The organism is Streptomyces sp. STAM6 (assembly GCF_054963715.1).
Window position 1 is genome coordinate 1 of record NZ_JBUEFZ010000019.1, and the last position, 57,386, is coordinate 57,386.

The 57,386-nt window shown below is 73.5% G+C and carries 45 protein-coding genes and 1 riboswitch (1 of these 46 running past the window's edge); of the genes, 23 read left to right on the forward strand and 22 right to left on the reverse strand.

Going from position 1 to position 57,386, the window contains the following annotated elements; translation table 11 throughout:
• From ACY34K_RS21380 to ACY34K_RS21395, 4 genes are all read left to right on the forward strand, one after another.
• A partial coding sequence (locus ACY34K_RS21380) for an SseB family protein (RefSeq protein WP_462749405.1) occupies positions 1-443 on the forward strand: 443 nt, incomplete at its 5' end.
• Between the two features lie 224 nt (positions 444-667).
• Entirely contained in the window at positions 668-1,636 is a 969-nt protein-coding gene (locus ACY34K_RS21385) for a pirin family protein (protein WP_462749407.1), read from the forward strand.
• 293 nt (positions 1,637-1,929) lie between these two features.
• Positions 1,930-2,979 (forward strand): AI-2E family transporter, encoded by a 1,050-nt coding sequence (locus ACY34K_RS21390; RefSeq protein ID WP_462749610.1) that lies wholly within the window; start codon positions 1,930-1,932, stop codon positions 2,977-2,979.
• Positions 2,980-3,021: 42 nt separating this feature from the next.
• Positions 3,022-3,864, forward strand: coding sequence for a class I SAM-dependent methyltransferase (locus ACY34K_RS21395; RefSeq protein ID WP_462749409.1), 843 nt, complete (start codon positions 3,022-3,024; stop codon positions 3,862-3,864).
• 794 nt (positions 3,865-4,658) lie between these two features.
• On the opposite strand, the gene ACY34K_RS21400 is transcribed toward ACY34K_RS21395, so the two are convergent.
• A complete protein-coding gene (locus ACY34K_RS21400; protein WP_462749410.1) occupies positions 4,659-5,918 on the reverse strand; it encodes an esterase/lipase family protein in 1,260 nt (419 codons plus the stop codon).
• 725 nt (positions 5,919-6,643) lie between these two features.
• A complete protein-coding gene (locus tag ACY34K_RS21405) occupies positions 6,644-8,731 on the reverse strand; it encodes a SpoIIE family protein phosphatase (protein WP_462749412.1) in 2,088 nt (695 codons plus the stop codon).
• A 134-nt stretch (positions 8,732-8,865) separates the two neighbouring features.
• Between ACY34K_RS21405 and aspS the strand changes: the two genes are divergently transcribed.
• Positions 8,866-10,665 (forward strand): aspartate--tRNA ligase, encoded by a 1,800-nt coding sequence (aspS, locus tag ACY34K_RS21410; RefSeq protein WP_462749414.1) that lies wholly within the window; start codon positions 8,866-8,868, stop codon positions 10,663-10,665.
• A 216-nt stretch (positions 10,666-10,881) separates the two neighbouring features.
• Positions 10,882-11,640 carry a L,D-transpeptidase family protein gene (locus ACY34K_RS21415; protein ID WP_462749416.1) on the forward strand — a complete coding sequence of 253 codons (759 nt, stop codon included), beginning with the start codon at positions 10,882-10,884 and terminating at the stop codon, positions 11,638-11,640.
• A gap of 338 nt (positions 11,641-11,978) precedes the next feature.
• Here the strand turns inward: ACY34K_RS21415 and metG are convergent, their stop codons facing one another.
• Complete coding sequence (metG, locus tag ACY34K_RS21420; protein WP_462749418.1) at positions 11,979-13,586, reverse strand: methionine--tRNA ligase; 1,608 nt, start codon at positions 13,584-13,586, stop codon at positions 11,979-11,981.
• Positions 13,587-13,678: 92 nt separating this feature from the next.
• On the opposite strand from metG, the gene ACY34K_RS21425 reads away from it, so the two are divergent.
• Both ACY34K_RS21425 and ACY34K_RS21430 read left to right on the forward strand, forming a co-directional pair.
• Positions 13,679-14,332: a response regulator transcription factor gene (locus tag ACY34K_RS21425; protein ID WP_462749420.1), complete on the forward strand. Its 654-nt coding sequence runs from the start codon at positions 13,679-13,681 to the stop codon at positions 14,330-14,332.
• Between the two features lie 35 nt (positions 14,333-14,367).
• A complete protein-coding gene (locus ACY34K_RS21430) occupies positions 14,368-15,561 on the forward strand; it encodes a sensor histidine kinase (protein WP_462749612.1) in 1,194 nt (397 codons plus the stop codon).
• 4 nt (positions 15,562-15,565) lie between these two features.
• On the opposite strand, the gene ACY34K_RS21435 is transcribed toward ACY34K_RS21430, so the two are convergent.
• Positions 15,566-17,332 (reverse strand): VWA domain-containing protein, encoded by a 1,767-nt coding sequence (locus ACY34K_RS21435; protein WP_462749422.1) that lies wholly within the window; start codon positions 17,330-17,332, stop codon positions 15,566-15,568.
• 261 nt (positions 17,333-17,593) lie between these two features.
• Here ACY34K_RS21435 and ACY34K_RS21440 point away from each other — a divergent pair, with 261 nt between their 5' ends.
• Positions 17,594-19,651, forward strand: coding sequence for a PhoX family protein (locus ACY34K_RS21440; RefSeq protein ID WP_462749425.1), 2,058 nt, complete (start codon positions 17,594-17,596; stop codon positions 19,649-19,651).
• Positions 19,652-19,657: 6 nt separating this feature from the next.
• Here ACY34K_RS21440 and ACY34K_RS21445 read toward each other — a convergent pair whose 3' ends face one another.
• From ACY34K_RS21445 to ACY34K_RS21455, 3 genes are all read right to left on the reverse strand, one after another.
• Entirely contained in the window at positions 19,658-20,629 is a 972-nt protein-coding gene (locus ACY34K_RS21445; RefSeq protein WP_462749426.1) for a hypothetical protein, read from the reverse strand.
• A gap of 15 nt (positions 20,630-20,644) precedes the next feature.
• Positions 20,645-22,120 carry an APC family permease gene (locus tag ACY34K_RS21450; RefSeq protein ID WP_462749428.1) on the reverse strand — a complete coding sequence of 492 codons (1,476 nt, stop codon included), beginning with the start codon at positions 22,118-22,120 and terminating at the stop codon, positions 20,645-20,647.
• A gap of 446 nt (positions 22,121-22,566) precedes the next feature.
• Positions 22,567-23,490, reverse strand: a complete 924-nt coding sequence (locus tag ACY34K_RS21455; protein WP_462749431.1) for an endonuclease/exonuclease/phosphatase family protein — start codon at positions 23,488-23,490, stop codon at positions 22,567-22,569.
• Positions 23,491-23,822: 332 nt separating this feature from the next.
• Between ACY34K_RS21455 and ACY34K_RS21460 the strand changes: the two genes are divergently transcribed.
• The 4 genes from ACY34K_RS21460 to ACY34K_RS21475 all read left to right on the forward strand — a co-directional run bounded on the left by ACY34K_RS21460 (position 23,823) and on the right by ACY34K_RS21475 (position 26,868).
• On the forward strand, positions 23,823-24,230 hold the full coding sequence (locus ACY34K_RS21460; RefSeq protein WP_462749432.1) for a hypothetical protein: 408 nt from the start codon (positions 23,823-23,825) through the stop codon (positions 24,228-24,230).
• A gap of 200 nt (positions 24,231-24,430) precedes the next feature.
• Positions 24,431-25,012, forward strand: a complete 582-nt coding sequence (locus tag ACY34K_RS21465) for an NADPH-dependent FMN reductase (RefSeq protein WP_462749434.1) — start codon at positions 24,431-24,433, stop codon at positions 25,010-25,012.
• A 12-nt stretch (positions 25,013-25,024) separates the two neighbouring features.
• On the forward strand, positions 25,025-26,014 hold the full coding sequence (locus ACY34K_RS21470; protein ID WP_462749435.1) for an ATP-binding cassette domain-containing protein: 990 nt from the start codon (positions 25,025-25,027) through the stop codon (positions 26,012-26,014).
• Positions 26,011-26,868, forward strand: a complete 858-nt coding sequence (locus tag ACY34K_RS21475) for an ABC transporter permease (RefSeq protein ID WP_462749438.1) — start codon at positions 26,011-26,013, stop codon at positions 26,866-26,868. Before ACY34K_RS21470 ends, ACY34K_RS21475 begins: the two co-directional genes overlap by 4 nt.
• An 88-nt stretch (positions 26,869-26,956) precedes the next feature.
• On the opposite strand, the gene ACY34K_RS21480 is transcribed toward ACY34K_RS21475, so the two are convergent.
• From ACY34K_RS21480 to ACY34K_RS21495, 4 genes are all read right to left on the reverse strand, one after another.
• Complete coding sequence (locus ACY34K_RS21480) at positions 26,957-30,217, reverse strand: ATP-binding protein (RefSeq protein ID WP_462749440.1); 3,261 nt, start codon at positions 30,215-30,217, stop codon at positions 26,957-26,959.
• Between the two features lie 298 nt (positions 30,218-30,515).
• Entirely contained in the window at positions 30,516-30,977 is a 462-nt protein-coding gene (locus tag ACY34K_RS21485; protein WP_462749441.1) for a universal stress protein, read from the reverse strand.
• 64 nt (positions 30,978-31,041) lie between these two features.
• On the reverse strand, positions 31,042-32,121 hold the full coding sequence (locus ACY34K_RS21490) for an LLM class flavin-dependent oxidoreductase (RefSeq protein WP_462749443.1): 1,080 nt from the start codon (positions 32,119-32,121) through the stop codon (positions 31,042-31,044).
• Between the two features lie 142 nt (positions 32,122-32,263).
• On the reverse strand, positions 32,264-33,196 hold the full coding sequence (locus ACY34K_RS21495) for a LysR family transcriptional regulator (protein ID WP_462749445.1): 933 nt from the start codon (positions 33,194-33,196) through the stop codon (positions 32,264-32,266).
• A gap of 76 nt (positions 33,197-33,272) precedes the next feature.
• Between ACY34K_RS21495 and cbiE the strand changes: the two genes are divergently transcribed.
• From cbiE to ACY34K_RS21510, 3 genes are all read left to right on the forward strand, one after another.
• Positions 33,273-34,517: a precorrin-6y C5,15-methyltransferase (decarboxylating) subunit CbiE gene (gene cbiE, locus ACY34K_RS21500; RefSeq protein ID WP_462749447.1), complete on the forward strand. Its 1,245-nt coding sequence runs from the start codon at positions 33,273-33,275 to the stop codon at positions 34,515-34,517.
• Complete coding sequence (gene cobM, locus ACY34K_RS21505; RefSeq protein ID WP_462749449.1) at positions 34,514-35,263, forward strand: precorrin-4 C(11)-methyltransferase; 750 nt, start codon at positions 34,514-34,516, stop codon at positions 35,261-35,263. Before cbiE ends, cobM begins: the two co-directional genes overlap by 4 nt.
• Before the next feature lie 74 nt (positions 35,264-35,337).
• A complete protein-coding gene (locus ACY34K_RS21510) occupies positions 35,338-36,603 on the forward strand; it encodes a serine hydrolase domain-containing protein (protein WP_462749451.1) in 1,266 nt (421 codons plus the stop codon).
• On the opposite strand, the gene ACY34K_RS21515 is transcribed toward ACY34K_RS21510, so the two are convergent.
• Positions 36,600-37,742: a cobalt-precorrin-5B (C(1))-methyltransferase gene (locus ACY34K_RS21515; RefSeq protein WP_462749453.1), complete on the reverse strand. Its 1,143-nt coding sequence runs from the start codon at positions 37,740-37,742 to the stop codon at positions 36,600-36,602. The two genes, ACY34K_RS21510 and ACY34K_RS21515, sit on opposite strands and share 4 nt — an antisense overlap.
• 11 nt (positions 37,743-37,753) lie before the next feature.
• Between ACY34K_RS21515 and ACY34K_RS21520 the strand changes: the two genes are divergently transcribed.
• Positions 37,754-38,497 carry a cobalt-precorrin-6A reductase gene (locus ACY34K_RS21520; RefSeq protein ID WP_462749456.1) on the forward strand — a complete coding sequence of 248 codons (744 nt, stop codon included), beginning with the start codon at positions 37,754-37,756 and terminating at the stop codon, positions 38,495-38,497.
• 35 nt (positions 38,498-38,532) lie between these two features.
• On the opposite strand, the gene ACY34K_RS21525 is transcribed toward ACY34K_RS21520, so the two are convergent.
• Together ACY34K_RS21525 and ACY34K_RS21530 are read right to left on the reverse strand one after the other, a co-directional pair.
• Positions 38,533-39,402, reverse strand: coding sequence for a C40 family peptidase (locus tag ACY34K_RS21525; protein WP_462749458.1), 870 nt, complete (start codon positions 39,400-39,402; stop codon positions 38,533-38,535).
• Positions 39,403-39,699: 297 nt separating this feature from the next.
• Entirely contained in the window at positions 39,700-40,395 is a 696-nt protein-coding gene (locus tag ACY34K_RS21530) for a hypothetical protein (RefSeq protein ID WP_462749460.1), read from the reverse strand.
• 1,001 nt (positions 40,396-41,396) lie between these two features.
• Between ACY34K_RS21530 and ACY34K_RS21535 the strand changes: the two genes are divergently transcribed.
• Together ACY34K_RS21535 and ACY34K_RS21540 are read left to right on the forward strand one after the other, a co-directional pair.
• Positions 41,397-41,897 (forward strand): hypothetical protein, encoded by a 501-nt coding sequence (locus ACY34K_RS21535; RefSeq protein WP_462749462.1) that lies wholly within the window; start codon positions 41,397-41,399, stop codon positions 41,895-41,897.
• 53 nt (positions 41,898-41,950) lie between these two features.
• Positions 41,951-42,409 (forward strand): hypothetical protein, encoded by a 459-nt coding sequence (locus ACY34K_RS21540; RefSeq protein WP_462749464.1) that lies wholly within the window; start codon positions 41,951-41,953, stop codon positions 42,407-42,409.
• Between the two features lie 104 nt (positions 42,410-42,513).
• Here ACY34K_RS21540 and ACY34K_RS21545 read toward each other — a convergent pair whose 3' ends face one another.
• The 3 genes from ACY34K_RS21545 to ACY34K_RS21555 all read right to left on the reverse strand — a co-directional run bounded on the left by ACY34K_RS21545 (position 42,514) and on the right by ACY34K_RS21555 (position 45,355).
• Positions 42,514-43,011: a hypothetical protein gene (locus ACY34K_RS21545; RefSeq protein ID WP_462749465.1), complete on the reverse strand. Its 498-nt coding sequence runs from the start codon at positions 43,009-43,011 to the stop codon at positions 42,514-42,516.
• 180 nt (positions 43,012-43,191) lie between these two features.
• Positions 43,192-43,647, reverse strand: coding sequence for a carboxymuconolactone decarboxylase family protein (locus ACY34K_RS21550; RefSeq protein ID WP_462749615.1), 456 nt, complete (start codon positions 43,645-43,647; stop codon positions 43,192-43,194).
• Positions 43,648-43,780: 133 nt separating this feature from the next.
• Complete coding sequence (locus ACY34K_RS21555) at positions 43,781-45,355, reverse strand: alpha/beta hydrolase (RefSeq protein ID WP_462749467.1); 1,575 nt, start codon at positions 45,353-45,355, stop codon at positions 43,781-43,783.
• Positions 45,356-45,553: 198 nt separating this feature from the next.
• Between ACY34K_RS21555 and ACY34K_RS21560 the strand changes: the two genes are divergently transcribed.
• On the forward strand, positions 45,554-46,297 hold the full coding sequence (locus tag ACY34K_RS21560) for a hypothetical protein (protein ID WP_462749470.1): 744 nt from the start codon (positions 45,554-45,556) through the stop codon (positions 46,295-46,297).
• Positions 46,298-46,622: 325 nt separating this feature from the next.
• Here ACY34K_RS21560 and ACY34K_RS21565 read toward each other — a convergent pair whose 3' ends face one another.
• From ACY34K_RS21565 to ACY34K_RS21575, 3 genes are read right to left on the reverse strand one after another with little or no spacing between them, the layout of a single operon-like run.
• Complete coding sequence (locus tag ACY34K_RS21565; protein WP_462749472.1) at positions 46,623-48,116, reverse strand: precorrin-2 C(20)-methyltransferase; 1,494 nt, start codon at positions 48,114-48,116, stop codon at positions 46,623-46,625.
• A complete protein-coding gene (locus ACY34K_RS21570; RefSeq protein ID WP_462749475.1) occupies positions 48,113-48,763 on the reverse strand; it encodes a precorrin-8X methylmutase in 651 nt (216 codons plus the stop codon). The genes ACY34K_RS21565 and ACY34K_RS21570 overlap by 4 nt, the downstream gene beginning before the upstream one ends.
• Positions 48,760-50,241 carry a cobalamin biosynthesis protein CobG gene (locus ACY34K_RS21575; protein ID WP_462749478.1) on the reverse strand — a complete coding sequence of 494 codons (1,482 nt, stop codon included), beginning with the start codon at positions 50,239-50,241 and terminating at the stop codon, positions 48,760-48,762. Before ACY34K_RS21575 ends, ACY34K_RS21570 begins: the two co-directional genes overlap by 4 nt.
• A 43-nt stretch (positions 50,242-50,284) precedes the next feature.
• Positions 50,285-50,415, forward strand: a riboswitch (cobalamin riboswitch).
• 38 nt (positions 50,416-50,453) lie between these two features.
• On the opposite strand from ACY34K_RS21575, the gene cobN reads away from it, so the two are divergent.
• Genes cobN through ACY34K_RS21590 form a run of 3 tightly spaced genes read left to right on the forward strand, consistent with a single transcriptional unit; the run spans position 50,454 to position 55,690 of the window.
• Positions 50,454-54,098 carry a cobaltochelatase subunit CobN gene (gene cobN, locus ACY34K_RS21580; RefSeq protein WP_462749481.1) on the forward strand — a complete coding sequence of 1,215 codons (3,645 nt, stop codon included), beginning with the start codon at positions 50,454-50,456 and terminating at the stop codon, positions 54,096-54,098.
• Positions 54,095-54,796: a GNAT family N-acetyltransferase gene (locus tag ACY34K_RS21585; RefSeq protein WP_462749483.1), complete on the forward strand. Its 702-nt coding sequence runs from the start codon at positions 54,095-54,097 to the stop codon at positions 54,794-54,796. Before cobN ends, ACY34K_RS21585 begins: the two co-directional genes overlap by 4 nt.
• A 12-nt stretch (positions 54,797-54,808) precedes the next feature.
• The gene (locus ACY34K_RS21590) at positions 54,809-55,690 is read left to right on the forward strand and encodes an NAD(P)H-binding protein (RefSeq protein WP_462749486.1); all 882 of its coding nucleotides are present in this window, start codon (positions 54,809-54,811) and stop codon (positions 55,688-55,690) included.
• A gap of 81 nt (positions 55,691-55,771) precedes the next feature.
• On the opposite strand, the gene ACY34K_RS21595 is transcribed toward ACY34K_RS21590, so the two are convergent.
• Positions 55,772-56,983, reverse strand: coding sequence for a threonine synthase (locus ACY34K_RS21595; protein WP_462749487.1), 1,212 nt, complete (start codon positions 56,981-56,983; stop codon positions 55,772-55,774).
• 12 nt (positions 56,984-56,995) lie between these two features.
• A protein-coding gene (locus ACY34K_RS21600) for an MFS transporter (RefSeq protein WP_462749489.1) crosses the window boundary here: on the reverse strand, positions 56,996-57,386 show its end. The gene runs 863 nt beyond the window's last position; 391 of the gene's 1,254 nt are visible here — the last part of the coding sequence; the start codon falls outside the window, past its right edge; the stop codon is at positions 56,996-56,998.

A 57,386-nucleotide genomic window follows, 5' to 3' on the forward strand; every position in this document is an offset into this window, starting at 1 on the left:
ACGACCAGAATCAGGGTGCCCAGCAGCAGTACGCCCCGCCCCAGCAGGGATACGCGCAGCAGCCACCGCTGTACCCCGAGCCGTCGCCGCCCTCGCTCGCCGACGCGGTGCGGGCCTTCACCACCGGGCAGCTCGCCGCCGAGGACTTCCAGCAGATCTTCGCGACGTCCAAGGTGTACTGCCCGCGCGGGGACAACCCCGGGTTCCTGGCGCTGCACAACACGCAGCAGCCGGTCATCCCGATGTTCACCTCGCTGAAGGAGCTGCGCAGGTACGCGGGCAAGGAGTCCAAGTACTTCGTGATCACCGGCGCCGAGGTGATCGACCTGCTGCCCACGGGGTACGGCTTCGTCCTCGACATGGAGGGCGACCACCGGATGGTCTTCGACGCGAAGGCCGTCGAGCAGATGGTCGACTTCGCGATGCGCCGTATGTACGGCTGACGCGCGGCGCCGGGCCGCCGCGTGCCGTGAAGGGGTATGCGCGGCGGCCTGAAGGGAGCGCGGCGGTACAAAGGGATAGGCGCGGCCGAGCGCGGGCGCCATGACGCGACGCTGCCGGAAATGGGGAAGCCCGGGGGAATGATCCCCGGGCTTTCCGCGTTCTGGGTGACAGGAAGTTCAGTGTTCAACTAATCTGGACGTACGCCCGTCGAGGAGGTCCCGTCATGCCTGCCGTAACCGTCGAGAACCCGCTCACCCTGCCGCGCGTCGCCGCGCCGGCCGAGGCGGTGGCGCGCCCGGTGCTCGCCGTGACCACCGCTCCCAGTGGCTTCGAGGGAGAGGGCTTCCCGGTTCGCCGCGCGTTCGCCGGGATCAACTACCGCTACCTCGACCCGTTCATCATGATGGACCAGATGGGCGAGGTGGAGTATCAGCCCGGGGAGCCGAAAGGGACCCCGTGGCATCCGCACCGCGGCTTCGAGACCGTCACGTACATCATCGACGGGATCTTCGACCACCAGGACTCCAACGGCGGCGGCGGCACCATCACCAACGGCGACACCCAGTGGATGACCGCGGGTGGGGGCATCCTGCACATCGAGGCGCCGCCGGAGCACCTCGTCGTGTCCGGCGGTCTCTTCCACGGCCTCCAGCTGTGGGTGAACCTTCCGGCCAAGGACAAGATGATGGCGCCGCGCTACCAGGACATCCGCGGTGGCAACGTCCAGCTGCTCACCTCCCCCGACGGCGGCGCGCTGCTGCGCGTCATCGCCGGCGACCTGGACGGCCACCAGGGCCCCGGCATCACGCACACGCCGATCACCATGATCCACGCGACGATCCGGCCGGGCGCCGAGATCACCCTGCCGTGGCGCGAGGACTTCAACGGTCTCGTCTACGTCCTCGCCGGGCGCGGCACCGTCGGAGCCGAACGCCGGCCCGTCCACATGGGACAGACCGCCGTCTTCGGCGACGGCGGCTCGCTCGTCGTCCGCGCGGACGAGAAGCAGGACGGGCACACCCCCGACCTGGAGGTCGTCGTTCTGGGTGGCCGGCCCATCCGTGAGCCCATGGCGCACTACGGGCCGTTCGTGATGAACACCCAGGAGGAACTGCGCAAGGCCTTCGAGGACTTCCAGGCCGGCCGCCTCGGGCGCATCCCCGCGGTCCACGGCATGGGCGAGAACCTGTAGGGCGCGTTTCGGAAGTCCCGTCCGGCCGGGGGCGTCCGGCACGCACGCTCGCGGCGTTGTCGGTCGTCGGCGCGGCCCGCCGCGCTCTCTCCCCCCGCGCCCGGCGACGCGGGAGGTACCCCCACCCTCCGCCTCGCGAACGCACGCACCAGACGCCCCCGGCCCCGCCCTCCGGGCGGACGACGCCACACGAGGGCGACCGGACAGCACGACTGACGGTTCGCCACCCGGCCGGGCCCGTCCACACGGCGGGCCCGGCCGGCGCATGATCCGCTGGAGACGTGCCGCCCCTGCTGCCCGAATCCGCCAGGCTCCTCCCCGAGCCCGTCCGCCGGCTCGCGGCCTGGTGCCTCGTGATCCTGCTCGTCACCGGCGTCGCGGCCATCGGCATCTGGCTCTGCTTCGTCTTCCAGACGGCCGTCACACCCGTCCTGCTCGCCCTGCTCGGCACCGCGCTGCTCGGGCCGCTGTACCGGCGGCTCGTACGCATGAAGGTCAACACCTCCCTCGCCGCCGGGCTCACCTGCGCCGCCGTCCTCGTCTTCGTCGGCGGCGCCACCTACATCGTGGTGTCCGCCCTCTTCGAAACCGGCGACGAGATCGTCGCCTCCCTCCGCCAGGCGGCGACCGACCTGTCCGAGCACTTCGGGGCCGCCGGGACCTCGCTCGACGACCTCGCCGCCAACTCCAGGGAACTGCTCTCCAAGTTCGGCGGCACCGCCGCCTCCGGCGTGATCAGCGGGCTCAGCGTGGTCGGCGAGGTCATCGCCATGGCCGTCCTCGCGCTGCTGCTGGTCTTCTTCTTCCTCCGGGACTCCGGCCGCGCCGTCGCCGCCCTCCACAGCCTCGCCCCGCGCGGCTCCGGCGACACCCTGGAGGCCATGGCCCGCCGCGCCTTCGACGCCGTCGAGGGGTTCATGCGCGGCACGACCCTCATCGCGCTCATCGACGCCCTGCTCATCACCGCCGGACTGCTCATCCTGCGGGTCCCGGGCGCGCCCGGCCTCGGCGCGCTCGTCTTCGTCGGCGCGTACATCCCCTACCTCGGCGCGTTCATCTCCGGCGCCGTCGCCGTGCTCGTCGCCTTCGCCGACCGGGGCTTCGCCATCGCCCTGTGGGCGCTCGGCGTCGTCCTCGCCGTCCAGGTCCTGGAGGGCCACGTCCTCCAGCCGATGATCCAGAGCCGCACCGTCCAGATGCACCCCGCGCTCGTGATGCTGACGATCACCGCGGGCGCCTCCGTCGCCGGCATCCTCGGCATGCTCCTCGCCGTACCGCTGACCGCCGCCGCCTTCGGCATCCTCGGCGAGCTGCGCAGGCGGTACACCCGGGGTGCGCGCTAGCATCCCGGCAGGGGGCGGCCCGCGGCTGAACGGAGTCCTCGTATGCGCCGGACGCACGGCAAGCCCGCTTCCCGGCTGACCACCGACCGCTCGGCGCTCGGGCACAAGCTCCGCTACGCGCTGCGCCACCCCGGACGGCTGCTGCCCCACCTGCGCCGGGCCGGCCGCGACCACTGGCTGCGGCTGCGCCACCACGGCAGCCACGTGGCGTACTACCGCGCCGTCATGGCGTCCGACACCGCGCGGAGCCCGGAGGCCGCCGTCGGCGGCGCCCCCTCGCAGGAGCGCTGGCTGGCCCTCGGACAGCTGCAGTACGACTACCTCGTCCGGCACGGCCTGCGGCCCCAGGACCGGATGCTGGAGATCGGCTGCGGCAATCTGCGCGCCGGATGGCGCTTCATCCAGCACCTGGAGCCCGGCCACTACTACGGCATCGACATCTCGCCCGACATCCTCATCGAGGCCAAGAAGACCCTCGTCCGGTACGGGCTCCAGGACAAGCTCCCGTACCTGACACCCGTCGACGACCTGAAACTCGACTTCCTCCCCGACCGGTGGTTCACCGTCGTGCACGCCCACAGCGTGTTCTCGCACTCGCCGCCCGAGGTGATCGACGAGTGCCTCGCCCACATCGGGCGGATCCTCGCCCCCGGCGGCTTCTTCGACTTCACCTACGACCGCACCGAGGGCGCCGAGCACCATGTGCTGAGGGAGGACTTCTACTACCGCACCGAGACGCTGATCCGGCTCGCGGAACGGCACGGCCTCGTCGCGCACTTCATGGACGACTGGGAGCGGCTGCCGCACGGCCAGTCCAAGCTCCGCGTCACCCACCCGGGCCGCGCCGCCGAGAACCCGGGCGCGGAGGCCGACCCCGTCGCCTGACCCCGCTCGCGGGCCCGCGGCCCCGGCGGGGGCCGCCCCCGCCGGCGACTCCCTCGACCGACCGCCTACGGCCGCCGCGCTGACCGACGACCGACCTGCGGGCGCTCTGCGACCGGGCTGTGGTGGGTGCGCCCGGGTTCACGCCACCGGCCGGCGCCAGATCGCACCGGCCGCCGGGCGACTTCCCGCCCGCCGACCCGCCGGGCGACTCCCCGTCGGCCGACTCACCGGCCGACCCTGTCCGGCCGCCGGGTCCGCCCTGGCCGGGGCCGACTCCGCCGGTCCATTCCGTCGACCTCGCCTGCCGACCGGCCCGCTGAGCGACTTCCCCCAGGGCCGGCAAGCTCACCCGCTCCTCCACCGAGGCCAGGCAGGAAGCACGCAGCCGCCTCCTGCCGACTCGCGGCAGCCGGGACTGCCCACGTGCAATCAAGAAGCCGAACCGATGGCCGGTGCTGAGAACCCGCGCAAGACGCGACACAGTGCAGCGCGGCCGCTGGGCCCACCACCCGACCGCGAAGCCGAAGAGCACCCGCCGAGCAGGACGCCCGGCAAGACAGAATGCGTCTGTTCTGCCACCGCCCCGCTGGCCCCTCATCGGGTGGTGCCGGTGCTTCGTCCCAGACATTGCCGCCGTCTGCCCGGGTCCACAGCCACTGCCCGAAGCCGTAGTCCCACCACCGTGTTCCTCGGCCGCAGGCCTGTCTTCCCGCACCACGAGCCACGAGCGAGGCCAGGAAGTCCGGGGGCGGGCGGGCTCGGGTGGATTCGCCCCGTCCACCCCCGGAGGGGGGTCAGCTGTCGGCGACGATTTCGTTCACGATCCATGCGCCGAGTTCTTCGGTCATGGTGGTGTGGCCCTCGTTGCGGCCGGCGGCCACGAAGGCGTCGAGCTCGCTGCTGTCGGGCGTGATCGGCTGGTAAAGCGCCTTCGGGTCGCTGATGTCGCCGGCGGCGAGGGCGCTGATGGCCGGGATGAAGCAGGACGTGGTGATGACGTCCGGGTCCACGGTGTTGCCGAGCAGCCTGCTGAGGAGCGCGACGAGGCCGAAGCTGCCGGGGTCGCCCTGTTCGGAGGGCGCAGTGAACAGGCCGCCGGGGGCGCCGTCGATGTCGGGCAGCCCGCTGGTGCGGACCGAGACCGCCTCGCCGCCCTTCTTCTGCAGACGGGCGACTTCCTGGTCGCCGGTGGCCTGGGTCTTGAGCCACGTGTCGACGAGCGTTTCACCGTCGGCCCGCACGGCGGTCACGTCGGGCTTGATGCCGTTGCTGTTGCCGGTCTCCACACCGTTGGCGACGCCGATCTTGCGGACGGACCGCGGCCAGCCGCCGAGCTCTTCGAGCGCCCGGAGGAACTCGACCCGCTCCGGGGCCTCCTTCACGGTGCCGCCGACCCTCTCCAGGTGCCAGCGCGCCATCTGCCGTGCGGCGGGGCTGTTGAGCAGCGCCGAGAACTGGCGCAGCTTCTCGCCCACGAGGGGGACCTGGCCCCAGTTGTCCGCTGCGAAGTGGGTGAACGCCTGCAGGGAGACAGGCAGCCACGCGCCCTGGTGCGGGGTGTCGTAGGAGAGGTACAGGGACGTCTCATGGTCCGGGAGGGCGGGGTCCCGCTCCATCTTCGCCAGCGCGTAGCGGGTGACGAGCCCGCCCATGCTGAATCCGCCCACGACCAGCTTCGACCGTCCCACCCGCTCGGAAAGGGCCCGGCGAATGCAGTCGATGACGGTGTCCGCGTTCGCCGTGATCGATGCCGCCCGGTCGTCGTAGCCCAGGATGATCACGTCCCGGCCGGTCGCGTGGAGCTCGGAGACGAAGCGGTAGTCCCCGTTCTCCTCCAGGCCCTCCCAGAGCCGGTCCAGGCTGCTCGACCCGCCGGAGAAGCCATCGGAGAGGATGACCGGCCGGATGAGCTGCCTGCGGTTCAGCGGGCTGTAGAAGACCCAGGCCGTCCCACCGAGGAGCGTCCACTCATCGTGAGGCTCCGGGGCGGAGGGAATCTCGGTTCGGGCTCCCGGGGCGGCGGGGCCCCAGATGTCGATGACGGGGGTGGCCATGATCAGTTGGCTCCTTGGAGGAAGGTGTTGGGGGTTCGCCGAACTGCTCACCCCGCACCGCACCCTAAGAAGCAGAAACGTTACACATAGTGACGGGTTGTCCGGTTTCATGCGAAGGTGGGGGCATTCGCCTCAAAAGGTGTGCACGTTTGCGAGCGTGGGCACACTGCACCGGCCCCTCGCTGGGATCAGACTGACGGGTGAGGCAACTGCATGGGCCGACTCCGGCCCCTGGGCCGGCTGTCGGGCGACTCTCCGGCCGGCCCGTTGGGCCGCTCCCCGTCGGACGACCGGCCGGGCGATGCCGCCGTCGGCGGAGGGACCGTCACGGCGGGGGGCTGCCCCCGCCGGCTGACGCCCTCGGCCGAACCTGCCCGGCCCGGCCCCGTCCGGCGACTCCCCGTCGGCTGACCCGCCGGCCGGCCCCGCGGCGGGAGCCGACTTCGTGGGCCGCCTCCGGCCGGCCGACCCCGGCCCTCGGCTCCCTGTCGGCCGACTGGCCGACCAGCTCGCCGGGGCACTCCCCATCGGCCGACCGGCCGATCCCGTCCGGCGGGTGCCGCCCCCGGCAGCTGACTGCCTCGGCCGACGCCCCGTCCGTCGGGCGACCCCCGCCGCCGATACGCCCGGCGCCCTGCCCGTCTGCTCGCCGCCGGCCGACCCGTCGTCCGCCGGCGGCATGCCGGGCAGCGCCGCCCGCGGGGCGGCGGGGCCGGGCACGGCGGTCACACGGCCGGGCCGTCGCCGTCCTTCTCGTACAACTCGAACCAGATCGACTTGCCCTCGCCCCGCGGGTCCACGCCCCACGCGTGCGCCAGCATCTCCATCAGGACGAGGCCCCGTCCGGACGAGGCCATCTCGCCCGGCCGCCGCTTGTGCGGCAGCTCGTCGCTGGCGTCGGCGACCTCGACCCGGAGGCGCCGCGCCCCCTGCTCGCCGGTCGCCTCCGCGACCAGCATGGCGTCGCCGTCCGTGTGCACCAGCACGTTCGTCACCATCTCGGAGACCATCAGCACCGCCGAGTCGACCTGCTCCTCGTCGCCCCAGTCGTGCAGCAGCTCCCGTACGTGCCGGCGTGCCGCGGCGATCCGCTCCGGCTCCGCCTGCGCCACGGTCACCGCCATCCGCCGCGGCGCGGCCTCCCGGCCGGCCGTGCCCGTACGGGACAGCAGCAGGACCGCGATGTCGTCCTCGCGCCGGTCGACCAGCGGCCCGGCGGTGTGGTGCGAACCCGGCCCGTGCACGGCCTGTACGAGGGAGTCGGCGAGCACCTCCAGCGAATCGTCGCCGTCGTGCCGCTCCAGCAGCGCGCGGATACGGGCCCAGCCGGAGTCCAGATCGTGCCCGCCGGTCTCCAGCAGTCCGTCGGTGCAGACCATCAGCGTCTCCCCGGGCTCCAGGGTGAGCCGGGTCGTCGGATAGTCGGTGTCGGGCACGATGCCGAGCGGCAGGCCGCCCTCCGTCGGCCGCAGCATCACCGTGCCGTCCGCCATCCGGACCGCCGGGTCGGGGTGCCCGGCCCGGGCGATGTCCAGGGTTCCGGTCGCCGGGTCGACCTCCAGATAGAGGCAGGTCGCGAAGCGCGTCGAGCCGTGGTCGCCCTCGGCGCCGTCCGTGATGCCGTACAGGAACCGGGACGCCCGGGAGAGGACCGCGTCCGGGCGGTGACCCTCGGAGGCGTAGGCGCGCAGCGCGATCCGCAGCTGCCCCATCAGCCCGGCGGCCCGCACGTCATGGCCCTGGACGTCTCCGATGACCAGCGCGATCCGGCCCGCCGGAAGCTGGATCATGTCGTACCAGTCGCCGCCGACCTGGAGTCCGCCGCCCGTCGGCACGTACCGCGCGGCCACCTCCATGCCGGGGATCGCCGGTCCGAGGACCGGCATCATCGTCCGCTGGAGGCCCAGCGACAGCTCCCGCTCCGACTCGGCGACCCCCGCCCTGGCGAGGGCCTGCGCCAGCATCCGGGCCACCGTCGTCAGCACCGACCGCTCGTCGGGCGTGAAGGCCACCGGGTACTTGAACGCCGCCATCCAGGCGCCCATCGTCCGCCCCGCGACGATCAGCGGCAGAAACGCCCAGGAGTCCCGCCCGAACCGCTGCGCCAGCGGCCAGCTCGCCGGGAACCGCTCCCGGTAGTCGTCGGGCGTCGGCAGGTAGATCGCCCGGCCGGTCCGCACCACTTCGGCAGCGGGGTAGTCGGTGTCCAGCGGCATCTGCGCGAAGGGATGCTCGTCGTCCGGGTGGTGCCCGTGGTGCCCGATGATCGTCAGGCGGTCGCCGCGGACGCCGAAGACCGCGAGGCCGTCCGGCGAGAATCCCGGCATCGACAGGGAGGCCGCGACCCGCAGCACCTCCGCCGTGGACCGCGCCTCGGCCAGCGCCCGCCCGGCGTCCAGCAGGAACGCCTCCCGCGAGCGGCGCCAGTCGCCCGTCACGGGTGTGCGCGCGGCGGTCCCGGGCCCCGGCTCGGCGACCTCCTGCAGGGTGCCGACCAGCCGGTAGTCCTTCCCGCTGATCAGGGGCTTGGAGCGGCTGCGGACGGTACGGACGACCCGGCCGTTCTCGTCCATGATCCGCAGTCGGGCCTCGGCGAGGGTGCCCTCGGCGACCGCGAGGTTCACCACCCCGTCGATCTCGTTCCAGTCGACGGGGTGGAAGCGGGAGCGCACGGCGGCCTCGGAGAGCTCGGTGGGCTCGGCGGGCAGCCCGAGCAACCGGGCGGCCTCGGCGTCGAGCGTGACGATCCCGGTCGCGTTGTCCCAGCGCCACAGGCCGGTCAGGATCGCGGCCAGGACGTCCTCGGTACGCATTGCCCCACTTTAAGAAGATGAGCCGATCGGTCGCCACCGAGCGTATCGGGCGGCGATCTTGGGACGACCGGTAACCTTGACGGGTCGAGCCATACCCCGGCCCACTCCCGATATCGAAGACTGGATGAACGACGATGCATCGGTACAGGTCCCACACCTGCGGCGAGCTCCGCGCCTCTGACGTCGGCACCGACGTCCGGCTGAGCGGCTGGCTGCACAATCGGCGCGACCTGGGCGGCATCCTCTTCATCGATCTGCGCGACCACTACGGCATCACGCAGCTCGTCGCCCGCCCCGGCACCGCCGCGTACGAGGCGCTGGACAAGCAGACGAAGGAGTCCGTCGTCCGTGTCGACGGCAAGGTCGTCTCGCGCGGCGCGGAGAACATCAACACCGAGCTGCCCACCGGTGAGATCGAGGTCGAGGTCGCCGAGGTCGAGGTTCTGGGCGCGGCCAGGCAGATCCCGTTCACGATCAACGCCGACGACGGCGTCAACGAGGAGCGGCGCCTGGAGTACCGCTTCCTCGACCTGCGCCGCGAGCGCATGCACCGCAACATCATGCTGCGCACGGCCGTGATCTCGGCGATCCGGCACAAGATGACCGCCCTCGGCTTCAACGAGATGGCGACCCCGATCCTCACCGCGACGTCCCCCGAGGGCGCCCGTGACTTCGTCGTCCCGTCGCGCCTGAACCCGGGCAAGTTCTACGCGCTGCCGCAGGCCCCGCAGCAGTTCAAGCAGCTGCTGATGATCTCGGGCTTCGACCGGTACTTCCAGATCGCGCCCTGCTTCCGCGACGAGGACGCCCGCGCCGACCGCTCGCCGGGCGAGTTCTACCAGCTCGACGTCGAGATGAGCTTCGTCGAGCAGGAGGACGTCTTCCAGCCGATCGAGCAGCTGATGACCGAGCTCTTCGAGGAGTTCGGCGGCGGACGCCACGTCACCTCGCCGTTCCCGCGGATCCCGTTCCGCGAGGCGATGCTGAAGTACGGCTCCGACAAGCCCGACCTGCGTGCGCAGCTGGAGCTCGTGGACATCACCGACGTCTTCGAGGGCTCGGAGTTCAAGGCCTTCGCCGGCAAGCACGTGCGCGCGCTGGCCGTCCCGGACACCGCCGACCAGCCGCGCAAGTTCTTCGACGGCCTCGGCGACTTCGCCGTGGAGCAGGGCGCGAAGGGCCTGGCCTGGGTCCGCGTCGGCGAGGTCCCCCACAGCCCTGACGGCGTGGGAGGTGCCCCCATCGGGCTGACCGGACCGATCGCCAAGTTCCTCACCGAGGAGAACGTCAAGGTCCTCACCGAGCGCCTCGGCCTCGCCGCCGGCCACGCCGTCTTCTTCGGCGCGGGCGACTTCGACGAGGTCTCGAAGATCATGGGCGCGGTGCGCGTCGAGGCCGCCAAGCGGGCCGGCCACTTCGAGAAGGACGTCTTCCGCTTCTGCTGGATCGTCGACTTCCCGATGTACGAGAAGGACGAGGAGACCGGCAAGATCGACTTCTCGCACAACCCGTTCTCCATGCCCCAGGGCGGCCTGGAGGCCCTGGAGACCCAGGACCCGCTGGACATCCTCGGCTGGCAGTACGACATCGTCTGCAACGGCGTCGAGCTGTCCTCCGGCGCGATCCGGAACCACGAGCCGGACATCATGTTCAAGGCCTTCGAGATCGCGGGCTACGACCGCGAGACCGTGGAGCGCGAGTTCTCCGGCATGCTGAAGGCCTTCCAGTTCGGCGCCCCGCCGCACGGCGGCATCGCCCCCGGCGTGGACCGCATCGTGATGCTCCTCGCCGACGAGCCGAACATCCGCGAGACGATCGCCTTCCCGCTCAACGGCAACGCGCAGGACCTGATGATGGGCGCGCCGACGGAGCTGGACGAGGCGCGGCTCAAGGAGCTGAACATCGCGCTGCGGAAGCCGGTCACCGACAAGTAGTCGCCCGGCCGCCGGCCCGGCACCGCCGAAGGGCCCCGGAACCTCGTGGTTCCGGGGCCCTTTCGTGTTCCTCCACTGCTCCGTACGGACGTGCCGGGCGACGCGTGACAGAAACCGCGGCCCCGGGGTATGCGGGAACGGCACCCATCACCCCGTACAAATACACCTGTACGTATACGAAAAGTGATGTCTGTACGCAGCGCGAAAGGCCCTGACATGCCCGCCCGTTCCCGCGCCCAGGCCGTCGCGGCCCTGCTCCTGTGCTTCCTGCCCCTCGCCGCCTGCACAGGCCCGGGCGGCGCAGGGGGCGACGGCGCGGCCACCACCGCGGCGCCGCCGGCCGCCGGCGCGCCGCCCCACCCGCAGGCCAAGGCGGCCGGCCCCCGCGAGATCCCCGCCCTCGGCCCGGCCACCCGTGCCGCCATCCCCGACACCGCCCGCCAGGCCGTCGTGGTCACCGGCGACGCCGCGGACTCCGCCCGCGCCACGGCGGTCCTCTACGAGCGCCACGCCACCGAGGGCTGGCAGCGGATCTCCGACCCCTGGCCGGCCCACAACGCCCTCAACGGCTGGACGGACCACCACGTCGAGGGCGACCTCCGCTCCCCGATCGGCGTCTTCGGCCTCACCGACGCGGGCGGACTCCTCGCCGACCCCGGCAGCGGACTGCCCTACGACCAGGCCTACGGCTTCACCGCCACCGGCACCGGCACCCAGGGCGAACCCCTGGAGGGCTCCTTCGACTACGTGGTCGCCATCAACTACAACCGCATCGCGGGCACGAGCCCCCTCGACCGCACCCGCCCCCTTGGCCCCGAACGCGGCGGCGGCATCTGGATCCACGTCGACCACAACGGCCCCACCCAGGGCTGCGTCTCCCTCGAACGGCACCGCATGCAGGAGCTCCTGAAATGGCTCGACCCGTCGAAGGAACCGGTGGTGGTGATGGGGGACGTGCTGGCACTGGGGCGGTGAGGAGCCGCCCCGGGGCCTCCCTCCGGGGGCACCGGCGGCCCCGGCCTCGGCCAGGACCCGATGAGAGTGGAAGGGATGGCGCACGGCAGCTGATGTGAACCGGGCGAGCTCGCCGGACCTTCCCAGGGTGTCCATGGAGCGAACGCTGCGAGCCGACATGGCGTTTCCACTTCGTGTCTGTAGTCACCAAAGGGGCCCGGCAACGGCGTATCGGCACCGTGGCCGGAATTGATCCGCCGGTCGCACACACCGGAACGACGAGACCGCCGCCCCCTGCGGACGAGGGAGCGGCGGTCTCGGGCCTCCGGGGGCTGGGGCTTCGGGAGCCCCTGGGAGGGTCAGGCCTTCTTCGGGTCTTCCAGGCGGGGGAACAGCACCGCGCCCTTCGTCACCGTCGTGCCGGCGGGCAGTTGGCCCCACGTGGCGGCCGACTGCACCCGCTGGTCGGCGAGGGCGCCCAGGGAGGCCTCCGCGCCGAGGGAGTCCCAGAGCTTCTGGGAGGTGTCCGGCATGACCGGGTTCAGCAGGACCGCCACCGCGCGGAGCGACTCGGCCGCCGTGTAGAGGATCGTCGCCAGGCGGGCGCGGCCCTCCGGGGAGTCGTCCTTGGCGACCTTCCAGGGCTCCTGCTCCGTGATGTAGCCGTTGACCTGCTTCACGAAGTCGAAGATCGCCAGGATGCCGCCCTGGAAGTCCAGCTCCTCGCCGATCTTCCGGTCGGCCTCGGCGGCCGCCTTGGCCAGGCCGTCGTGGACGGCCTTCTCCGCGTCGCCCGTGGCGTCCGCGGCGGGGAGGGCACCGTCGAAGTACTTGCCGACCATCGCCGCGACGCGCGACGCCAGGTTGCCGTAGTCGTTCGCCAGCTCACTGGTGTAGCGGGCGGTGAAGTCCTCCCACGAGAACGAGCCGTCGCTGCCGAACGCGATCGCCCGCAGGAAGTACCAGCGGTAGGCGTCCACGCCGAAGTGCGACGTCAGGTCCTGCGGCTTGATGCCGGTCAGGTTGGACTTCGACATCTTCTCGCCGCCGACCATCAGCCAGCCGTTGGCCGCGACCTTCCCCGGCACCGGCAGACCCTGCGCCATCAGCATCGCCGGCCAGATCACCGCGTGGAACCGCAGGATGTCCTTGCCGACCAGGTGCACATTGGCCGGGAACGTCTCGTCGAACTTCGCCTGGTTCGAGCCGTAGCCGACGGCCGTCGCGTAGTTCAGGAGGGCGTCCACCCACACGTAGATGACGTGCTTGTCGTCCCACGGGATCGGGATGCCCCAGTCGAACGTCGAGCGGGAGATCGACAGGTCCTGCAGGCCCTGGCGGACGAAGTTCAGGACCTCGTTGCGCGCCGACTCCGGCTGGATGAAGTCCGGGTTCGCCTCGTAGAACTCCAGCAGCTTCGGGCCGTACTCGCTCAGCTTGAAGAAGTAGTTCTCCTCCTTGAGGATCTCCACCGGCTTCTTGTGGACCGGGCAGAGCTTCACACCCTGCTCGTCCTCGATCAGGTCGCCGGGGAGCTTGTACTCCTCGCAGCCCACGCAGTACGGGCCTTCGTACCCGCCCTTGTAGATCTCGCCCTTGTCGTACAGGTCCTGCACGAACTCCTGGACGCGGTCCGTGTGCCGCTTCTCCGTCGTACGGATGAAGTCGTCGTTCGCGATCTCCAGGTGCTCCCAGAGGGGCTTCCACGCCTCCTCGACGAGCTTGTCGCACCACTCCTGAGGGCTGACGTTGTTCGCCTCCGCGGTGCGCATGATCTTCTGACCGTGCTCGTCCGTGCCGGTGAGGTACCACACCTTCTCGCCGCGCTGACGGTGCCAGCGCGTGAGCACGTCGCCTGCGACGGTCGTGTAGGCGTGGCCCAGGTGAGGAGCGTCGTTGACGTAGTAAATGGGGGTCGAGACGTAAAACGCCTTCGTCCCCTGCTTCTCGGATCCAGTGGCCGCCATGGTCGAAATCCTATCCGCCCCCGGAAGCTCCCCTCACCTCCGTTCCGAGGGGGGAGACGTTCCCGAAACACCCCCCGGAGGAGAGTGGGGGCATGCGTGTACTGGTTGCCGAGGACGAGACCGTCCTCGCCGAGCTCGTCGCCACCGGTCTGCGGCGCGCCGGCTTCGCCGTCGACACCGTCCACAGCGGCGACGCCGCCCTCGACCACCTCGGGCTCCACGACTACGACGTCGTCGTCCTCGACCGGGACCTGCCCCGCGTCCACGGCGACGAGGTGGCCCGCAGGCTCGTCGGCGCCGGGGCGCGGACCCGGATCCTGATGCTGACCGCCGCCTCCGCCCTGGAGGACCGGGTGGCCGGCCTCGACCTGGGCGCCGACGACTACCTGGGCAAACCGTTCGAGTTCCCCGAGCTGGTCTCCCGGGTGAGGGCGCTGCGGCGGCGCAGCGCCCCGCCCGTACCGCCCGTCCTTGAGCGGCGCGGCATACGGCTCGACCCGGTGCGGCGCACGGCGACGAGGGACGGCCGGGACCTCGACCTGTCCCCGAAGGAGTTCGCCGTCCTCCAGATCCTGCTGGAGGCCGGCGGGGCGACCGTCTCCGCCGAGGACCTGCTGGAGCGCGCCTGGGACGCCCACACCGACCCGTTCACCGGGGCGGTCCGGGTCTGCATGAGCAAGCTGCGCGGCAAGCTCGGCGGGCCACCGCTGATCCGTACGGTGCAGGGCGTGGGGTACTCCCTGTGATCGGGCCCGGCTCCACGATCCGGACCCGGCTCGCCATGGTGTACGGCGCCGTCTTCCTGGTCCTCGGCGGCTGCCTGCTCGCGGTCGTCAATGTGCTGGCCCGCGCCGGGACGCAGCAGGCCGCCGAAGCCATCGCGGAGAGCACCGCCCCGGCGTCGGAGGTGGTCCTCGACGCCGGCCTCGAGGCGTACCCCGAGGGGCTCACCGTCCACGGGCTCACCGACACCGTCAGCCGCGCCGCCTCCGAACAACTGCTGATGTGGTCGTGCGGGGCGCTGCTGGTGATGGCGCTGGTCGCCGTGGTCGTCGGCTGGTGGATGGCGGGGCGCGTGCTGCGTCCCGTCCACGAGATGACCGCACGTGCCCGGAGACTCTCGGAACGGAACCTCGCCGGGCGGATCGCGGTGAGCGGCCCCGACGACGAGCTCAAGGAGCTGGGCGACACGATCGACGCGCTGCTCGGCCGGCTGGAGAAGGCCTTCGACAGCCAGCGGCGGTTCATCGCGAACGCCTCGCACGAGCTGCGGACGCCCCTGGCCACGCAGCGCGCGGCGATCCAGGTGGGGCTGGACGACACCGTGTCGGTCAAACAGGTGCTGCTGGACGGCAACCGGCGCAGCGAGCGGCTGATCGACGGCCTGCTGGTGCTGGCCCGCAGCGAGCGCGGACTGGAGGAGCGGGAGGACGTCGACCTGGGCCGGGTGGTGGCGGAGGAGTGCGAGAGCCACGGCGTGACGGTCGAGGTGGACGCCGGTACCGATACCGGTGCGGACGCCGACAGGGACGCCGGTTCCGATACCGGTGCGGACGCCGCCGGGGAGGCCGATACCGACGCCGACGCGGACGCCGGCCGCGGCGTGGCGGGTGGTGTGGTGCGGGGCAGTCCGCTGCTGCTGGCCCAGCTCGTCAGGAACCTGCTGGTCAACGCGGTCGCGTACAACGTGCCCGGCGGCTCCGTGAACGTGACGGTCCGGGGCGGTGTGCTGACCGTCGCCAACACCGGGCCGGTCGTCGCCGCGGGCGACGTGCCGGGACTCTTCGAGCCGTTCCGGCGGGGCGAGGGCCGGGACCGGATGGGTCCCGGCGCCGGGCTCGGCCTGTCCATCGTCCGGTCGATCGCGGTGGCGCACGGCGGGACGGTGACGGCGGAGCCCGGCGGAGAGGGCGTGGGCGGCCTGGCGGTGACGGTGCGGTTGCCCGTCACCGGCCGGGCGACGCCGGTCGGCTAGCGCGCTACACGGTCCACTTCGCGAGGACCTCGCGGTAGAAGGTGGCGTGCGGGACCTCGGCGGGTGCGGGGCCCGCGTGGAAGAAGCCGGCGTTCTCCAGCTGCAGCTTGCGCAGGTAGTCGAACGCCTTCGAGTCCTCCTCGCCGAACGCCACGAACTGCCAGAACACGTTCCGGCCCTTCACCGCGGCGTCCGTCAGGGCCTGCGTGGCCGCCGTCTTGGACTCGGGCGCCCCGTCCGTCTGGAAGAGGACGAGCGCGGGCAGGTCCGCCGCGTCGGACTCCGCGTGCCGGGAGAGCACCTCCTGGACGGCCCGGTCGTAGTTGGTCCGGCCCATCCGGCCCAGGGAGGCGTGCAGGGCCTCGACACGGCCGTCGACGTCGGCGAGGGTGATCTCACCGGCGCCGTCGATCTCGGTCGAGAAGAAGACGACGGTGACGGGGGCGTTCTCGGTCTCGTCGAGGTGCGCGGCCAGAGCGAGCGCCTGCTCGGCGAGGTGCTGGGCGCTGCCGTCCTTGTAGTACGGGCGCATCGACCCCGAACGGTCGAGCACCAGGTACACGGCGGCCCGCGCCCCGACGAGCCCGCGCTTCTTCAGCGCGGCCCCGGCTGCCTTGTACGCCTCCGTGAGCTGCGGCGCCCGCGCCTTGACCCGGGCGAGGCCGTGGGCCGGCTTCCCGCTGCCGAGCACCGCGGGCACGGAGGGGTCCTCGGTGCCGGACGCCGGGGCGTCCGTCGTCGCCGCAGCAGCAGCGGCGACCGCGGCCTCCGGCTCCGCCGTGGCGGACTGGGCCTCCGTCTGCTCCTCGGCCCGGTCCTGGGCCTGGTTCTGGTCCTGGGCGGGCGCCGTCTCCTGTGCCGGCTCGGGGGCCGTCTCGGTGTCGGCGGGTGCGGGGGTTTCCGCGGCAGGCTCCGCAGCGGCCTCCGCCTCGGGTGCCGCTTCCGGCTCGGGTGCTGCCTCCGCCTCGGTGGCTGCTTCGGTTTCCTCGGCGGCTGCGGCCTCCGGCTCCGGGTCCGTCTCGGGGGTGTGCGCCCCGTCCGCGGCGGTTTCGGTCTCGGCCGTGGCGGACTGGGCCTCCGGCTGGTCCTCGGCCTGGTCCTGTGCCTGGCCCTTGGCGGGTGCCGCCTCCTGCGCCGGCTCGGGGACCGGCTCCGGCTCGGCGGGCTCGACCGCTGCCTCCGCCCCGGCGGCCGCGGGTTCCGGCTCGGCCGGGGTCTCGGCGGCGGTCGCGGGGGCCGTCTCCGGTTCGGTGGCCTCGTCGGGCGCCTGGACGTCCGCGTTCGCCTCGGCCTCGGCGGGTGCGGGGGCCTCCTCGGCGGGTGCGGCGTCGGGCTGGGTCGTTTCCGGCTCCGCCGGGACCTCGGGGGCCGCAGCCTCGTCCGTACGGGCGGGGCCGGCCGCGGCCGGCTGCGCGTCCGCGGTCTCCTGCGCGGCGGGGGAGTCCGCCTCCGGCTCCTCGGGCGGCGTCGCGCGTGTGCGCTGGGCCGCGTCAATCGCCGCCTCGCGGGCGGGGGATGACGCGTCGCGGGCCGCCGGGACCGTCGTGCGGCGCGTCGTGGGCGGGGGGTTGTCGAAGGACGCGGCCACCAGGTCCGCGGCCGACTGTTCCACCGGGGAGGGCGGGGTGGGGGAAGGGACCGTCGCCGCGACCGAGGCCTCCTCCTGGGGCACCGCGCGTTCCGTCTGGGGCGGGACGGAGGCGGCCGCCGTCTCGTTACGCTCCGCACGGTCGCGTCCAAACACCTTGCGCAGCAAGCTCCGAATGCCCATGGGCGAGGCCTTTCGCATGTTATGGGTGCCGTGTATGTCCGTACTGCTAGGAATCATCCCTGGCCATGGCGGACACGTAAGGTTAGCCGCCCCGAGTGGCGGCGAAAGGCAAGGGGCAAACGCGTCAACCTCGCCCCGGTCGCCCCGCATTCATCCCCCGTTCACCCCGTTGCCGCCGGTCTGCAGAGGTACGCCCCTAACGTCGCGCACGAACGGATTCCCGACACACTGTCGGCGCGGTGTGCGCCGGAGGAGGACCACGTGCGCAAGCTGCTGCCGCTGCTGAGCACCAACTCGCACGGGGGCGGCCGGTCCGCCCTCACCTGTCGCTACCGCTGTGGCGACGCGTGCTTCCACGAAGTGCCCAACCCCAGCGACAACGAGTACGCGGGCGACGTCATAGCCGGCGCTCTGTCGAGGCGGTCGATGATGCGCGCCGCCGCCGTCGTGACCGTCGCGACCGCGGCGGGCGGTGCCGTGGCGCTGCGGGGTGCCCCGGCCGCGGAGGCCGCCGCGGCCGCCGCGTACCCGGGCGGCGGGAGCGGCACGAGCGGCGGCGCGCGCGGCCTGCGCTTCACGCCCGTCGCGCCCAACAAGGACGACAAGGTCACCGTCCCCGACGGCTACGCGCAGAGCGTCGTCATCCGGTGGGGCGAGCCCATCCTGCGCGGGGCGCCCGCCTTCGACGCCGAGAAGCAGACGGCGAAGGCCCAGGCCGGCCAGTTCGGCTACAACAACGACTTCCTCTCCCTGCTGCCGCTGAAGGGCGAGCACGCACGCCAGGTGCTCGTCGCCAACCACGAGTACACCGACGAGGTCCTGATGTTCCGGGGCTACGACCCCGAGAACCCGACGCGCGAGCAGGTGGAGATCGCCTGGGCCGCGCACGGCCTGTCCGTGGTCGTCGTGCAGGAGGAGCACCGCTCCGGCCGGCTCACGCCCGTCACCCGGCACCCGCTCAACCGTCGTCTCACCGCCACCAGCGAGTTCGAGCTGACCGGCCCGGCCGCGGGCGGCGCGCTGCTCAGGACGAGCGCGGACCCGACCGGCCGCAAGGTGTACGGCACGCTCAACAACTGCGCCGGCGGCACCACCCCCTGGGGCACCACGCTCCACGGCGAGGAGAACTTCAACCAGTACTTCGCGGGCGGTTCGTCCCCCACCGACAAGCGCTACGGCATCGGCTCCGGCGCCAGCGAGCGCAAGTGGGAGCGGTTCGACAAGCGCTTCGACGTCAAGCAGGAGCCCAACGAGTCGCACCGGTTCGGCTGGGTCGTCGAGCTCGACCCGTACGACCCGGACTCCACGCCCCGCAAGCGCACCGCCCTCGGCCGCTTCAAGCACGAGGCCGCCCAGCCGCGCCTGACCGCCGACGGCCGCCCCGTCGTCTACATGGGCGACGACGAGCGCTTCGACTACTTCTACAAGTTCGTGTCGAGCAAGCGGATGATGAAGGGCGGCTCCCGGCGCGCCCGCGAGCACAACCTCACCCTCCTCGACGAGGGCACGCTGTACGTCGCCAAGCTGACCGGGGACAGCCCGCAGGACGTCGACGGCACGGGCAGGCTCCCGAACGACGGCGAGTTCGACGGCAGCGGCCAGTGGATCCCGCTCGCCACCGGCGACACGTCCCATGTGCCCGGTATGACCGCCGAGGAGGTGTACGTCTTCACCCGCCTCGCCGGCGACAAGGTCGGGGCCACGAAGATGGACCGCCCCGAGGACGTCGAGCCGAGCCCCCGCACGGGCCGCGTGTACGTCGCGCTCACCAACAACAAGGACCGCGGCGCCGCGGGGAAGGCGGGCGCCGACGAGGCCAACCCGCGCAACATCAACAAGCACGGCCATGTGCTGGAGCTGGCCGAGCACTGGGACGACCCGGCGTCCGACGGCTTCGCCTGGCGGCTGTTCCTCGTCGCGGGCGACCCGGGCGACCCGGCCAGCTACTTCGCCGGCTACCCCAAGGAGAAGGTCAGCCCCATCTCCTGCCCGGACAACATCACCTTCGACCCGCACGGCAACCTGTGGCTCTCCACGGACGGCAACCAGCTCGGCTCGCACGACGGCCTCTTCGGTGTCGCCACGCACGGCGAGCGGCGCGGTGAGCTGAAGCAGTTCCTCACCGTCCCGGCCGGTGCGGAGACCTGCGGCCCGGTCGTCCAGAGCCGCCGGGTCCTCGTGGCCGTGCAGCACCCGGGGGAGGTCGACGGGGCGTCCGTCGAGAAGCCGGCCTCCACTTGGCCCGACGGCCCGGGCCGGCTCGTCCGCCCGGCGGTCGTGGCCGTGTACCGCAAGGACGGACGCGACATCGGCGTCTGACCGCCCTCACGAGGTGGCGCGGACCTGTTCGCGCCACCTCGTGAACTGCTCCGCCGGGTCACCCGTGTACGACCACGGCACCCAGGCCGCGCGCGCCCCGAGCAGCCCGAACAGCTCCCGGGCCAGGTCGGCCAGACCGGCGTGACAGGCGGCGTGCAGCAGGTAGTTGAGCGGCTCGACCTCCTCGGGCAGCACCGGGCCGGCCGGCCGTCCGCCGAGCCACCGCTCCCACGTGCGGTGGACCTCCGTCGCCGCGAGCTCGTGCTTCCAGTGCTGGTCGAAGCCGCGCACCGGCCCCCGGCCCCGTGCCGCGTCCGCGATGTACCGGTACTCCTCCACCCGGGCGATCTGCACCAGCACCGGCAGCGGCGAACCGGGCGGCGCCGCCCCCGCCGCGTCCCGCGCGATGTCGTACATGGCGCCGTGCGTACCGTGCCAGCGAGCCGACCGGTAGCGCAGCAGCTGCACATGGCCCTCCAGGTTGTGCGGGTCGCGCCGGCGCAGCTCGTCCCACCAGCCGCGCAGCTCGGGCCGGCCGACCCCGCCCTCGTACAGCCGGGCCACCGTCATCAGTGACACCCATGGCATGGGGTCGGCGGGCCGCGCGTCGGCCGCGCACAGGCAGGCCATGACCGTCACATCGAGCCGCGCCCGGTCCACGGCGCTGCCGCGCCCCGCCGCGATCGCCTCGTTGAAGACCCGTACGACCTCGGTCGCCGCCCGCATCACGGCGGCGTCCGGGTTGTCCGGCTCGGCCGCCCGCCACGCCTCGACGGTCGAGCTGTCGGCCGCCGCGTGGGCCAGCAGCCGCACGCGGTGGGTACGCAGGGCCCACTGGTCACCGGTGTCCCGCAGCAGGTCGCGTACGCCCTGCCAGCGTCCGATAACGATGTCGTGCCGCGCCTCGGTGAGGGCGCGGTCGCCGAAGTCCGGGTCGAAGTCCGGCTGAAAACGCGCGGAACGGCGGCGTGCTGCCATGTCCCTGTCCCCCCGTCAGAAGTCGGTCGCCAGGGTCTCGCTCCCGTTTCCCTGCCGACGCTGTGGTGGTACGGCGTACGGCTCGGCCGCCGCCAGTGCCCGCGTCGCGTCCAGCTTCGCCGGACGGTAGTACGAACTGCCCCTCCGCCAGTAAAGGACCATCGGTACGAGTCCGGCGACGATCCCGCCCAGACCGATGGCCACCGAGGCACCGCTCAGTTCACCGAGCGACTCGAAGAAGATCCACAGCATGAAGGCGGCGCCGAGCAGCGGCCAGGCGCCGCCGAGCACGAAGTGCCGCACGGACGTCAGCAGCATCCCCCGGTAGGCGACCACCGCCGCGATCCCCGCGAGTGCGTAGTAGAAGGCGATGAGCAGGCCGATCCCGCTGACCGCGTGGGTGAGGATCTCGCCGACGGAGCCGAGCGCCGTCGCCGCCGCGAGCATCAGCAGCGCCACGGCGCCGACGGCGGCGATCGCCACCCACGGGGTGTTCCAGCGGCGGTGGACGGTGCCGAGCGCGGCCGGCAGCGTGCGGTCCCGGCCCATCGCGAACAGGGAACGCGTCACCTGGATCAGCGTGGTCTCCAGGGTGGCGACCGTGGACAGCAGTACCGCCACGATCAGCAGCTTCCCGCCGACTCCGGGCCAGACGGCGTCCCCGAGCAGGGACAGCACGTTTGCCCCGCCGGCAGTGATGTCGTCGGCCGCGAGGACGACGTTGACGGCGATCGTGAACGCCTCGAAGAGCAGGAAGACCACACCCATGCCGATCAGCGCGGCGAAGCCGGCGGTGCGGCGGCTGTCCCGGGTCTCCTCGCTGAGGTTGCTGGTGACGTCCCAGCCCCAGTAGTAGAAGGCGGCGATCAGCGCGCCGGACGCGAACCCGGACACCCCGTCGAAGTGCCCGAAGCCCAGCCAGGACCAGTCGAAGGCGACCGCCGAACCACGGTGCATCAGTACACCGCCGATGAACAGGACGAGGATCGCCAACTCGACACCCGACATCAGCAGTTGCGCCCGTACGGTGAGCCGGGCACCGCCCAGGACCACCAGCAGCATCATCAGGAACCAGCCCGCGCCGACGGTGGCGGCCAGGGCGGTGTCACCGGCGAGCTCCGCGTCGAAGAGCGCCAGGGTGAGCGAGCCGGCCGGCAGCGAACCGGCGGCCATGAACAGCGTGGCGGCCACCACCAGGGCCCAGCCGGAGAGGAAGCCCAGGAAGGGGTGGAGCGTCCGGCCCACCCAGGAATAGCTGGCGCCGGCGTTGACGTCGATCCGGCCGAGCCGGCTGAACGCCAGCACGATGCCGAGCATGGGGATCGCGCAGTACAGCAGCGCGGCCGGGGACGCCAGCCCCACGGCCCCGACGAGGACGGCGGTGGTGGCGGCCAGCGAGTACGCCGGGGCACTGCCCGCGACCGCCATCACGATCGTGTCGAACGTACCGAGGACATTGGGCTGGAGCCCTCTGCCAGGAGTGCTGCGCATCGCGAATGTCCTTGTATGGCATGGCAAATGGCGGTAGGTCGTGAGCGGGCCGCGCATGCGGCGGCACGCGTGGATCGTGCGCATCGTAGTAGGGCGCCGGACCCGTGGTGACGTCACCCGGAAGGAACCCGTCCACGACGGGCACCCTGCGTCGCGCCACCGGGGCCGGGGCCCGCCGGCGCGCGGTCCGGGCCGGTCGGCCGGCGGTGGCCCTCGACCCCACCGGGCGGGCGGGCGCCGCGCGTCCGGGTTCTCGCCGGCCTTCTCCTTGGCGCGCCGTCGACGCAACAGCGCCCGGTGCCGGTCCCGTTGGGCTTTCGGGGAGTGCGGTCGCGCCCGCTCGTCGCCGGTGGCCCGCGGCCCGGTCGCGCAGGGCGCGGTCCTCACGGACGAGGGCACCGATGAGGTCGGGTCCGCTCGTCGTCCATGACCTCCACCTTTCCGGATCAGGGCCGGTCGTGCAGGTCGAGGTCGACGAGCAGGGCCCGGTGGTCGGTGCGGGACAGGTCGAGGAAACGGGCGCCGCGCACGGAGAAGTGGTCGCTGACCAGGATGTGGTCGATCTGTGCGAAGGGCGGCAGCGGGCCGTCCTGCGGCCAGGACGCGGTGCGCCAGGCCCCGGCCAGCCGGGCGCCGTCGTGCAGGGTTCCGGAGTCGAGCACGGCCCGGAACGCGGCATGGTCCTGGGTGGCGTTGAAGTCACCGGCCAGCAGGGTGGGGCGCCCGCGCCGTTCGGCCGCGAACGAGCGCAGCAGGCCGAGCTCGCGCTTCCACACGGACACCTGGCCGGGCAGCGGCGGCATGGGGTGCGCGAGCTGCAGGCGCACCTCCCGGCCGCCGATCCGCGCCGATGCCCCGGGCATGCCCATGCTGCCCGGCAGCGGCGGCTCCCCGGCGAGCGGGCGGTCGCCGAGGACGACCGAGCCCGCGGAGCCGGGCGCCGCGACCTGGACGCGGTACGGGAGGGCCGCGGCCAGGGTGCGGGCGCAGGCCGGGTCGCACTCGGAGACGAAGACCAGATCGGGCCGCTCGCGCCGGACGGCGGCGAGGAGTTCCGGGGCCGCCGCGCCGAACTCGACGTTGGCGGCCAGTACGCGCAGGCGCGCCGTGACCGGCCCTTCCGCGCGGGTGCTGTCCGGGCCGTACGGCCGTACGAACCAGGCCGTGGCGGCGAGCACGAGCGCCGCCCAGCCGGCGAGTACCGGACGCCGGCCGGCCAGGGTGAGCAGCAGCGCGAGGCCGGCCGGCACGGTGAGCCACGGCAGGAAGGCGAGGAGCTGCGGCAGGGGGGTGACGCCGTCCGTGCCGAGGAGCCGGCAGCCGGTGACGGCGGTGGGCACGGCGAGCAGCAGCCCGGCGGCCCAGGCCACGGCAGGACGGGAGAGCGGCCGTCCACCGGTCCGCGGCCGGGCCGGTCCGCGGGGAGGGGTGGGCGATGCCGGGTCGCGGGGAGGGGTGGGCGATGCCGGTCCGTCGGGAGGGGTGGGCGACGCCGGGTCGCGGGGAGGGGTCGGCGACGCCTGGTCGCTGTCCACGGGGTGAACCTCCCTGTCGCGGTCTGCCGGGCACCGAGCATCCTTCCGGAAGACGGCTCCTCCCTGAAGGACGAAGCCTCGCAACACGGGGTTGCCGGCCGCTCCACTTGCCGCCCGGCGATCGCGGGTGTCCTCTGGATGAGGGGTGACTGGGAAGGAGCTCCGTCATGGCCGCACCCGCAACGGCGCCCGCACGGCACCGCCGCGCCCGTCGCACGACCACCCGCCGCACCACCGTCCGCTCCTGGGCGCTGCCGCTCGCGCTGGGCATCTTCTACGGCTTCTACACCCAGTTCATCGCCCGGTCCGGCGACGGCCCGATCACCGGCGGGCAGATCCTGCTCGGCTTCGTCAGCGCCTTCGTCTTCGGCGCGCTGTGCTACCTCCTCGGCCGCTACCAGAAGGCCCTGCCCCGCGAAGCGAGAGCGGCCGCCTACGGCGGGCTCGCCGGAGCGTCGGTGGGCTTCCTCTACAGCCTGTCGGACGCGAGCGTCCTGTCGGGCGTGGTTCTGGGGCTGGTGGTGGGTGCCGGAGTGGCCCTCGGGACGTTCTACGTGTTCTACACCCACGAGTGAGAACGCACGGGGCGAGGGCACCTCTGGGTGAGGGCACCTCCGGGTGAGACGCGCGCCCCCGGCGCCGACCCGCGCACCCGTCCGGCCGTCACCTCGCGCGGCCGCTGGATCCGATCTGGCGGCCGCGCGCCGCTGTCTCGCGCCTCATGGGTGACGGCCGCGCCCGCGGCCGCCCGCACCGGCGACGAAGGGAGGCGGCCATGCCGGAGCCGCTGCGTGTCGCGGTCATCGTCGGCAGCACGCGCGAGGGCCGGGTCGGGGACGCGGTCGCGCGCTGGTTCGCAGCCCGGGCGGCCGGGCGGACCGACCTGGAGCTCACCGTCCTCGACCTCGTCGCCTACGACTTCCCGGCGCGGTACCCGGACCGGGCCACCGCCCAGATACGGGAGTTCACCGCCGAAGTGGGCCGGGCCGACGCGTTCGTGATCGTGACGCCGGAATACAACCGCTCCTTCCCGGCCTCCCTCAAGCAGGCCATCGACTACGCCTACGACGAGTGGCACACCAAGCCCGTCGCCTTCGTGGGGTACGGGCACGGGTCGACCGGACTGTACGCCGTGGAGCAGCTCCGGTCGGTCTTCACCGAGCTGCACACCGTGACGCTGCGCAACGGGGTGTTCCTCAACCTGCTCGACCTCCCGCTCGACGACCCGGCCCGGCCGGCCCCCCACGCACTGACCGACGACGACCGCGACCGCGCGGTCGGCCTGATGCTCGACCAGCTCGGCTGGTGGGGCCTCGCCCTCCGGGACGCGCGTGCCGTGCGCCCTTACATCTCCTAAGGAACCGGACACATGACAGCGACAGGTACGGAACTGGCCATCGAGACGGAAGGCCTGGTGAAGGTCTTCGGCGACAACAGGGCCGTGGACGGCGTCGATCTGCGTGTCCCGGCGGGCACGGTCTACGGCGTCCTCGGCCCCAACGGCGCCGGCAAGACCACCGCCGTGAAGATGCTGGCGACGCTGCTGCGGCCCGACGGCGGCGAGGCCCGTGTCTTCGGCAAGGACGTGGTGCGGGACGCCGACGCGGTCCGCGGCCGGGTCAGCCTCACCGGACAGTACGCCTCGGTCGACGAGGACCTCACGGGCACCGAGAACCTGATCCTGCTGGGCCGTCTCCTCGGCCACGCCAAACCGGCCGCGCGGGAGCGGGCCGCCCAACTGCTGGCGGCGTTCGGTCTGTCGGAGGCGGCCGACCGGCAGGTGAAGAACTACTCGGGCGGCATGCGGCGCCGTATCGACATCGCCGCGTCCATCCTCAACACCCCCGATCTGCTGTTCCTCGACGAGCCGACCACCGGCCTCGACCCGCGCAGCCGCAACCAGGTGTGGGACATCGTGCGGGCGGTCGTCGCCCAGGGCACGACCGTGCTGCTGACCACGCAGTACCTGGACGAGGCGGACCAACTGGCGTCCCGCATCGCGGTGATCGACCACGGCCGGGTCATCGCCGAAGGCACCAAGGGCGAACTCAAGGCGTCGGTCGGCGCCGGTTCCGTGCACGTCCGGCTGCGCGACGCCGACCGGCGCCCGGACGCGGAGCGCGTGCTGGCGTCCGCGCTGAACGCGGTGGTGCAGCTGGACCCGGACCCGGTGGCCCTGACCGCGACGGTCGGCGGCCACGGGACGGAGCTCGGCGCGGCCGAACAGGCGGCCAGGGCACTGTCCGAGCTGGCCCGCGCGGGCATCACCGTCGACAACTTCGCGCTGGGACAGCCCAGCCTGGACGAGGTCTTCCTCGCCCTCACCGACAGGACGGACACGAAGGAGACCGTGGCATGAGCACCGTCACCACCGCAGGCAGGACCGAGGACGCGGCGTTCGCCGCGCCCCGCACGGAAGACCTGGCGGCGCTGCTCGTCGCCGGAGAACGCCCACCGCGGCCGACGGCCCTGTCCGCGTCCATGACGTTCGGCTGGCGGGCCATGCTGAAGATCAAGCATGTGCCGGAGCAGCTCTTCGACGTCACGGCGTTCCCCATCATGATGGTGCTGATGTACACGTACCTCTTCGGAGGGGCACTGGCGGGCTCGGTCACGGAGTACATCCAGTTCCTGCTGCCCGGCATCCTCACCATGAGCGTGGTGATGATCACCATGTACACCGGGGTGGCCGTCAACACCGACATCGCCAAGGGCGTCTTCGACCGCTTCCGCACCCTGCCGATCTGGCGCCCCGCCCCGATGGTCGGCTACCTCCTCGGTGACGTGGTCCGCTATCTGATCGCCTCCGCCGTGATGATCACGGTGGGCCTGATCATCGGCTACCGCCCGCACGGCGGCCCGGTGGGGGTCCTCGCCGGGGTGGCGCTGCTGATGGTCTTCTCGTTCGCCTTCTCCTGGATCTGGACGATGTTCGGCCTGCTGCTGCGCACCGAGAAGTCCGTGATGGGCGTCAGCATGATGGTGATCTTCCCGCTGACGTTCCTGAGCAATGTCTTCGTCGACCCGAGGACCATGCCCGGCTGGCTGCAGGCGTTCGTCAACAACAGTCCGGTCACCCATGTCGCCACCGCCGTCCGCGAACTGATGGCCGGCAACTGGCCGGCCGCCGACATCGCCTGGTCCCTGGGCTGGGCGGCCCTGTTCGTGACGGTGTTCGGCGCGGTGACGATGCGGCTGTACAACCGCAAGTAGCCGCCGGGGCACGCCGCCTGATGGAGTCCTTCCTTGACCTTCCCCGCGCGGGAAGGCCCAGCATCGGTCGGGCCGGGGGCCCCGCGGGTCACAGGTGCCAGGTCGTGGGGCGGGGCGGGCGGTAGGCGCAGGAGGTGCCGGTGGAGATCGACGCGCGCAGGTGCGCGGCGAGGGCGGGGTGGAGCGCGTCGAGTCTGCGCAGCATGTCGCGGATGCGGGCGGTCACCGTCTTGCGGGCGCGCTCGGTCTCGTCGCCGAGGCGGCGGGTCCGGCCGCCGAGGCCCGCCGCGGCGCGCAGTTCGTCCAGCAGCGCCTGGCGTTCCCGGTCGCAGGCGGCGGCGCGGGCGTCGTCCCCGAGGGCGGAGGCGCGGTCCATCTCCTGGTCCAGCTCCTCCAGCCGGCGCCGGTAGCGGGACTTGGCCTCGTCGTCGAGCACCGGGTCACCGCCGAACCGGCGGGCCGCCACCAGTGGTTCACCGCCCGCGGGGTCGAGCAGCCGGGCGGCGGGCACGTCCGCGCCGGGATGCCCGAGGAGGGTGTGCAGGTCCCGCAGGCCCTTGGCGTCGGGCACGTGCACGGACCGCCCCTGGAACTCCAGCGCCCACACGGCACCCTCGCGGCGGAACGTCCCGTCCGTGCGGGGGCGGGGCTCGCGCGGGGCGGCGGGTCGGTCCCCGAAGGCCGACGTCCACGCCGTGACCGGGTCTTCCAGGCCCAGTTCTCCGGACTCGCGTCGCACCGCCTCCTCCAGGGCGGCCGCCCGCCGGGCGTCGTCCGGGCCGCCGCGCGAGCGGAGCACGGCCGACAGCGTGGCCCGCGCCCGCAGCGCCCAGGGCCGGGCCCGCAGCAGGTCCGCGGACTCGTACGCCGACGTCAGCTCGGCGACCGCCGTGTCCCAGTCGCCGGCCGCCGCCGACAGCGTCCCCAGCCAGAGGTCGACCGGGCCGCTGATGTCGCAGCCGTACAGCGAGACCACCCACTGCCGGGCGTACGGAACGAGCGGGGCACGGGCGGCGGCGATCAGCGCCGCGTCGCCGGACAGGGCCGCGGCCTGCGCCCGGAAGCGCATCCACAGGGGGGCGAAGAACCGCGGGAACGGCTCCACCGCGGCCTGCCGGGTCAGCTCCTCCAGCAGCCGCAGCGCGCGCTCGTGGTCCCCGCGGTCACGGTCGCCGCGCTCCACGGCCGTGACCGCCTCCACGAGCCGGGGATACGGATGGCCGTTCTCCGTCATCACCCCGACCAGCGTCTCCGCCGCGTCGAACCGCCGCTGCAACAGCCGCAGTCCCCAGCCGACGTGCGGGCCCATGAACGCGTACGGGTTGTGCTCGACCACGAACGCGTCCACGTCCGCCAGATGCCCGTCCGCCTCCGTGAACCGGCCGGTCAGCCCGGTGATGATGCACTGGTCCACGGAGACGCCCAGCTCGAAGCGGCGCATCCCGGTGCGCTCGGCGAGCGCGACGAACCGGTCGAGCTGGTCGAGATAGCCGGGGTCGCCCAGCTCCAGCAGCGTGACCCAGCGCATGGAGGTGGCGTGCAGCTCCATGACGCGGTTGTCCGTGCGCCGTGCGACGTCGATCATCTCGGCGGTCAGGGCCAGCCGTTCCCCGGAGGTGCCCAGCCCCCAGATCGAGTCGTGCCGTGCCCACAGCGAGAAGGCGAGGGCCTCGTCGTCGTCGCTCTCGCGGGCCAGCGCCGTGGACCGCACGGCCAGTTCCTGGGCGATGCCCTCGGGGGTCAGGTTCTCCGCCCCACCGCCGCCGACCAGGGCCCGGTACGCCTCGCGCAACAGCTCCGTCGCGTCCTTCTCCGGGCCGGGCAGCCCCTGGAACCGGTGGAGCGTGATCGCCACCCGGGCGAGCAGCTCCGGGTCCCCGCGGCGCCGCGCGATCGCCACTGCCCGCTCCAGGAGCGCCCGGCAGGCGGTCCGTTCCCCGTCGTGCCACAGTTCACCGGCCAGGTCGAGGGCGATCAGCGTCTCGCGGCGCGGGTCCTCCACGATCTCCAGCGCCCGCCGGTAGTGGCCGGCGGCCTCCTCGCCCGCGAGCCGGCCGGACGCGTCCCGCGCCGCGGCGGTCAGCAACTCCACCCGCCGCGCGGACGGAAGTTCGTCCCCGGCGAGGTAGGCGTGCCGTGCCAGATCGGCCGGCAGCACTCCGCCCCCGGACTCGCCGCGCGAGCCGCCGTCCGGCCCGCCGGGCCCACCCTGCCCGCCGGGTTCTCCGTCCGGCCCCCTGCCCGTCCCCTCCGGAGGCCCCGCCAGTGCTTCGACGACCCCGGCGTGCCGACGCCGCGCGTCGCCCTCGTCCAGCGCCTCGTACAGCGTCTCGCGTACGAGATCGTGGGCGAACGAGAACCGCCCCGCCTCCCGCGCCGTCACCAGCCGCGCCGCGACGGCCCGTTCCAGCAGCCGGTCGACGTGCGGCACCGGCGCGCCGAACACCGCCGCGAGCACCCGTCGGTGGAACTCCCGCCCCAGCACGGCCGCCGTCACGAGCATCGCGCCGACCGGATCGGGCAGCAGCGCGAGGCGCCGCCGCACGGCTTCCCGCACCCCGGGCGCGATGGCGGTGACCGGCCCCCCGCCGTGCCACAGCCGGGCCGTCTGCTCGACGAAGAACGGGTTCCCGCCGGTCCGCCGGTGCACCTCCGCGACGAGTGCCGCCTCCGGCTCCCGGCCGGCGGTCAGCGCCATGAGCGCGCCCACCTCGTCCCGGCCGAGACCGGTCAGCGTCACCGCGGCGGAGGCGCGGGCGGCCAGCGGCAGGATCAGTTCGCGCAGTGGGTGTCCGGCCGCCTCCGCCTCCACGTCGCGGTACGTCCCGATCAGCAGCAGCCGTTCGAACCAGGTGTGCTGGGCCGCGAAGGCGAGCAGCCGCAGCGACGCCGGGTCGGCCCAGTGCAGATCGTCCAGCACGACCACGACCGGCCGGCCGTGCGAGACGGTCACGAGCGCGGTGGTCACCGCGTCGTACAGGGCGAACGCCTCCCGCCCGGCCTCCTCGCCCGGCGCCTCGCCGAGCAGCACCGCCAGCCGCCCGCCTGCCGCCCGCTCGACCGCGGCCCACTCCTCGGCCGGCACCGCGCGCCGCAGGCCGCGTACGACCTGCACCCACGGCCAGTACCCGGGCGCCCCCGCGGCACCCGCGGCGTCCCAGCAGGACCCGCCGAGCACCAGGGCACCGCGCCGCCGTGCCTCGTCCGCCGCCTCTGTGACCAGGGCGGTCTTGCCGATCCCGGCCTCGCCGGTGACCAGCACCAGTCCGCCGTGGCTGTCCGTCGCCCGGCCGATCTCCGACCGGAGGACGCCTGCGGGGTGATCACGCCCGATGAGTGCAGGGGTCATGCCCGAAAACGATAGAAGCCCCTACTGACAATCGGCTCGTGAAAAAACCCGCCCGGCCCTGTCCGCCGCCGGGGCAGCGCGTCCGCCGCCGGTGGCATGCGCCCGGTTCGGCCCGCCGCGGCAGCCCGCGCGGCCGCGTCCGCCGCCGTCGGAGCGTGCCTGCCCTCCGTCGCCCTCCGTCGCGGTCCGTCCGGGACCGTTCGCCGCCGGTCGCAGTCCGTCGCCGTCCGAGCGGACGCGTCCGCCCTCCGCCTCCCGGTCGGCGCCGTCCGTCCCCCGGCGCGGGCCGCGAGGTTCGTCAGTCGGCGTCCTCGCCGCGCACCACGACCACGGGGCACGGGGCGTGCTGGGTGAGGTGGAGGCTCACGGAGCCGAGCAGCGCCGCCTTGAAGCCGCTGTAGCCGCGGTCGCCGACCACCAGCAGGGCGGCCCCCTCGGCCCGCTCCAGCAGGGCCTGCGCGGCGTGCCCGGCGATCACGCGGCGGTCGACGGCGACGGCCGCGGCCGGGTCGAGCGTCTTGTCCAGGGCCTCGTCGAGCGTCCGGCGGGCGACGTCCTCCGCGTCGTACTGCGGCGTGTACGAGGTGGGTGGGACCCCGGGCGCCATGGCCGTCCATCCGGTGGCCGGGTACTCCCAGCCGATGACGGCCTCCAGCACGTCACCGGTGAGCGCCGCCTGGCGCGCGGCCCACGTCAGCGCCCGCAGGGACGGCTCGGAGCCGTCCACGCCGACCACGATCCTGCCCGTTCCCGCTGCCATGCCGACCTCCGCTTCGTTCGTGCGTTCCGGTGTACGGCGACCCGTGTACCCCGGCAGGACGGGCTCACGTCTCCGGGCCGCGGTCCAGGGCCGGGTGGCGCGGCGCCGTCGCGGGGACCCCGGCCGGGCGGCGGTCGGCGAACTCCTTGCGGAGGACCGGGACGACCTCCTCGCCGAGGATGTCGAGCTGTTCGAGGACCGTCTTGAGCGGCAGCCCGGCGTGGTCCATCAGGAACAGCTGGCGCTGGTAGTCGCCGACAGCATCGCGGAAGCCGAGCGTCCGCTCGATGACCTGCTGGGGGGAGCCGACGGTCAGCGGCGTCTGCTCGGTGAACTCCTCCAGGGACGGGCCGTGTCCGTAGACGGGTGCGTTGTCGAAGTAGGGCCGGAACTCCCGGACGGCGTCTTGGGAGTTCCGTCGCATGAAGACCTGGCCGCCGAGGCCGACGACGGCCTGCTCGGGGGTGCCGTGCCCGTAGTGTGCGTACCGCCGCCGGTAGAGCCCGACCATGTTCCTGGTGTGCTCCATGGGCCAGAAGATGTTGTTGTGGAAGAACCCGTCGCCGTAGTACGCGGCCTGTTCGGCGATCTCGGGGGAGCGGATGGAGCCGTGCCAGACGAAGGGCGGGACGCCGTCCAGGGGCCGCGGTGTGGCGGTGAAGCCCTCCAGGGGCGTGCGGAAGTGGCCCTCCCAGTCGACGCTCTCCTCCCTCCACAGCTTGTGGAGGAGGGCGTATTTCTCGACGGCGAGCGGGATGCCCTGCCGGATGTCCTGCCCGAACCACGGGTAGACGGGGGCGGTGTTGCCGCGCCCCATCATCAGGTCGACACGCCCGTCCGCGAGGTGCTGCAGCATCGCGTAGTCCTCGGCGATCTTCACCGGGTCGTTGGTCGTGATCAGGGTCGTCGACGTCGACAGGACGAGCCGCTCGGTGCGGGCGGCGACGAAACCCAGCATCGTGGTGGGCGAGGACGGCACGAACGGCGGATTGTGGTGTTCACCGGTCGCGAAGACGTCCAGTCCCACCTCCTCGGCCTTGAGGGCGAGGGTGACCATGGCCTTGATCCGCTCGTGCTCGGTCGGCGTACGGCCGTTGGTCGGGTCGGGCGTCACATCGCCGACGGTGAAGATCCCGAACTCCATCGTGCTCACCTCTCGCAGCGGTCGAATAGTGGTTGAATATTTAACCACCGCGTCAACCGCGTCCGGCCCCTTTCTGTTCCGGGCCGTCCACCGGTGACGGGTACCCCGGCCCACCGGCCCCGCACCGGACCGTGGAGCCGGCTCACCAGGAACGCCCCTCGCGCAGCAGCACCTCCTCCACCAGCGCCAGATGCGGGTTGTCCGAGGGGCCCGGACGCCGGACCAGATACCCCGTGTTGATCGGCGGGTCCTCGGGCGTGAGCAGCGGTACGACCGTCCCCGCCGCCAGCTCGCCCGCGCACAGGTAGCGCGGCAGCACACTGATCCCGGCGCCCGCCGCCACCGCCGCCAGCACACCGCGCAGATCGGGCACCGTGGCCGCGGCCTGGGCGGTCAGCCGGGTGCCGAACACATGCCGCCAGTAGCGCCGTGCGATCGGCAGGTCCTCCGCGTACGTCACCAGGGGCACGCCGCGCAGCGCCGCCGCGCCCTCCGCGGCGGGCCGCACCGCGCCGATCCGGTCCGCCCACACCGGCGCCGCGACCAGCACGAACTCCTCGTCCATCAGCGGCGCCGCCACCAGCGCCCGGCCACGCGGCCGGTGCGTCGAGAGCACCAGGTCGTGGTGGCCCGCCCGGAGCCCCTCCAGCAGCGCGTCGGTCAGGCCGGTCGCGGTGCGCAGCACCACACCCCGCTCGGCGACCAGCGGCGCCAAAGCCGGCAGCACCCGGACGCAGAGCAGCTCGGCCGGCCCGCCCAGCCGTACCGGCTCGGCGGGAGCGCCGTCCACCGGCCGGGCCGTCACCGTCTCCAGCGCGTCCAGCGGGCCGGCGACCCGGGCGGCGAGGTCGTCCGCCACCGCAGTCGGCGTCACGCCGCGCGCCCGGCGCGCGAACAGTTCCCGCCCCAACTGCCGCTCCAGTGCCCGGATCTGCGCCGTGACCGTCGGCTGCGACAGCCCGACCAGCCGTGCGGCCGCCGTGAACGAACCGGAGCGGTGCACCGCGAGGAACGTCCGCAGCAGCGTCAGGTCGAGCGGCCCGCCCGGTACGGCGCCGGGCTCCCTGTCGGTCATGCCCCGACCCTACGAGCCGGCCCGCGGTGCTGCCCCACGTGTGGCCCGGGGCGACCGGCCGGTAGGGTTCCAGCCCGTGAGCAGCCCCGCATCCACCCCGCCCGTGACCGTCGTCGGCATCGGCGCGGACGGCTGGGCCGGGCTCCCGGACCCCTCCCGCGCCGCCCTCGCCGCCGCGGACGTCGTCATCGGCGGCGACCGGCAGCTCGCCCTGCTGCCCGCCGAGTGCCGGGGCGAGCGCGTCGTCTGGCCCTCGCCGCTGCGTCCCGCCGTGCCCCGGCTGCTCGCCGAGCACACCCGGGGCGGGCGCCGTCTCGCCGTGCTGGCCAGCGGCGACCCCATGTTCTACGGCGTCGGCCGCGCCCTCGCCGAGACGGCCGGCCCCGAGCGGCTGCGCGTCCTGCCGCACCCGTCGTCCGTCTCGTACGCCTGCGCCCGGCTCGGCTGGCCGCAGGAGGACACGGAGACCGTGACGCTCGTCGGCCGGCCGCTCCCCTCCCTGGCGGCCACCCTCCATCACGGCCGGCGCGTGCTGGTCCTCAGCGCCGGCGCGGCCACGCCCGGCGAGGTCGCCGCGCTGCTGCGCGAGCGCGGCTTCGGCCCCAGCCGGCTCACCGTCCTCGAACAGCTCGGCTCCGGACGGGAGCACCGCCTGGACGGCACCGCCCAGGACTGGCCCCATCCGCCCGGCGACCCGCTGAACGTCATCGCCGTCGAGTGCGTGCGCTCCGCCGGTGCCCTCCGCGTCGGCGCCGTCCCCGGCCTGCCCGACGAGGCGTACGAGAACGACGGCCAGCTCACCAAGCGGCATGTCCGGGCCGCGACGCTCGCCGCGCTCGCGCCCGCACCCGGCGAGCTGCTGTGGGACGTCGGCGGCGGATCCGGTTCCATCGGCATCGAGTGGATGCGCACGCACCGCTCCTGCCGCGCCGTCACCGTGGAACGCTCCCCGGAGCGGGCGGGGCGCATCGCCCGCAACGCCGCCGCGCTCGGCGTGCCGGCCCTCCGCGTCGTCACCGCCGCCGCGCCGGCCGGGCTGGCGGACCTGCCGGCCCCCGACGCCGTGTTCATCGGCGGCGGCCTCACCGCCCCCGGCCTGCTGGACGCCTGCTGGGCCGCCCTGCGGCCGGGCGGCCGGCTCGTCGCCAACACCGTGACGCTCGAGTCCGAGGCGCTGCTCGCCGACCGCTACCGGCGCCACGGCGGTGAGCTCGTACGGCTCGCTGTCGCCCACGCCGTACCGGTGGGCGGCTTCACCGGCTGGCGCCAGGCCATGCCGGTCACCCAATGGTCCGTGACCAAGCAGGAGACAGAAGGATGACCGTCTATTTCATCGGTGCGGGCCCCGGCGCCGCCGACCTGATCACCGTGCGCGGCGCGCGCACCCTCGCCTCCTGCAAGGTGTGCCTGTACGCGGGGTCGCTCGTGCCGCGTGAGCTGCTCGCGGAATGCCCGCCGGACGCCCGGCTCGTCGACACGGCCCGCCTCGACCTGGACGCCATCACCGCGGAACTCGTCCGCGCCCACGAGGAGGGGCACGACGTCGCCCGGCTGCACTCGGGCGACCCGTCCGTCTTCAGCGCCGTGGCCGAGCAGATGAGGCGCCTGGACGCGGCGGGCATCCCGTACGAGGTCGTGCCGGGGGTCCCGGCGTTCGCCGCCGCGGCGGCCGCGCTGAAGCGGGAACTCACCGTCCCCACCGTCGGCCAGACGGTCGTCCTGACCCGCATCGCCCAGCAGGCCACGCCCATGCCGAAGGGCGAGGACCTGGCGACCCTGGGCCGCAGCGGCGCCCTGCTGGTCCTGCACCTGGCCGCCCGCTACGTCGACCGGGTCGTCGCCGAACTGACCCCGCACTACGGCTCCGACTGCCCGGCCGCCGTCGTCGCGATGGCGAGCCGGCCGGACGAGCTGGTCCTGCGCGGCACGCTGGCCGACATCGCGGACCGTACGAAGGAGGCCGGCGTGGTGCGGACGGCGGTCATCATCGTGGGCCGCACGCTGGCGGCCGAGCAGTTCCCGGACAGCTACCTGTACTCGCCGGACCGGGACCGTTGCGATCATTGAGCCTTGTCCCGGAGTGATCATCTTGAAATGATCAAGGTGCCGATTCGGCACATTGACTCCAAGGGGGAAGCTCGATGCGCAAGCGCGCTTCTGAGGACATATCGCGGCGCCTGACCCAGCGCCCGGCGATGCGGGGGGCGCTCGTCGCGCTCACCGCGACCGCCCTGCTCGGCGGGGCCGTGACGGCCGGCCCGGCCGTCGCGGCGGAGCAGGCCGGTGAGTCCCACGCGGCGACGCAGGAGGCCCTGAACGGCCTCGTCGCCGCCGGGATGCCCGGCGTGGGGGCGGCGACCCTCACGCCCCGGGGCACCTGGTCCGGCTCCGCCGGCCATGCGGACACCGCCACCCAGCGGCAGCGGACGGCCGCCGACCACTTCCGGGCGGGCAGCATCACCAAGACCTTCGTCGCCACGGTCCTGCTCCAGATGGAGGCCGAGGGCAAGCTGAAGCTGGACGACCCGGTGGAGCGGTGGCTCCCCGGCGTCCTGCAGGGCAACGGCTACGACGGCAACAAGATCAAGATCCGTCAGCTTCTCAACCACACCAGCGGCGTGCACGACATGGTCATGACGCCGGAGTGGAACGAGCTGATGAACGGCCAGGGCTTCTTCGAGCACCGCTACGACATCAAGACGCCCGAGCAGATCGTCGCCATGGGCATCAAGTACGGCCCGGACTTCGAGCCCGGCAAGGGCTGGCGCTATTCCAACACCAACTTCGTCCTCGCCGGCATGATCATCGAGAAGGTCACCGGCAAGCCCTACGCCCGCGAGGTGGAGCGGCGCATCGTCAAGCCGCTGGGCCTGAAGGAGACGACCTTCCCCGGCACCGACCCGAAACTGCCCGCCCCGCACCCGATCGGCTACTCCAAGCTGTACGTGCCCGACCCCGGCCCGGAGATCCACGACGCCACCGAGTACCGGCCCTCCTGGTCCGGAGCCACCGGTGAGGTCGTCAGCACCAGCGGTGACCTCAACCGCTTCTTCGGCGCGCTGCTGAAGGGCAGGCTGCTCCCGAAGAAGCAGCTCGACGCCATGCTCACCACCGTCGAGACCGGCGAGCACTACACGTACGGGCTCGGCATCATCTCCCGCAAGCTGACCTGCGGCGTGCAGGTGTACGGCCACGACGGTGTCGTCTGGGGCTCGCTGACCGGCTCCGCCGGTACGCGCGACGGCAAGCACATGCTCACGTTCAACATCAACGGCGACTGGCTCGACCAGAGCCCGCCGTTCGAGAACATGTTCGAGGGCGAGTTCTGCGGGACGCTGCCGAAGCCCGCGAAGACCGAGCTGCGGACGGTCGCCGGCTCCCCGGTCGCCGTCAACCGGGCCCGCTAACCGGCGAAGAGGGCATCGCGCGGGCCCGCCGGGTCCGCGCGGCCCACGATCGTGCCCGCGCGGTCGATGCACACCACGTCGACCGCGACGGGGGCGCCCAGCAGCACCGCGAGCGCCTCGTCCCGTGCCGCCGCCGCGACCAGATCACCCAGCGGCACACCCCGGGCGGCACACAACTGCAACGCCTCCAGGCCCGTGTTGGCGGCCGCGACCGCGGCCGCCAGCTCCTCGTCCGCACCGCCCTCGCGCGCGAGCTCCGCCAGGAACCCCTTGTCCACCTGCGACCGCGCCGAATGCAGGTCCAGATGGCCCGCCGCGAGCTTCGACAGCTTCGCGAACCCGCCGCACACGGTGAGCCGTTCCACCGGATGCCGGCGGACGTACTTCAGCACCGCCCCCGCGAAGTCACCCATGTCGAGCAGCGCGTCCTCCGGCAGCCCGTACAGCGACACGACCGTCTTCTCCGACGTCGACCCCGTGCATCCCGCGACATGCGTACGCCCCGCCGCGCGCGCCACGTCCACGCCGCGGCGGATCGAGTCGATCCACGCCGAGCACGAGTACGGCACCACGATGCCCGTCGTCCCCAGGATCGACAGCCCGCCCAGGATCCCCAGCCGCGGGTTCCACGTCGACCGGGCGATCTCCTCACCGTGGTCGACCGAGACGGTGATCTCGACGTCCCCGCCGTCGCCGTGCGCTGCCGCCACCCGCGCGACGTGGTCACGCATCATCTGCCGCGGCACCGGATTGATCGCCGGCTCGCCCACCTCCAGCGGCAGGCCCGGCCGGGTCACCGTCCCCACCCCGGCCCCCGCCCGGAACACCACACCCGCCCCTGGCGGCAGCCGCCGCACCGTCGCCCGGACCAGCGCCCCGTGCGTCACGTCCGGATCGTCACCGGCGTCCTTCACGACACCGGCCATGGCCCGGCCGCCGGAGAGCTCCTCAGCCGCCAGCGCGAAGGACGGCGTCTGACCCTTCGGCAGGGTGATCGTCACCGGGTCGGGAAAGTCCCCGGTCAGCAGCGCGGTGTACGCGGCGGTCGTCGCCGCCGTGGCACACGCCCCGGTCGTCCAGCCGGGCCGCAGACCGGTGTGCTTGAGTTGGGCACTACGCCCGCCCGTCGCCTCACTCATGGCTGGACCCCGTGCACATACTGATCCTCGGCGGCACGACCGAGGCCCGCCGCCTCGCCGAACTCCTGCACGGCTCGGGGCCGCGGGTCACGTCCTCGCTCGCCGGCCGTGTCGCCGCCCCGAAGCTCCCCCCGGGAGAGGTCCGCATCGGGGGCTTCGGCGGACCCGAAGGCCTCGCCCGCTGGCTGCGCGAGCACCAGGTGGACGCGGTCATCGACGCCACTCATCCCTTCGCGGACACGATCAGTTGCAACGCGGCCCGCGCGGCCGCCGAAGCCCATGTTCCCCTGCTTGTCCTCCGCCGTCCCGGGTGGGCCCCCGTAGCGGGCGACGACTGGCACCCGGTGGACACCCTCACCGAAGCCGCGGACACGGCCCGCCGCCTGGGCAGCCGAATCTTCCTCACCACCGGCCGCATGGGTCTCGCGTCCTTCGCGCATGTGCACGACGCCTGGTTCCTGCTCCGGTCGGTCGACCCCCCGGAGCCCCCCGCCCCGCCCCTGCTGCACGTCCTCCTCGACCGCGGCCCCTTCACCCTCGACGGCGAACGCGAACTGCTGCGCCGCCACGCCGTCGACGTCCTCGTCACCAAGGACAGCGGCGCCACCGCGACGGCCCCGAAGCTGACGGCCGCCCGGGAGGCCGGCATCCCGGTCGTCATCGTCCGCCGCCCCGCCGCACCCCCCGGCGTGCCCACGGTCCCCAGCCCGGCCGACGCGGCCCGCTGGCTCACGGACCTCGGCCAGGCCCGCTGAGTCGTCGCCTCCGGCGGCGTCTCGGGCGGTGGCGTTCACCGCGCGACGTGCCGGTAGGCGACGACCCGGTCCTCGGACGGCAGCGGGCCGGTGCGGATGCGCAGGCCCGTCCTGGGAGCCTCGATCACCTTTCCGTCCCCGACGTACAGCTGGATGTGCCCGCCCCCGGCGGTGATCACGAGATCCCCCGGGACGAGCTCGCCGCGTGTGGTGGCCCGCCCGGCGCGGACCTGGTCCCAGGTGGTGCGGGGGAGCGTCACACCGGCCGCCTTCCAGGCCCGCATGACGAGCCCGGAGCAGTCGTAGCCGCGCGGGCCCGTACCGCCCCAGACATAGGGCTTGCCCAACTGCGCCCGCGCGTAGGCGACGGCGGTGTGCGACGGGCCCTTCGCCGCCGGGCGGCCCTCGCGGCCGGCGGCGGGCTGGGTCCGCTCGCCGGTGGCCTCCCCGCCGGTGGCCTCCCCGGCGGCGGCCGTCTTCCCGGCGGCGGCCTTCCCGGGCCGGGCCGGGACCCGCAGGGTGTCGCCCGCGTAGATGAGCGTGGAGTCGCCCAGCCCGTTCAGCCGCTGCAACTCGGCGACGCTGGTGCGGTGCTGCCCAGCGAGCGCGTACAGCGTGTCGCCCGGGCGCAGCACCACCCCCTTGGTCGCCGGCGCGGGCGGCGCCTCCGTCCCGCCCTCCTGAGGGCTGTGCGCGGGAGGCTCCCGGCCCGGAACAGGGGCGGGCACCGGGGCCTGGGCGGCCGGCGGCCGCGAGGGAGGAGCGGAGTCCGCCGGGCCACCGCCCACGGCGACGAGTCCGCCGACGAGCACCGCGACGACGAACAGCACGCCCAGGGAGGTGGCCGTCCGCAACCAGCTCGACGGCTCCAACGCCCGCGCCCACGCGGCACGTACCGCTCGCACCGCGCGTACCGCTTGTGCCGCTCGGGCCGCACGCACCGCTTGTGCCGCTCGGGCCGCACGCACCGCCCGTACAGCACGCGCCGCCTGCCCGGCCGGTGCCACGGGCTTGCCGGCCCCGGGCCGATCCGCCCGCGGGGAGGCCGTGCGGCCCGACGGCCGCCGTGTCCTCGTGTCCATCCCATCCTCCTCATCGGCCTTTGTGGCCTGCCAGAAGAGGAGGTTCGACGGGGGCGAGGGTGTCCGGCCAGGCCTTTCGGCGTCCGAGACAGTCCGGGCCCGTCCGCGCAGGTCAGCGCCTCACAGACAGTCGTTGGTGACGTCCCAGCAGGTCTCTTCGGGGAACGGGTCGCCCCCGCCCGTCCCGTCGGACGGTGAGCTCGACGCGGCCGGCGGCGGCTCCCAGGGCCCGGGCTCGGGCTCGTACGGCGGTGGCACGGAAACGGACCGCGACGGCGCGGGCCCGGGCCGTGGCACGTCCTTGGCCGGAGGCCGCGGCGAAGGCGCCGGAGATGTGCGCGGCTTGCCGGCCGGTGAGGGCGCGTCGGCGGACTCGCCGCGGGAGGGCCCCGCGGTCACCGGCGCGACCGTGTCGACCGTGTCGGCCGGAGAACGGGAGACCGATTTCGTCACCCCGGGTGCGCCGGGAGAGGTCCCCTGCTCCGCGCCACGGCGTTCGTCGTCGGGCAGCAGCGCGAGGCCGGTGACACCGGCGGCGAGAAGCAGCACGGTGACGCTCATGACCGTGAGCAGCACGGGGCGACGCGGGCGGGATGGTGTCGCGTCGAGGGTGGCCGCGGCGGCGGTACCGGAAGCCGCCGGACTGCCGGGCGCGGCACCCGAGCCGGCCTGCCGGCCACCGTCACCGGGGCGGTCGGCCGCGGACTCCACCGCCCTGGAATCGGCTCCGTCGAGATCCACTGCGCGGGCTACCAGCCCGCCGGAGTCCAGCCCGTCGGAGTCCGCTCCACCGGGCCGCACCTCATCGGGCTCCACCCCGTCGGGCTTCACCCCATCGGGCTTCACCCCATCGGGCCGCACCCCGTCGGGCTCTACTCCACCGGGCTCCACCCCATCGGGCCGCACCCCATCGGAAGCCTCTCCATCGGGAGCCCGTCCACCAGAGCCCACCCCGCCGGGGTCGACCCCGCCGGAGTCGACCCCGCCGGAGTCGACCGCACCGGGCTCCACCCCTCCCTCCGCCCCTCTGGGCTTCACTCCACCGGAGGTTTCTCCACCGGAGTCCACCCCACCGGCATCCGCCGCGGGGGCCGGCAGGGCGCCCGGCTCCGGGGGCAGCCTCACCAGTTCCACGGCCAGGCGCTTGCGCACACCGACCCAGGCCCCGACCGTGGGCTCGTCCCCGCCGCAGGCGCGTACGAACGCCGCGAGCAACTCCTCCCGGGGAAGCTCCTGTCGGCCGAGTACACCGGCGAGTGTCGCGCGAGGGAGTACGTCCCCCGCGTCCTGCGCCCGCCGCTCCAACTGGCGGTAGCTCAGATGCGACCAGACCCGTAACCGCCGCATCGCGGCTACGAACTCGGCCCCGCTCGTGGCCCCTTCGGGCCGTGGCGCCCCACTGTCCACCGTGGTTCCCCCCGCTGTGGTCGTCAGTGCTCGATCACCCCAGGAGCTTAGAGAGCCGAGCCCGCCGGAGAGGCTGGAACGCGGCACTGACCGGACACCGCGTTCCCCCGGGACCACCGGACGAGCCCGCCGCACCCCTCGGACAGGGCGCTGAGCTGCACGGACACTCCCGGACTGTCCGAGCCGCCCGGAACCGTTGCCGCCCGCCCCACCGGCCCGGCAGGCTCCTGCCCACCGACCGGCCCACCCGCTTCGCCCCACGTCGACGGCGAACCAGGGTCCGCCGCGTCACCCTCGCCATCCGAAACCGGTACGACGACCGGGGCGAGCTCTCACACACCACACCCGGGACCGGGCGGCGCACAGCCCGTCCGACCCGTCCACCACGTACACCGATCGGGAGCATCAGCATGCCCAGCACACAGCCCCGTGGCGTCCGCCGCCCGCTGGCCGTCGCCGCGGTCGCCGCCGGCCTGCTCGCCGGAGGCCTCGCCCTCCACTCCACCACCGCCGACACAGCCCCCGCCGACGGCACCGCCGATCCGGTCGCCCTCGTCGCCGGCGGCACGACCCAGAAGTGCCGGTCCTTCGACGCCCTCCTCAAGGGCACTGTCGAGGTGCGGTCGTTCGGCCACATCTGCTGGAAGCAGTCCTCCACCGGCCGCGTCACCAACGCCAAGGTGCAGGGGCAGGTCTACAAGAACCGCGGCAGGGCCGAGTGCGCCCACGCCCGGGTCAAGCTGCAGTACACCGACGGCCGGACGCAGGTCCTCGACACCGGCTCCGTGTGCCTGATCGGCGAGATGGTGCCCTTCGCCGAGGGCGGCCGCGACGTCAAGGGCATCTGGGTGGCGGCCTGCCGCGAATCGACCACGAACACCGCGGGCTACATCTGCGGCGGCTGGAAGTGACGCACTCCCACCCCACCCACGGATCCACTCACACCCACTCTCCAGGAGAACGCATGCGACCCACCCGTGCCCTCGCCGCCGTCGCACTGGCAGGCGCCGTCCTCGCGACACCGGCCGTCATCTCGTCCACGACCGACCGGCCCGCGGTCAACGCCGCCACCGTCGCCGCCCACGCCGAGTCCCGCACCTGCGGTCCGCAGAAGGTCTCGGGCTTCCTCGGCCGCTGGACGGTCGGCGCGGCGGACTGCTCCCACTCGGGAGCGTCGAAGAGTTCGATCCTCGTCTACAAACTGCAGGGCGGGAACCAGTACTCCCGCAACCAGGGGCTCGTGCAGGTCTACGGCTTCGACAACCGTACCGGTCAGGGCCGTTGGTACCACGCCGGCATGATCGGTATGACCGGCCCGGAAACCACGATCCGCGTCCCCTGGGGCAAGCGCACCGACACCCCCAAGATCCGCGTCAAGCCCGTCGGCCTCAGCGCGTCGGTCAGCGTCAAGTTCTGGTTCTGACCGGTCCGGTCCGGGCCGGATCCGCGTCCCGCGCACGGCAGTGCGGCCCTCGTGCCGCACTGCCTCACCGGCACAGCGGAGCCGTGCGGCGCCTGTGGGTGTCTTCAGTCCTCGCCCACCTGAAGCACGACGACGACATGCCCGTTCCCGGCCCCCACGACGACCCCGTCGAAGCTGTGCCGGGTCACGGGGGACCATGATGGGACGCCGGCCGAGAATTCGTCGATGTTCGTCCACCACCGGGTCTCCTGACCCAGGAGCCCCACCACGCGCCCGACGGCTCGAAGCACGCGATCACGGTTCCGCCTCGGATGCCCGGGAAAGACAAGGCCGTGGACCGCCAAGTAGGTCATGATCTCGACCGCTCGCTGTTCGCTCGTCTCACCGAGCGCCTCGGCGACCTGTGCGGGTGAGTCCGGCCCCTGCGCCTCCTCCAGGCCACGGCGCGCCCACGCTGCCTGGGCCTTCCTGGCAACACGGTGGACCTCCCCGGCGACGGTTTCGGTGTCGGGCCGGGCAGTGGTGCGGGTGACTCGTCCGTGGATGCCGCGGCCGTCGCCCAGCGAGCGCACCAGTTTCCTGAGCTCCTTCTCGGTATGCACACCCCGCATGCTGCCGGCGGTTCACTCTGCGGGTTCGTGGGGGTGAGTCGGTCCGCCTGAGCGTCGGGCGGCAGCCGGCATGCCAGGCACCGCGGGCATCGCTGGCCGAGCTGACGCGCCGTCGGAAGACTGACGGTGCGGCCACCGCCCGGCGGTGGCCGCACCGGTGAAGCGGGTGCGTCAGAGCCAGCTCGGGTGGGCGGCGTCCTCCTGGATCGTGGTGTTGATGCGGTTGAAGAAGTTAAGCGTCGCGATCGTCAGCAGGATCGCCGCTAGCTGCTCCTCGTCGTAGTGCTTCGTCGCCTCGTCCCAGATCGCGTCCGGGACTGCCTCGCCCGTCCGGTCGGCCATGCGGGTGACGTGCTCGGTGAGGTCCAGGGCCGCGCGTTCGGCGTCGGTGAAGAAGGTGGACGCGTGGCGCCAGGTGGCGACGAGGGCGAGTTGCTCCTCGGTGGCGCCCGCCTTCTTGCCCTCCTGGAAGTGGCCGATGGCGCAGGGGCCGCAGCCGTTGATCTGGCTGGCGCGCAGGCCGATCAGTTCCAGGGTCTGCTGCGGCACACCGCCCTGGGACGTGGCCTTGAGCAGGTGGCCGATGCCCTTCATGGCGTCCGGGAGGACCATTACCGGGTTCTTCATACGCATGTCGTTCTCCTCTTGTCGCGGCGGTTCGTGCCGCGTGGTTCGTTCTGGCGAGTCATCCCTTTGACCCGCCGCGACGGAGGTGTGTGACCGATTGGCGAAAGAATTTTTTCCGGCGGGCGCCGGGGGGTCAGGGGCCGCAGTGGACGTCCCGTGCGGGACGTTCCCCCGACCGCAGGAAGTGGGTGACGGCCCGGTCGCCGCACGGGTTGCCGTTGCCGAGGTAGACGCCGTGGCCGCCGCTGTCGACGGTGACGAGACGGGCCCGGTCCCCCAGGGCGGCGCGCATCCTCAGGCCTCCGAAGTACGGGGTCAACGGGTCCCGGAGGTTCTGGATCATCAGGATGTTGGAGGGGCCGTCCGCGGTGACGCGGGTGGGCTTCTCGCGCGGGGCGTCCTTCCAGAAGGAGCACGGCGTGATGTTCGCCGGCATGCCGGCCGTCAGCGGATGGCGGGCCCGGTCGGCGGCCGAGGCCCGCGCGTGGGCGGGCACGGAGGACGGCCAGCGCACGTCGTTGCAGACGACCGCGACCGTGACGGCCGCGTCCTGGTCGGACAGGGGATTCGCCACGTCGGGGGTCAGTACGGGCTTCGCGGCCGGGTTGCTGGCCGCCAGGACGAGGCGGGCCAGCGGGGCGAAGGACCCGTCGCTGTTGAGGGCGTTCTGGAGGGCCTGGCGCAGATGGTTGCCGGTCAGGGGTGTCCCCGACTCGGTCGGCCTCGGTGTCCGGTCCAGCTCGGCGGCCAGGGCGAGGAGCATCGGGCGCACGTCCTCGGGTCGTTCCGCGAGACGGAGTTCCTTCGGTGTCGTGGCCGACGAGGCCCAGGCCGCGAAGTCCGGGAAGCGTTCCTCCGCGCCCCGGGACATGTTGGTCAGCCAGCCCCGCGCGACGCGCTCGGGGTCGGGGTCACCACTGCTGTCCAGCACCCAGCGGTCCGTGCGGTGCGGGTACTTCTGGGCGTACACCGCGCCCACGTACGCGCCGTACGACACGCCCCACGCCGACAGCCGCTCCTCGCCGAGCGCCTGCCGCAGGAGGTCGATGTCCCGCACCTCGTTCGCCGTGGTGAGACCGCGCAGGACGGGGCCGCCGTGACGGGCGCACGCCTCGGCGACCCGCCGGGCACGGGCCACGTTCGCCGCGATGGAGCCGTCGGCGCCCGGCCAGGGACGAATCGTCACCAGGTGGCGGTCCTCGGCGTCGAGCCGGCAGCTCGCGGTGGTGCTGTCGCCCACGCCGCGCGGGTCGAGGCTGACGAGGTCGTACGCTCCCGCCAGTTCGCTCCGCAGCGCGGTGCCCTTCTGGGCGAGCCGCCGCACGCCCGACGAGCCAGGACCGCCGGGGATCACCAGCAGCGTGCCGCGCCGGGCCTCCGGCCGCTCGCTGCGCACCCGGCTCACCGCGAGGGTGATGCGCGGGCCGCCAGGGTTCCGGTAGTCGAGCGGTACGGGCAGGTCCGCGCACTCCTGGTCGGCGGGGCCCTGGGGCTGCGGGCAGGGCCGCCACCGGAGGGTGGGCACGGCAGGGGAGGAGGCGGTGCTCCCGGACGCCTCGGCGGCGACGACTGCGGGCGCGGCGGCGACGGTTGTGGGCGCGGCGAGGCGGGCTGTCGGCGCGGCGACCGCCGTCGGTACGGCGGCCGTGGTCAGCGCGGTGGTGAAAACCGCGGTCCACAGGGCGAGGCGGTTCTGGTGTCTCGTCATGGCCAAGAGCCTGGTCGAACCGCGCACGCGTTCCCATCCGACAGGCCTCCGCGCCGGGGTGGGGAAAGCCTCAGTGCCGGCGCTGAGGGCAACATGGCTGATTCACAAGCCACTTGACGCATTCATTGCCACAATCGGGCGCGCAACAGGCGGTGTTCGCGCACCGACCCCCCAGCACCATGTGAAAGGTACGAACAGATGACGATGAACCGCGTCAGGCGGTACGGCAGACGTGTGCTCGCCACGGCCGTGGCCGCGTGCGGGCTCACGGCCGTGAGCGCGCTGCCGGCGACCGCCGCCGAAGGGCCCGGGCCGACCCGGCAGGAGCTCATGGCGGACTGCGCGTCGGGCCTCGGCAAGTGCACGTTCAACGACCCGAAGCTCGGCGAGGCGTACCTCGGTGCGTTCCGCCAGGTCTCGGACTCGCTGTACAACTGCAGCTCGTCCCCGGCCACCCAGTCCATGACGTGGGACGACACGGTCGGCTCCACCGACTCGCTGGGTGTCTCGGTCACCGCGGGCGGTAAGATCGCGGGCATAGTCGACCTCAGTGTTACGGCGAGTTACAGCCACAGTTGGTCGAGCACGCACTCGGAGAGCAGCTCCCTCACCATGACGGTCCGGCCCGGCGAGGTGGGCTGGATCTCGCGGGCCCAGGTCATGCAGAAGGTGTCCGGCACCTGGCAGACCCACTACGACAACCCCAAGTGGGGCCACTACTACTGGTTCTTCAAGGACACCATCACCGGCCCGGCGAAGAACGGCACGGACGGCAAGAAGAACGCGGTGGTCGTGAAGAGCCGCAAGATGACGGCCGCGGAGAAGCGTTCCTGCGCGGCCGACGCCTCCGCCCCGGCCGGCGCGGCCACCGCTGCCACCGGCGGTGCGGCCGACGGCGCCGGGCCCGCCCGCCAGGGCCGGGTGTTCGTCCAGCAGCGCTGACCGGATCACACAGGCAGGCCCGGGCTCCGCGGGCGGCGGCCGGTAAAGCCGCCGCCCCGCGATCCGCCGGTCTCCGGCGGCCCGTGCGTGTCGGCCGACGCCGTCCCGCGGGCGGCCGGTCTCCTGCGGTCCGTGCGCGCCGGCCCGTCCGGCCGAGCGCCGGACGACCCCGCGGGTGCGCCGTGGGCCTCGGCCTCGGCGTGCGGGCGGGCACCGAGCCGGCCCGGAGGCGGGGAGCGTCGCCCACCGGGTGAACGCCGTACCCGCCGGCGCGCGCACTGGCCCGGCACGGGGCCCCGGCGGGCCCGTGCGGCTGCGAGCGGGGCTACGCCTCCGGGTACCGCCGCGGGGTCCACGCGACCGTCCCGCCGTCGCCCCTCCGGACCGCCTGGGTCTGCGAGGAGCCGATGAGCAGCAGGGTGCGCATGTCGACCTCGGCCGGATCCAGGTCCACGAGGGGCAGGACGCGGACCGACTCCTCCGGGCCGCCCACGTCACGGGCGACGACCACGGGCGTGTCCGGGGCGCGGTGCTCCAGCAGCAGCTCCCGGGCCTTGGCGACCTGCCACGTGCGGCTGCGCGAGCCGGGGTTGTACAGGGCGAGGACCAGGTCGGCGGCCGCCGCGGAGGCCAGCCGGCGCGCGATGACCTCCCAGGGCTTGAGCCGGTCGGAGAGCGAGATCGTCGCGTAGTCGTGGCCCAGCGGGGCACCCGCCTTCGCGGCGGCCGCGTTCGCCGCGGTGACACCGGGCAGGACGCGCACCGGCACATCGGCGTACGGCTCCTGGGACGCGGCCTCCAGGACCGCCGTGGCCATGGCGAAGACGCCCGGGTCGCCGCCCGACACGACCGCGACGCGGCGTCCGCGCCGGGCGAGGTCCAGGGCGAACTCGGCCCGCTCCGACTCGACCTTGTTGTCGGAGCCGTGCCGCCGCTGGCCGGGGCGTACCGGCACCCGGTCGAGGTAGGTCGTGTAGCCCACCAGGTCGTCGGCGTTGGCCAGCGCGCCGCGGGACTCCGGGGTCAGCCAGGGCGCGCCCGCCGGGCCGGTGCCCACCACGAGGACCTCGCCGCCCGTCTCCCGTGCCTCCGGAGCCACGGCGTCGACCCGGGAGGGCAGCACGGCCACCGAGAAGTACGGGACCGTCGACGGGTCCACGGCCGCCAGCTCCCCGGTCCGCTCACCTGCCATGAACGCCCGCTCCACGTACCGCGCGTCCTCCAGCCGGCCGGCCCGCTCCAGGGCGCGGCGCACGGTCGGGAAGGTGCGGCCGAGCTTCATCACGACCGCGGAGTCCGTGCCCGCGAGGCGCGCCGTCAGCTCGTCCTCCGGCAGCGTGCCGGGGATGATCGTGAGGACTTCCTCGGCCTCGCACAGCGGTTCGCCGAGCCGGGCGGCCGCCGCGCTCACCGAGGTGACACCGGGGATCACCGTGGTGTCGTAGCGGTGCGCCAGGCGCTTGTGCATGTGCTGGTAGGAGCCGTAGAAGAGCGGGTCGCCCTCGGCGAGGACGGCGACGGTCCGGCCCGCGTCGAGATGGGCCGCGAGCCGCGCGGACGCCTCCTCGTAGAAGTCGTTCAGGGCGCCGCGGTAACCGCCGGGGTGGTCCGTGGTCTCCACCGTGAGCGGGTACATCAGCCGCTCCTCGATGTGGTCCTCGCGGATGTGCTCCGCCGCGATCGACCGTGCTATCGAGCGGCCGTGCCGCGCCGAGTGGTACGCGATCACGTCGGCGGCCGCGATGGCCTTCACCGCCGCCACCGTCATCAGGTTCGGGTCGCCGGGGCCGAGCCCGACCCCGTACAGCTTTCCGCTCATGCCTGGATCTCCGCCTCGTGGGCGATCGCGTTGATCGCGGCCGCCGCCATCGCGCTGCCGCCGCGCCGGCCGCGCACCACCAGGTGGTCGACGCCCGAGACGTGCTCCGCGAGGGCGTCCTTGGACTCGGCCGCGCCGATGAAGCCCACCGGTACGCCGATCACGGCGGCCGGGAGGGGCGCGCCCGCATCGATCATCTCGAGCAGGCGGAACAGGGCGGTGGGGGCGTTGCCGATGGCGACGACCGATCCTTCGAGCCGGTCGCGCCACAGCTCCAGCGCGGCGGCGCTGCGCGTGGTGCCGAGCTCGGCGGCGAGCGCCGGCACGGAGGGGTCGGAGAGCGTGCAGATCACGTCGTTGTCGGCGGGCAGGCGCTTGCGTGTGACCCCGCTCGCCACCATCTGCGCGTCGCAGAGGATCGGCGCACCGGCGCGCAGCGCCTCGCGGGCGCGGGCGACCACCTTCGGTGTGTGGGCGAGGTCGCGGACGAGGTCGACCATGCCGCAGGCGTGGATCATCCGCACGGCGACCTGGCTGACGTCGGCGGGCAGGCCCGCGAGATCCGCCTCGGCGCGGATCGTGGCAAAGGACTGGCGGTAGATCTCCGCGCCGTCCTTCTCGTAGTCGAACACTCTGCTCTCGCTCATCTCGTAGTACGGGCCCTCGTGATCGCGTCGGCCAGGCTCGCGCCGCCGGCGGCCTGGCCTGTCGGTACGTCGTGTTCCGCCGTGCCCCGTACGGTCACCCGGTACGTGCCGTCGCCGGTCGCGACGGCGTCCACCCACGTGCCGCGCGGGTGGCCGCAGCGGCGCTCGCAGCCCGACCAGTGGACCGGCAGGGGGCGCGGGCCGCCCTCGCGGGGGCCGTTCGGGCCGCGGGCGTCGCCGGGTGTGGCGTCGGCCCGCACGTCGGACAGGGACTTGGCGCAGCCCGGCCGGCCGGTGCAGGCGCTGACGCCGAGCCAGGGTGAGTCGGCGCGGGTGAGGAATCCGGCCGCGTCCAGGGCAGCGAGCCGTTCCGCGGCCGCGGCGCGGTCGGCGAGGCCCGACAGGACGAATCCGCGCCAGGGGGTGGCCCGTACCTCCCCGGCCGGCACCAGGGCGCGGAACTGCGCGCTGGTCACCCGCCCGAGGGGTGCGAGTACGGACAGGGCGCCGTCCCCGACCAGCCCGAGCCCGGGAGGCGACCCCACGGGTACGGGAACCGGGCCCGCGCCACGTGTGTCCGTGCCCCGTACGTCGACGCTCCGGGCATCCGCGCCCCGTGCGTCCGTGCCGCGGGTACCCGCGCCGCGTGCGTAAGCGCCCGGGAACTGCCGCGCGGCGGTCGCCCCGCTCGCCGACCCGGCGTCCTCGGGCCCGCTCGTCGCCGGCGCGTCCGCCGCCTCCGAGGCGATCCCCGCGGCCGCCAGGGCCGATTCCACGTCCACGTCCTGGCCGTCCGGCAGCTCGCCCGCCCGCCAGGCGCCCGTGCCCGCCTCCCGCACGGCCGCCAGGAAGGCGCGGGCCGCGGCCAGAGCGGCGCGCGGCGCGTCCGCGGCGGGCACCCGGCGGAAGGGGTGCGCTCCCACCCGTACCAGGGCGGAAGCGGCATCCGGGGCTGCGAGCAAGGTCACATCTCCGCCGAGCGCCGCCACGTCGCCGCGCCCGTCGTCGAGGGCGAAGAGGAAACGCCCGGACAGGGCCGTCGCCCAGGGGGCGGCGCAGATCAGGGAGTCCAGTTCGCGGGCCCACAACTGGACGTCGGCGTAGCCGAGTCCGTCCAGCCCGGCCAAGGGGGAGGCCACCACATTGCGTACGCGTTCATGGGTGTCGGAGGGCAGCAGCCCGGCGTCCCGCAACAGCCGGGCCAGGGCGAGCCCGCAGTCCTCACCGAGGCCCCTGAGCTCGATGTTGCCGCGTGAGGTGAGAGTGAGACGCCCGTCACCCAGCCGGTCGGCGGCGTCCGCCAGCACCAGCACCTGATGGGACGTCAAAAGACCTGCGGGCAGGCGGAGTCGGGCCAGGCCGCCGTCGTCAGCCCGGTGCAGTCGCAGCGCACCCGGGCAGGCGTCACCGCGGTCCCGTATGTGAGCTTCACCCCGGTCCGGGGTTTTTGGTGAGCTGGGCGGCATGGCGGCGAGCATACCCACGTCCTTCCAGGTGCCCGCCCTGCGGCGAGGGCGCAGGATCTACTATGCAGACGGCACAGGGTCCCAGGGCCCTAGGGAGGAAGCCCGGTGGAAATCCGGCGCGGTCCCGCCACTGTGAGTCCGGCCCCGGCCGGGCGAGTCAGGAACTCCCGCCGTCCTTACGACCACCCGGGGCGCGGACACCCCGAGGAAGGCCTGCGCACGCCATGACGCCCGCGACCACGCCCGAGGCGACGCCCACCCCGGCGCCCGCGACGACGATCCTGCTGCTGTCGCACTCCGACACCGACCTGCTGAGCGCCCGCGCGGCCGGCGGCCCGGTGGAGTACCGGTTCGCGAACCCCGCCCGGCTGCCGCTGGACGACGTGCCCCGGCTCCTCGACGGCGCCGACCTGGTCGTCGTGCGCCTCCTCGGCGGCGTCCGCGCATGGGAGGAGGGCCTCCAGGCCGTCCGGGACGCCGGGAAGCCCGTGGTCGTCCTCACCGGCGAACAGGCCCCCGACGCCCAGCTGATGGAGACCTCCACCGTCCCCATCGGCATCGCGGCCGAGGCGCACGCCTACCTCGCCCACGGCGGTCCGGACAATCTGGAACAGCTCGCCCGTTTCCTCTCCGACACGGTTCTGCTCACCGGCCACGGCTTCGAGCCGCCGGCCGCCGCCCCCACCTGGGGCCCGCTGGAGCGGACCGCGCGGAACACCACCGGCCCCACCGTGGCCGTGCTCTACTACCGCGCCCACCACATGAGCGGCAACACCGCCTTCGTCGCCACCCTGTGCGAGGCGATCGAGGACGCCGGCGGGCAGGCCCTGCCGCTGTACGTGGCCTCCCTCCGCGCCCCCGAGCAGGAGCTCGTCGAGAACCTGCGGACGGCCGACGCCATCGTCACCACCGTCCTCGCCGCCGGCGGCACGAAGCCCGCCGAGGCGCAGGCCGGCGGAGACGACGAGTCGTGGGACGCGGGCGCCCTCGCCGCCCTCGACGTGCCGATCCTCCAGGCCCTCTGCCTGACCGGCCCGCGCTCCGCCTGGGAGGAGAACGACGAAGGGCTCTCCCCGCTGGACGCCGCGAGCCAGGTCGCCGTCCCCGAGTTCGACGGCCGGCTCATCACCGTCCCGTTCTCCTTCAAGGAGATCGACGAGGACGGCCTGCCCGCCTATGTCGCGGACACCGAACGCGCCGCCCGGGTCGCCGGCATCGCGGTCCGTCACGCCCGCCTGCGCCACATCCCGAACGCCGACAAGCGCCTGGCGCTGGTCCTCTCCGCGTACCCGACCAAGCACTCCCGCATCGGCAACGCCGTCGGCCTCGACACCCCCGCGTCCGCGGTCGCGCTGCTGCGCCGGCTGCGCGAGGAGGGCTACGACTTCGGTGACGAGGACGTGCCGGGCCTGGCGACCGGCGACGGCGACGAGCTGATCTACGCGCTGATCGAGGCCGGCGGCCACGACCAGGCCTGGCTCACCGAGGAACAGCTGGCCAGGAACCCGGTCCGCATCCCGGCCGCCGACTACCGGCGCTGGTACGCGAAGCTGCCGCGGGAGCTGCGCGACCAGGTCGAGGAGCACTGGGGCCCGGCGCCGGGCGAGATGTTCCTGGACCGCTCCCGCAATCCGGAGGGCGACATCGTGCTCGCCGCCCTGCGCCGCGGGAACCTGCTGATCCTCATCCAGCCGCCGCGCGGCTTCGGCGAGAACCCGATCGCGATCTACCACGACCCGGATCTGCCGCCGTCGCACCACTACCTGGCCGCCTACCGCTGGATCGCCGCCGCCCGCGAGGACGGTGGCTTCGGCGCCGACGCCATGGTCCACCTCGGCAAGCACGGCAACCTGGAGTGGCTGCCCGGCAAGAACGCGGGCCTGTCCGCCGCCTGCGGCCCCGACGCCGCGCTCGGCGACATCCCGCTGGTCTACCCCTTCCTGGTCAACGACCCGGGCGAGGGCACCCAGGCCAAGCGCCGCGTCCACGCCACCCTCGTCGACCACCTGGTGCCGCCGATGGCCCGTGCCGAGTCGTACGGCGACATCACGCGCCTGGAGCAGCTGCTCGACGAGTACGCGCAGATCTCCTCCATGGACCCGTCCAAGCTGCCCGCCATCCGCGCCCAGATCTGGACGCTGATCCAGGCCGCCAAGCTCGACCACGACCTGGGCCTGGAGGACCGTCCGGACGACGACGGGTTCGACGACTTCCTGCTGCACGTCGACGGCTGGCTCTGCGAGGTCAAGGACGCCCAGATCCGCGACGGTCTGCACGTCCTCGGCGGCGCCCCCACCGGTCCCGAGCGGGTCAACCTGGTCCTCTCCATCCTGCGTGCCCGGCAGATCTGGGGCGGTACGCAGTCCCTGCCCGGCCTCCGCGAGGCCCTGGGCCTGGACGAGTCCGCCGCCACCCGCACGACCGCCGACGAGGCGGAGGCGAAGGCCCGGGCCCTGGTCGAGGCGATGGAGGCCGCCGGCTGGAACCCGGACGCCGTCACCGCGGTCGCCGAGGGACACGACCCGGCCGTCGCCACGATCCTCGACTTCGCCGCCCGCCAGGTCGTCCCGCGCCTCGCCGCCACCACGGACGAGCTGCACCACGCCGTCCACGCCCTGAACGGCGGCTTCGTGCCGGCCGGGCCGTCCGGCTCGCCGCTGCGCGGCCTGGTCAACGTGCTGCCGACGGGCCGCAATTTCTACTCCGTCGACCCCAAGGCCGTCCCCTCGCGCCTCGCGTGGGAGACCGGCCAGGCGCTGGCCGACTCGCTCCTGGAGCGGTACCGCGCCGACAACGGCGAGTGGCCCACCTCCGTCGGCCTGTCCCTGTGGGGCACGAGCGCGATGCGCACCGCCGGCGACGACGTCGCCGAGGCGCTCGCCCTGCTCGGCATCCGGCCCGTCTGGGACGACGCCTCGCGCCGCGTCACCGGTCTGGAGCCGATCCCGCTCGCGGAGCTCGGCCGCCCCCGCATCGATGTGACGCTGCGCATCTCGGGCTTCTTCCGCGACGCGTTCCCGCACACCATCGGCCTGCTCGACGACGCCGTGCGGCTCGCCGCCTCGCTCGACGAGCCGGACGCCGACAACCACGTGCGGGCCCACACCCGCGCCGACCTCGCCGAGCACGGCGACGAACGCCGCGCTACCACCCGGATCTTCGGCTCCCGTCCGGGGACGTACGGGGCGGGCATCCTCCAGCTGATCGACTCCCGGGACTGGCGCACCGACGCCGACCTCGCCGAGGTGTACACGGTGTGGGGCGGCTACGCCTACGGCCGCGAGATGGACGGCCGCCCGGCGCGCGAGGAGATGGAGACCGCGTACAAGCGCATCGCGGTCGCGGCGAAGAACACCGACACCCGCGAGCACGACATCGCGGACTCCGACGACTACTTCCAGTACCACGGAGGCATGGTCGCCACCGTCCGCGCGCTCAAGGGCACCGCCCCCGAGGCGTACATCGGCGACTCGACCCGGCCGGAGACGGTCCGCACCCGCACCCTCGTCGAGGAGACCTCCCGGGTCTTCCGCGCCCGCGTGGTCAACCCCAAGTGGATCGAGGCGATGCGCCGCCACGGCTACAAGGGCGCCTTCGAACTGGCGGCCACCGTGGACTACCTCTTCGGGTACGACGCCACGACCGGAGTCGTCGCCGACTGGATGTACGACAAGCTGACGCAGACCTACGTCCTGGACCCGGAGAACCGGCAGTTCCTCCAGGAGGCCAACCCCTGGGCGCTGCACGGTATCGCCGAACGGCTGCTGGAGGCCGAGTCCCGCGGCATGTGGGCCAAGCCGGACCCGCAGGTGCTGGAGCAGCTGCGGCAGGTGTTCCTGGAGACGGAAGGCGAGCTGGAGGGCGAGTGACCATCACCGTGGGCGGGGCGGACAAGGAACTGTCCGCCCGACTCGACAAGGAACTGACGGCCTTCAACCAGGCCGCCACCGGAGCCGCCGACGAAGCGGAGCTGTCGGTCCGGGCCACGGACGAGTCCGGTGAGCTCATCGGCGGGCTCACGGGCTGGACGTGGGGCGGTCTGGGCGGCGTCAGCATGCTGTGGGTGCACGAGGACCACCGCAAGGACGGCGTCGGCTCGCGGCTCATGCGCGCCGCCGAGGACGAGGCGCGGCGCCGGGGCTGCGACCGGATGATCGTGTCGTCGTTCTCCTTCCAGGCGCCGCCGTTCTACCGGCGCCTGGGGTACGTCGAGACGGGCCGCTCCGAGGGCATCCCCGGTGGGAACGTCGACGTCCACTTCTACAAGTCGCTTCAGCCGCAGGCCGCGCCGCTCTTCCGCCTCGCCGTCCTCCTCGACTTCGCGGCGGACGCCCGTGACGAGGCGATGGCGTACGAGGAGAAGGTGCTGGCCCTGCTGCCCCGGCACGGCGGCCGTCTGGAGCGCCGGATGCGCACCGGCGACGGGCTGTCGGAGGTGCACCTGCTGACGTTCGCCTCGCGGGAGGGCTACCGCGCCTATCTGGCCGACCCCGAGCGCGCGGCGGCCGGTGGCCCGGACGGGCGTGTCACCGCGCGCGTGCTGGAGGTCACCGAGGTGTACGCCTGACACACTCGCCCCATGTCGTCCGTCATCGCGATCACCGGGGCCAGTGGCCGGATCGGCAAGCGGGTCGCCCGGCGTCTCTCCGACCGTGGGGTGCGCACCCGGCTCGTGGGCCGGGACCCCGCCCGGCTGCCCGATCTGCCCGGCGCGGTGAAGGCGGCCCCCGCCGCGTACGGCGACGGTGAGGCGATGCGCCGCGCCCTCGACGGCGCGGACACGCTGTTCCTGGTGTCCGCGCACGAGAAGCCCGGCCGGGTCCAGGAGCACCGCACGGCGGTGGACGCGGCGGTGGCGGCGGGCGTCGGGCGGATCGTGTACGTGTCGTTCCTGGGCGCCGCGCCCCGGGCGACGTTCACCTTCGCCCGCGACCACTGGCACACCGAGCGGTACATCGCCGGCCGTGGCGTGCGGCACACCTTCCTGCGGGACAGCTGGTACCTCTCGGGGTTCGCGGCGATGGCCGGTACGGACGGGGTGATCCGCGGCCCGGCGGGCGACGGCCGGGTCGCCGCCGTGGCCCACTCCGACATCGCCGACGTGGCGGCGGCGGTCCTCGTCGGCGGCGCCGAGCACGGCGGCGCCGAGCACGACGGCGCCACGTACGACGTGACCGGCGAGGAGGCGCTCACGCTCGCCGAGGCGGCCGCGGAGCTGTCCCGCGCCGCCGGCCGGACCGTCACCTACGTCCCGGAGACCCGCGAGGAGGCGTACGCGTCCCGGGCCGGACACGGCGCGGAGGACTGGGAGGTCACCGGCTGGGTGACCTCCTACGAGGCCATCGCGGCGGGTGAGATGAGCACGGTCGCCGACACGGTCAGGCGCCTGACCGGACACCCGCCCCTGACCCTGCGGGAGTATCTGGCCGCCCACCCGCGCGTGTACGCCCATCTGCGGTGACGGGCGGCCGGGCGCCGGGCGGTCAGGAAGGCCGCCGGCCGGTCCAGGACCGTGCGCCCATCGCCCGGTTCCGGCCGGCGCTCAGCCGATGCCGGCCGCCCGCAGGGTCCGCGAGACGGAGTCCCACGTCGGCTCCACCGGCAGCAGCGGCGAGCGGCTCGCGCCGATGTCCTTGAAGCCGCTGGAGGTGGAGACGCACACCACCGGCCCGTCGAAGCCGCCCTCGGCGGCCCGCAGCTGCCGGTACCCGGCGAGACCCGCGGCGGCCGAGAGCTCCGCCCACACGCCCTGACCGGACAGCTCGTCCCCGGCCCGGCGCAGCTCCTCGTCCGTGACCAGCAGCGCGCCGCCCCCGCTGTCGAGGACCGCGCGGACGCCCCGGTGGCCGCCGACCGAGCAGTCGATGGCGTACGCGTCGGTGGGGCCGACCGGCACCACGGCCGCGGGGGCCCCGGTCCTGACGGCCGCGGCGAGCGGCCCGCCGGCCGCCGGCTCGCAGCCGAACATCCGGGGCACCCGGTCCGTGACCCCGAGCCGGCGCAGCTCGCGAAAGCCCTTCCAGACCCCGAACAGCAGCTCGCCGTAGCCCGTCGGCACGAACACGGCCGCCGGCACGCCCAGTTCGGCGTGGATCTCGTAGGCGATGGTCTTGTAGCCCTCCGGGCCGAAGGGATGCCCGGTGTGGGTGCGGGTCAGGTTGCTGACGGTGTGGAACCCGAGGCGCTCGCCGATCGTGTCGAGCAGCGGCCAGCGGGCCTCCTGCGCCACGGGCAGCACGACCGCGCCGTAGGCCCGGAGGAACGACGCCACCGCCGGGGGCGCGCCCGCCGACGCGAGGACGACGCACGGCAGTCCGGCGCGGGCCGCGTACGCGGCGGCCGACGCGCCGTGGTTGCCGGAGGACGCCACGGCGACGCCGGGCGCGCCGACGTGGACCGCGGTGCTGACCGCGACCCGGTTGAGCCGGTCCTTGTGGCTCCAGGTCGGATTGCGCGACTCGTCCTTGATCCACAGTCCGTCGCCGAAGGACAGCAGCGCCGTGCCGCCCTCGCCGAGGCCGGGCGCGTCGAGCGGCGGCAGCAGCGGCGCCCAGCGGTCCAGCCCGCCGCCGGCGGTGGCGGCGCTGAACAGCCCCTCGGGAACGTCGTCGTAGGCGTAGTCCACCTCCACCGGGTGGACCACCTCGGGCGTCGCCGTGCGCGGGCATCCGCGCAGGAGCGGCGGCCACAGCGGATAGTGCAGACCGGGGTCGCCCATCGACTGCTGCGACCTGGCCAGTGACAGCGTGCGCATGCCGCCACTCAATCACGCGGGCTCGGGTGCCCGCCGGTCGTCCAGCCCCTGGCGTGTGCGCACCGGGGAGAGGAGGACCGGCAGGAACGCCAGGGCGAGCAGCGCGCCGCCCACCCACAGCGCCGCCCGCACACCGGCCAGTTCGCCGATCAGGCCCGCCAGGGCGGCGCCGGCGGCCAGCGCACCGGTCAGCACGAAACGGAAAGTCGCGTTCATACGGCCGAGCAGCTCGTCCGAGGTCATCCGCTGGCGCAGACTCACTCCGAGGACGTTGTTCATCCCGGTCTTGAACAGGATCAGCGTCCAGGCCGCGCCGGCCACCCACAGCCGTCCGCCCCGGTCGACGAGCGGCACCAGCAGTCCGGCCGGGGCGACGCACAGTCCGACCAGGCCCAGGGTCCGG

What these genes read in the sequence shown, in the direction of transcription:
- ACY34K_RS21570 (WP_462749475.1), bottom strand. Translation starts at nt 48,763, where the DNA reads ATGAGCGAGAGCAGAGTGTTCGACTACGAGAAGGACGGCGCGGAGATC.
- ACY34K_RS21405 (WP_462749412.1), bottom strand. Translation starts at nt 8,731, where the DNA reads ATGCGTACCGAGGACGTCCTGGCCGCGATCCTGACCGGCCTGTGGCGC.
- ACY34K_RS21385 (WP_462749407.1), top strand. Translation starts at nt 668, where the DNA reads ATGCCTGCCGTAACCGTCGAGAACCCGCTCACCCTGCCGCGCGTCGCC.
- aspS (WP_462749414.1), top strand. Translation starts at nt 8,866, where the DNA reads ATGCATCGGTACAGGTCCCACACCTGCGGCGAGCTCCGCGCCTCTGAC.
- ACY34K_RS21510 (WP_462749451.1), top strand. Translation starts at nt 35,338, where the DNA reads ATGCGCAAGCGCGCTTCTGAGGACATATCGCGGCGCCTGACCCAGCGC.
- ACY34K_RS21480 (WP_462749440.1), bottom strand. Translation starts at nt 30,217, where the DNA reads ATGACCCCTGCACTCATCGGGCGTGATCACCCCGCAGGCGTCCTCCGG.
- ACY34K_RS21415 (WP_462749416.1), top strand. Translation starts at nt 10,882, where the DNA reads ATGCCCGCCCGTTCCCGCGCCCAGGCCGTCGCGGCCCTGCTCCTGTGC.
- ACY34K_RS21460 (WP_462749432.1), top strand. Translation starts at nt 23,823, where the DNA reads ATGGCCGCACCCGCAACGGCGCCCGCACGGCACCGCCGCGCCCGTCGC.
- ACY34K_RS21560 (WP_462749470.1), top strand. Translation starts at nt 45,554, where the DNA reads ATGACGATGAACCGCGTCAGGCGGTACGGCAGACGTGTGCTCGCCACG.
- ACY34K_RS21565 (WP_462749472.1), bottom strand. Translation starts at nt 48,116, where the DNA reads ATGAGCGGAAAGCTGTACGGGGTCGGGCTCGGCCCCGGCGACCCGAAC.
- ACY34K_RS21555 (WP_462749467.1), bottom strand. Translation starts at nt 45,355, where the DNA reads ATGACGAGACACCAGAACCGCCTCGCCCTGTGGACCGCGGTTTTCACC.
- ACY34K_RS21575 (WP_462749478.1), bottom strand. Translation starts at nt 50,241, where the DNA reads ATGCTCGCCGCCATGCCGCCCAGCTCACCAAAAACCCCGGACCGGGGT.
- ACY34K_RS21515 (WP_462749453.1), bottom strand. Translation starts at nt 37,742, where the DNA reads ATGAGTGAGGCGACGGGCGGGCGTAGTGCCCAACTCAAGCACACCGGT.
- ACY34K_RS21450 (WP_462749428.1), bottom strand. Translation starts at nt 22,120, where the DNA reads ATGCGCAGCACTCCTGGCAGAGGGCTCCAGCCCAATGTCCTCGGTACG.
- ACY34K_RS21595 (WP_462749487.1), bottom strand. Translation starts at nt 56,983, where the DNA reads ATGCGCACGCTGTCACTGGCCAGGTCGCAGCAGTCGATGGGCGACCCC.
- metG (WP_462749418.1), bottom strand. Translation starts at nt 13,586, where the DNA reads ATGGCGGCCACTGGATCCGAGAAGCAGGGGACGAAGGCGTTTTACGTC.
- ACY34K_RS21465 (WP_462749434.1), top strand. Translation starts at nt 24,431, where the DNA reads ATGCCGGAGCCGCTGCGTGTCGCGGTCATCGTCGGCAGCACGCGCGAG.
- ACY34K_RS21475 (WP_462749438.1), top strand. Translation starts at nt 26,011, where the DNA reads ATGAGCACCGTCACCACCGCAGGCAGGACCGAGGACGCGGCGTTCGCC.
- ACY34K_RS21485 (WP_462749441.1), bottom strand. Translation starts at nt 30,977, where the DNA reads ATGGCAGCGGGAACGGGCAGGATCGTGGTCGGCGTGGACGGCTCCGAG.
- ACY34K_RS21590 (WP_462749486.1), top strand. Translation starts at nt 54,809, where the DNA reads ATGTCGTCCGTCATCGCGATCACCGGGGCCAGTGGCCGGATCGGCAAG.
- ACY34K_RS21435 (WP_462749422.1), bottom strand. Translation starts at nt 17,332, where the DNA reads ATGGGCATTCGGAGCTTGCTGCGCAAGGTGTTTGGACGCGACCGTGCG.
- cobM (WP_462749449.1), top strand. Translation starts at nt 34,514, where the DNA reads ATGACCGTCTATTTCATCGGTGCGGGCCCCGGCGCCGCCGACCTGATC.
- ACY34K_RS21445 (WP_462749426.1), bottom strand. Translation starts at nt 20,629, where the DNA reads ATGGCAGCACGCCGCCGTTCCGCGCGTTTTCAGCCGGACTTCGACCCG.
- ACY34K_RS21535 (WP_462749462.1), top strand. Translation starts at nt 41,397, where the DNA reads ATGCCCAGCACACAGCCCCGTGGCGTCCGCCGCCCGCTGGCCGTCGCC.
- ACY34K_RS21470 (WP_462749435.1), top strand. Translation starts at nt 25,025, where the DNA reads ATGACAGCGACAGGTACGGAACTGGCCATCGAGACGGAAGGCCTGGTG.
- ACY34K_RS21430 (WP_462749612.1), top strand. Translation starts at nt 14,368, where the DNA reads ATGGTGTACGGCGCCGTCTTCCTGGTCCTCGGCGGCTGCCTGCTCGCG.
- ACY34K_RS21490 (WP_462749443.1), bottom strand. Translation starts at nt 32,121, where the DNA reads ATGGAGTTCGGGATCTTCACCGTCGGCGATGTGACGCCCGACCCGACC.
- ACY34K_RS21550 (WP_462749615.1), bottom strand. Translation starts at nt 43,647, where the DNA reads ATGAAGAACCCGGTAATGGTCCTCCCGGACGCCATGAAGGGCATCGGC.
- cobN (WP_462749481.1), top strand. Translation starts at nt 50,454, where the DNA reads ATGACGCCCGCGACCACGCCCGAGGCGACGCCCACCCCGGCGCCCGCG.
- ACY34K_RS21395 (WP_462749409.1), top strand. Translation starts at nt 3,022, where the DNA reads ATGCGCCGGACGCACGGCAAGCCCGCTTCCCGGCTGACCACCGACCGC.
- ACY34K_RS21425 (WP_462749420.1), top strand. Translation starts at nt 13,679, where the DNA reads ATGCGTGTACTGGTTGCCGAGGACGAGACCGTCCTCGCCGAGCTCGTC.
- ACY34K_RS21540 (WP_462749464.1), top strand. Translation starts at nt 41,951, where the DNA reads ATGCGACCCACCCGTGCCCTCGCCGCCGTCGCACTGGCAGGCGCCGTC.
- ACY34K_RS21495 (WP_462749445.1), bottom strand. Translation starts at nt 33,196, where the DNA reads ATGACCGACAGGGAGCCCGGCGCCGTACCGGGCGGGCCGCTCGACCTG.
- ACY34K_RS21400 (WP_462749410.1), bottom strand. Translation starts at nt 5,918, where the DNA reads ATGGCCACCCCCGTCATCGACATCTGGGGCCCCGCCGCCCCGGGAGCC.